We start from the raw sequence: 41,502 nt of genomic DNA, 5'->3' as shown, positions 1-41,502 counted from the left end.
CAAGGTGACGAAATCCAAGTCCGTATTTCCGACAGATGACAGCTTGCTGAAAATGCTCTACCTTGCCATGATGGACATAACGAAGAAATGGACAGGCCGCCGCCAGGATTGGAGCATTATCCATGCCCAGCTGGCCGTCTATTATGAAGACAGGCTTCCGGAATAAAAAATCTGCACGTTCAAGGATTTCTTGACGTGCAGAGAGAAATATGGTTGGTATTAGTGACAAGGGCTTAAACCTCTTGTTTTAATAACAATTTTACATCACGATATGGAGTTTACACAGAATTTGGGACAGCCTCGCGTTCTTTCTATTTGTCTACAAGCTGAAGCCGCCTTCGGTTGGCTTTTCTTGTTTACGATAGGACTTGGGCGCTTATGAAATTACATTTTTACAGCTGTTGATATCAAATCTTTCGCAAATGAAGAAACATCGTTTGGTTCCCAGATTTTCTTAATATCGCTGTAGGTACAGTCAACAGTAAAAGAAACATTCCCTTTAGGTTCTATTTTTTTGATCTCCTCAATGGTAGCATTAGTGACTTCTTCTATAGCTTCTTCCTTGGTCTTCAAATTTTTGCCCTTATCTTTAACGTCTTTTTCAATGGCTGCTGAATTCAGCTCTTTCAAATCAATTTGATTGACTGTTACCTCAACTGTAGCTTTCTTGTCTTTTCCTTCAATCAATTTTGTTTCTACCTGAATCTTTTTAAGCTCATCAAGAAAGGCATTGCCAATTCTTTCTGATTGTTCCTTGTTAAACATACCGTTGCTCGACGATTGAAACGCATTAGCAAATACTGATACCATCGTTTTTTCCAGTTCGTCTTTTGGTAATCTCGCTTTTTTTGTGCTTTCATCATCTATATCAAGAATAGCCTTACAGTATGTCTTTATTCCTGCATCTGCCGGTTCGATAGCTGATTGTGAACAAGCAGCTAATAGAAAAATACTAAATACCACTAGGATTGAGAACAAACTTTTTTGCTTTGTCATAGTTTTCCCCCCCTGTAAAAGACACAACGCTTCCTTGATGTTGCGTTTATTCTACACCTCCTTGCAATTATCATGCCTCTACATTATTAAGCCTCATCAATGCCTTGAAAAAGAAAACCTTTGGCGCCTATTGGTTCTCCACCGGCACCCCCACCTTCCTGGTGCGAAGATTAAGAAATATGCACTTCGATGTGCGCCAGTTTGCCGAAAAGACCATCTATGCAGACGCATCCGACATCAGCGACTATCGAGCGGACAATCCGGATCCGGTGCCCCTCCTCTATCAGACAGGATATCTCACCATTGCGGATGCAGACAGTGAAGAAGGGCCTTATATCCTGGGTTTCCCCAATGAAGAAGTGAAGATAGGCTTCTTCAAAAACCTCCTTCCCGAATATGTACCCACCGCCACCACAGGCAGCGGCAAAGACATACTTGCCCTGCGCAGCCGCATCCTGCAGGGAGATACGGAAGGCATCCATAATGTTCTCACCGCCCTCTTTGCCAGCATCCCCTACACCACAGATTATGCCCCCTTCGAGCATTATTTCCAGACGGTTGTCTATCTCGTATTCACCCTGCTGGGACAGTATGCCCACTGCGAAGTCCACAGCAGCCGAGGCCGGGCTGACTGCGTGCTGGAGACGGATAGTTTCGTCTATATCTTCGAGTTCAAAGTAGATAAGAGCGCAAAAGAAGCCTTGAATCAAATTGAGGCCAAGGACTATGCCGCACCCTACGTAGCAGATGAAAGACATATCTTCAAGATTGGCGTGAACTTCGACTCCGAGAAACGCCTCCTCTCGGAGTGGCTGGTGGAGTAAACGTGATCTTCGAGGAGCAGAAAGCCGACACCGATGAGGAGAGACTCCCCCGGGTCATCAGCAGCCCTCTTGATGTGCAGAAAGAGACACTGCCTGAGAGCGTATTTTAATAAAAAAATAAAGGGGACAGGCTTTTGCGGCCTGTCCCCCTATTTTTATGCTTCTATCCTTCTCCAACTCCGATGGTCCCCCTTCCCAGAGGGGAAGGCTTTTTTGCAGCCTCCCTCCAGAAAAGGTTTGTGCATAATGGTAGGGAATTATTATATTTTCCAGACGATATTCCTTTCGTCCGGGAAAATATCAACTGTACGCTCCGGCATCAATAAGGTGCCGTCTACGAAGTGTGTGAATTCTTTCAGTACTGCCCTCTCCAGGAGGGCTTTGACTTCCTCATAGTTGCTCCAGAATACGAGATAATAGTGGGTATCTATGGAGCCGAGCAGGCGAACCTCCCCCCCGGGGGTGAGGTAGATATATAGTTCGTCTGCCTTCAGCTCGAAATCAGCCCGGAGCCTTCCTTCATCATCCTTCCCCCCAGGAATGACCGCTTTTTCCCCGTGCGGCATTCCCGATGAGGCGCCTGTTGGAGATATGCTCCTGCACTCGCTGTAGGACCATGTATCTTGAGGCCCTATAACAAGAGCATACTGCCTCCGCCCCGCCCCAGAGGTTCTTGGACAGATATTGAAGGAAGAGAGCGTGGAGACTAAAATCACACTTGCCACCGTGCTGGCGAAGGAAATTCAGTCCCTCCGGCAGGAGGCTTTCCCGATGGCGTAGAATTGTTAAATTTGGGAGTATTGCACTCCTTTGCATAGACACATCTCAAAATTGCCCCTCGTGTCCGAGATGTTCCAGTCTATATGCATCATCTTTTTTCATCTGTGAGCCATATAATGAACGTAGGCGGTCTTGGTCTCTTTCTTGCGCCTTACGCTGATGGGAACGCGGCTGCCATCCTTCATGATGAACTCATCATCATCCATGCGCCGCACCTGCTCCATATTGATGATGATGCGGTGGTGGCACTCGATGAACCTGCTGTCCCCGGACAGGAGGTCCAGGACACGGGCATAGGTCAGGCGCGCCTGCACTGTCTCATCCACCAGATGGAAGGAAAGGGTATGGGAAGCACCTACCTCCACATAGACGATTTTCCGCAGGGGAATGGCTATCTCCCTGCCCTCAACGGGTATGGTCACGGTGCGCTCGCTGGTTATCATCCCCCGGAACACATGGTCAAGGGTGTGGTTGAAGTCACCACTGTTCTCTGCCAAAGGCTTCATGAGATAACCAGAGGCAAAGACCCGGTAGCCCTCCAGCAGATGGTCCTGGCTGGTGGTGAGAAAGACGATGGGCACGCGCTCATCCTTCATCCGCACAGCCTCCGCTGCTTCCATGCCGGTCATCTTGTCCATGTAGATGTCCAGCAGCAGCAGGTCAAAGCGCCTCGGGTCAAATACCGAAAGAAGTTCCTCTGCGTTCTTGAAGGTGGCAATAGACAGGTCGTTCATGACCTCCGGGTGACGGGAAGAAAGATACCGCAGCAGGTAGTCCTCTGCCATCTGCAAATCTTCAGCCCTGTCATCGGCAATGGCAATATGCATCTGCGCCCCCTCCTTTTAATGTACTCTTAATTATGTCAAAATTTCTGTTTATTCCTCTTATTCTCACATTATCAAAATAACATAAGTCAAGGCAAATTTCTACCCCGTTGTCAAAAGTGTTGAGTATATGTCCGAAAGTGTCGATGTTGTAGACTTAATCAACTTTTATTTTGTTATAATATCAGTGTATAATATATAAATAAAACATAGAAAGGAGAGCTGTGGCAGATGTTAGAGTTAATCGTTTTTGCCTGCCTCATCTGCATCATACAGCTAATAGGCAGCTACCTCCGCTTCCTGGCTTTCAAGGAAGAAATGCCCGTGACATCCATCAGACGTCTTTGGCGCCGCCTGCTGATGCTCAGCCTGGTGACTCTGCCTGTCTATACAGCCCTTTTCTATCTGGGCGGCATCGCCGTACAAACTTACAAAGCCGTGTTGCTGCTGGGCTGGATACCTTATCAGATTATCTTCGTCCTGGCCCTGCCGGGGCGGGGGCTGCAGCATCTCTTTGTCTGGGGTATGTCGGCCCTCTGGAGTTTCATCTGCCACAACTGGAGCAGCATTGTAGTGGCCCTGTTCTTCATGGGCAGGGACGAGGAACTGGTGCTGGAAGTCCACGCCATCCTCTACCCCCTATGGTTCATCATGTTGCTGCCCCTGGCCAGGAAGTGCTTCTCAAGGCTGCTGCCTGCCTTTTATCTCTTTGAAAACAAGCTCCTCAGAATTTATACAGCCCTGCTGCCCACGGTGATGGTGGCTGGCTTCGTGACCCTCATTGCCGATGCCTCCCTCTGGCATTCCTGGGAAGAGCGAATTGGCAGGCTGCTGCTGCCCGTGGCTTTCTTCCTTTCCTATCACTATATCCTGGGCACCAGCCGCCTGCTGTACAATAATGAGAATATCCGCCGCCGCTCGGAGCTGCAGCAGCGGGAAATTGCCTGGCTGCAGGAGGAACAGCAGCGAGTGGCAGACAGTCGGCAGCAGGCACAGAAGCAGCAGGAAAACCTTCTCTATACCTATGAGAAGCTGCAAGAATACATCGAAGGTGACCGCATCAATGATGCCCTGTCTCTTATTTCTCAACAAGAAAAGATCCTGGCCTCCTCTGCTGTGCGTCCCTACACCGACTCTCCCATCCTCAATGCCGCCATTTCCATTTACCTACGGCGGGCGGAGGTCATGGGCCTCACCGTAGCCGCCAAGGTGAACCTGCCCAAGGAACTACATACCTCCGAGGACGAGCTGGCGGTGCTCATCTCCAACCTGCTGGAAAACGCCCTTAAAGCGGCGGCAGAGACAGGCAGGGGCGGGGAACTTTCCTTCATCCTCCAGCATATTGATGACCAGTGCGTACTGGAGATAACCAATCCCTGCTGCACTGTCCTTCGCCTGGACAAGGACGGCCTGCCCAAAACCACCAGGAAAGGCCACGGCCTGGGCATGATGTCCCTGCGCAATTTCCTGAAAAGATACCACGGCTACGCCGACTTCACCCAGGAAAGGGGCACGGTCTGCGTATCACTGTACTGGGAGGACACGCCATGCTGACTTTTGCCATCCTGCTGACCCTAAGCCAGATTCTGGCCGCCTGGCTCATCTTCACCAGAGAGGCCAGGAAGAAAAGCCAGCAGGAACACATCAATGACCTGCTGCGGCTCCAGCTGGAAGCATTGAAAAGGGAGACTGAGCACACCAAAGAGAGCATACAGGCCACCAAGATACTCAGACACGATTTGCGCCATCACTACCTGCTGATGTATACTTTGCTTAGTCAAGGGGAAAAGGATAAAGCGCTGGAGCATATTGATATGCAGCGCCAGGAACTGGAAAGGATGAAAGGCAATGCTGGAAACACCTAAAGGCAGCCGCCTGCACATCGGCATCTTCGGCCGGGTGAACAGCGGCAAGTCTTCTTTGATAAACGCCCTCACAGGGCAGGACCTGGCCGTGGTTTCGGAGGTGCCGGGGACTACTACGGACCCGGTGAAGAAGGCGGTGGAGCTGAGAGGAATCGGCCCCTGCCTCCTCATCGACACCGCAGGCTTCGAGGATGAGGGGGAGCTGGGCTCCCTGCGGCTGGACAAGACCAAGGATGCCGCCCGGGAAGCGGACATGGCTCTGCTGGTAGTGAGCGCAGAGGAAAAGCCCGGAGAGGACACCCCGGAAATGCGCTGGCTGAAAATCTTCCGCAAGCGTGGCACCCCGGTCATCCTGGTCCTCAGCAAGACCGACCTTGACGCTCCCCTCACCTGGCAGGCCAAAAGCTGGCAGAAGCTCACGGGCCTAAGGCCTGTCTTGGTCAGCGCTCAGGAAAAGAACGGCCTCGCGGAGCTGATTGAGCAAATCAATGAGCTGCGGCCGGAGAACTACGACCTGGATGATATCACGGGAAACCTGGCCAAAGCCGGGGATAAGGTACTCCTCATCATGCCCCAGGATATAGAGGCCCCCAAGGGCAGGCTGATACTGCCCCAGGTGCAGACCATCAGGCACCTGCTGGACAAAGGGTGTCTGGTGAACTGCTGCAAGACCGGGGAAATGGAGGCCATGCTCTCTTCCATGAAGGAACCGCCTGATTTGGTGATTACGGATTCACAGGCCTTCAAACAGGTGGAGGAGCTTTGTCCCAAAGAAAGCAAATTGACTTCTTTTTCCGTGCTTTTTGCAGGTTTCAAGGGAGATTTGCCCTTCTTCGTAGCATCAGCAAAGAAACTGGCTACTCTTGACCATACGGCAAGGATACTCATTGCCGAAGCCTGCACCCATCAGCCCCTGCATGAGGACATAGGCAGAGTGAAGCTGCCCCGGCTGCTCAGGAAGAAGCTGGGGGAGAAAATCACCATAGATATCGTAGGGGGCAAGGATTTCCCCGAAGATCTTTCTGGATATGATTTGATTATTCACTGCGGAGGGTGTATGTTTAATAGGAAGTACATGATGTGCCGCGTATGCCAGGCCCAGGGGCAGGGAGTGCCGATGACGAATTACGGGGTGGCGATTGCGGCGCTGCTGGGGATACTTGGCAAGGTTGCCTTGCCAGAACAGTAAAAGCATTGCATGATCAGGCAATCTTTCCTATCTTCCTATGGCAAAATTGGAACAATTATGTTACAATGTAAACAGAAAAACCTCCTGCGGCTAACAGGAGGCGGGCTACTGGTAAACGGTCAGCCCTCTGTACCTTTCTAGTTAATATACAAGATTAACCGCCCAGGTTTGGAAGACTGCAGGGCGGTTATTTCTTTATAACAATAACGATAAGGAGAATAAGAAGCAACTGAAGCGTCAAATTATCCATATCTGTCACCCCCTCTGCCGATCGACCACGCGCTTCTAACGCCAGCTTTGATGAGAGGACTAACCGCCTACCGTTCTGTAGCTTAGAACTATTGTACCAAAATAACGCCTCGCTGACAAACAAACACCTTGCCGTAATCAAATCTACGATAATTCACCAAAAGGGGATACAAGTATGAGCAGCTATGATCCTAAATCACTCAAAGCAGAAGAATTCATCAACCATGAGGAAATACTTGCAACACTGGAGTATGCGGAGGCCAATAAGGATAATTATGCCCTGATTGACGAGATACTGGAGAAGGCGCGTCCTGTGCCAGAGGGGACGGGGTGCCATTGCCGGGGACTTTCTCATCGAGAGGCTTCGGTGCTTTTAGCTTGCGATGACCCGGCGCGGGTGCAGCGCATGTATGAGATTGCCGAGGAGATCAAGCAGGCTTTCTATGGCAACCGCATCGTGCTCTTTGCCCCCCTGTATCTTTCCAACTACTGCATCAACGGCTGCGCTTACTGCCCTTACCACAGGCAGAACAAGAACATTCCCCGGAAGAAGCTGACCCAGGAGGAAATCCGCGCCGAGGTCATCGCCTTGCAGGATATGGGCCACAAGAGGCTGGCCATCGAGGCAGGGGAAGACCCGGTGAACAATCCCATCGAGTACATACTGGACAGCATCAAGACCATCTATTCCGTCCACCACAAGAACGGGGATATCAGGCGGGTGAACGTGAATATCGCCGCTACCACCGTGGAGAACTACCGCAAGCTGAAAGAAGCCGGCATCGGCACCTATATCCTCTTCCAGGAAACCTACCACAAGGAACACTACGAGGAACTGCACCCTGCGGGGCCCAAGCATGACTACGCCTACCACACAGAAGCCATGGACAGGGCCATGGAAGGCGGCATAGACGATGTGGGACTTGGAGTGCTCTTTGGGCTGGACAGCTACAAGTACGAGCTGGCAGGCCTCCTCATGCACGCAGAGCATCTGGAAGCTGTCCACGGAGTGGGCCCCCACACCATCAGCGTCCCCAGGGTTAAACACGCTGACGATATCGATCCTGGTGCCTTTGACAATTCCCTGTCTGACGAACTTTTCACCCGCCTGGCAGCCATCATCCGCCTGGCGGTGCCCTACACGGGCATGATCATCTCCACCCGGGAGTCAGAAGCGGTGCGGAAGCGCATGCTGCAGGTGGGCATCTCCCAGATCAGCGGCGCCAGCCGCACTTCTGTAGGCGGCTACAGCGAAGAGGAGCGTCCCCACGACACTGAGCAGTTCGATGTATCCGACCAGCGCACCTTGGAAGAAGTCATTTCCTGGCTTATGGATATGGGCCATATCCCCTCCTTCTGCACCGCCTGCTATAGAGAAGGTCGCACGGGAGACAGGTTCATGAGCCTCTGCAAGAGCGGCCAGATACTGAACTGCTGCCATCCCAATGCCCTAATGACATTGACCGAATATCTTGTTGATTATGCAGGCCAGGCGACACAGGAGAAGGGCTTCAAGCTCATTGAAGAGGAGCTCAGGAAAATCTCCAAGGAGAATGTCCGCAAAGTCGCAGCAGAGCATATCGAAGCCATCAAGAACTCGGAGAAGCGTGATTTCCGCTTCTAAATTGATTGAAAACCAGCAGCCTAAATGGTATAATGAGCATAAGAAAAGCCTCCTGCTGGAACAGGAGGCGGGCTACTGGTAAACGGTCAGCCCTCTGTACTTTCTTTTGGTATCTATAAAGATTAACCGCCAGAGTTTTGGGGACTACGGGCGGTTATTTCTTTTTGTTGACAGCGAGGATAATGAGAAGTATCCGCAAAAGCTGAAGCGTCGTATTGTCCATGCCTGTCACCTCCCATCTGCCGATCGACCACGCGCTTTGAACGCCAGCTTTGATGAGAAGGCTAACCGCCTACCGTTTTGTAGCTTGAAAAAAGTATAGCATAATAAAGCCACCCCTGCAATTTAAGTTGCAAGGGTGGTTTTCTATTACCCTGATTTAATTCTGCGACTGATACTCCACGTGCATCAATTCATGCTCCCTGCCCTTCAGAATACCGTTATAAAGATATTCTATGACGGGATTCTGGTCGGAGCGCTTGATGCTGCTGAGCTTGTCAGAGCGGTATAGGCCGGCGCCACGGATGTCCTTGCCCTCGGCGTTGGTGAAGGGCTGGCCGCCCCCGCCTACGCAGCCGCCGGGGCAGGCCATGACTTCGATGAGGTGGTAGTCTGCCTCGCCAGCCAATACTTTGTCTATGAGCTTATCCGCATTGCCCAGGCCGCTGACTACGGCGATTTTCACCTGGGTGCCCTTGTAGTCGATAGCTGCCTCCTTGATGCCCTGCATTCCCCTGATGCCCGTGAAGGCCAGGGCTTTCTGCTCAGAGCGGCTCTTATCTGACATCAGATGGCGCAGCACTGCCTCCGTGACGCCGCCGGTGACGCCGAAGATGGTGCCGGCGCCGCTGATGGTGCCGAAGGGCATGTCGATGCTCTCAGGCTCCAGGCTCTCGAAGTCAATGCCGAACTCCCGAATCATCTGGACGATGCCCTGGGTGGTGATGACATAGTCCACATAGGGCTTGCCGTTTGGCGCCAGGAATTCCTTTCTCGCCGCCTCTGCCTTTTTCGCCGTGCAGGGCATAAGAGCCACCATGACAGTTTCCTGCTCAGCCTCTTTGTAATACTCCTTGATGACAGGAGCAAAAATCTGCATGGGGGACTTGGTGGTGGAGATGTGCGGCAAAAGCTGGGGATAGCGGTTTTCCGCATGCTTCACCCAGGCAGGACAGCAGCTGGTGAAGAGGGGCAGGTTCTCCCCCTTTTCCACCCGTTCCACGAACTCGGCGGCCTCCTCCATGACGGTGAGATCCGCCCCCACCACCGTGTCGTAGACCTCCTGGAACCCCATGTAGTGCAGGGCCGCCACCAGCTTGCCCATGACGTTCTCTCCCTCAGGAAGGCCAAAGGCGTGGCCCAACCCTACCCGTACGGCCGGAGCAATCTGCACCACCACTTTCTTCCTGGGGTCATTGAGGTCGGTGCGGAGCCTGTCGCGGTCGCTCTTGATGGTGATGGCTCCCGTGGGGCAGACGGCGGCACACTGGCCGCAGCCCACGCACTCCGTTTCCCCAATGGGCTTGTCAAAGGCGGTGGAGATGTGCATGTGGGAGCCCCGGAAGGCGAAGTCTATGACACCGATATTCTGCACCTCGGAGCACATGCGCACGCAGTCCCCGCAGAGTATGCACTTGGATGGGTCACGAACAATAGAATAAGAGGAAGTGTCCTTTGGGCTCTGGTTGTAGTCAGTGGGGAAACGCACCTCGCTGACGCCGAAGCGGTGAGCCAGCTCCTGCAGGCGGCAGCGGCCGCTCTTGGTGCAGGTGGTGCAGTCACGGCAATGGTTGGCCAGCAAGAGCTCCAGGATATTTTTCCTGTACTTGCGCAGGCGGGGGGTGTTGGTGAGAATCTTCATGCCCGCCTTGGGAGGCGTGGAGCAGGCCGCCATCAGGCTGCCCCTTTCCTCGTCCTCCACCATGCACATGCGGCAGGCGCCATGGATGGACAGCTCCGAATAATAGCAGAAGGTGGGCAGGTCGATGCCCCGCTTGCGGATGACACCCAGGATATTCTTTTCCCCTTCGATTTCCACGGGGATATGGTCGATGGTCATAAATTTCTGTTCCATATTCAACCCTCCTCAATGGCATGGAAGGGGCACACATTGAAGCAGGTGCCGCACTTGATGCACTTTTCCTGATCGATGGTGAAGGGGGACTTCACCTTGCCGGAAATGGCGTTCACCGGGCAGTTGTGGGCGCACTTGGAGCAGCCGCGGCACTTTTCCGGGTCGATATGGTAGTGCTTCAGCTTCGCGCAGGCCCCCGCCGGGCAATGCTTGTCACCGGGCTGGGTATGGGCCTCGTATTCCTCCCGGAAGTTCTTGATGGTGCTGACCACGGGATTGGGCGCGCTCTTGCCCAGGCCGCAGAGGGCAGTGTGGGAAATGGTATCGGAAAGCTCCAGCAGCAGGTCAATATCCTCGGGCCGTCCCTCGCCATTTGTCATGCGGGTGAGGATTTCCAGCATGCGCTTGGTGCCCTCACGGCAGGGAATGCACTTGCCACAAGACTCGTTCTTGGTGAAGTTCATGAAGAAACGGGCCACTTCCACCATGCAGGTCTTGTCGTCCATGACCACCAGGCCGCCGGAGCCCATCATGGCCCCGATTTTCTTCAGGGAGTCAAAATCCAGGGGCATCTCCATGTCCTTCTCCGTAAGGCAGGCTCCCGAGGGGCCGCCAATCTGCACGGCCTTGAAGTTATGTCCCTCCCGGATGCCGCCGCCGATGTCGTAGATGACCTCCCGGAGCTTGGTGCCCATGGGCACTTCAATGAGGCCCGTATTGGAGATATTCCCCGCCAGGGCAAAGGCCTTGGTGCCTGGGCTGTTCTCCGGGCCGATGGAGCGATACCACTGGGCGCCTTTTTCGATGATCAAAGGCACATTGGCAAAGGTCTCCACATTGTTCAGCACCGTAGGCTTGCCAAAAAGGCCATGCTCCACCGTGCGGGGCGGCTTCACCCTGGGCATGCCCCGCTTGCCCTCGATAGAGGCGGTGAGAGCGCTGCCCTCGCCGCAGACGAAAGCGCCCGCCCCACGGTTGATGCGGATATCGAAATCATGGCCCGAACCTAAGATATTCTTTCCCAAAAGGCCGTATTTCCGGGCATCCCTGATGGCCAGATTCAGCCGTTCCACCGCCAGGGGATACTCAGCCCGCACATAGATATAGCCCTGGCTGGCTCCGCAGGCCACGGAGGCTATCATCATGCCCTCCAGCATGCGGTGGGGGTCCCCCTCCATGATGCCCTCGTCCATGAAGGCCCCCGGGTCACCCTCATCGCCGTTGCAGACGATGTACTTCACATCGCTCTCATAGCCCCTGACCTGGGTCCACTTGCGCCCCGTGGGGAAGCCGCCGCCTCCCCGGCCCCGCAGGTTGGAATCGGAAATCTCCTTGGTAATCTCCTCCGGGGTCATATCAAAGAGGGCCTTTTCCAAAGACTCATATCCCCCCACCGCCAGATATTCCTCTATGCTGTCGGCAGCGACCCTGCCGCAGTGCTCCAGCACCAGGCGGGTCTGCTTCTGGAAGAAGGGAATCTCCTCCGCCCTGTCATAGGCCTTGCCTTCCTCATGATAGAGCAGCCGCTCAAGAACTTCCCCGCCCTTGATGCTGCGCTCCACAATATCGGCACAATCCTCCGGCCTGACCTTGGTGTAAAGCCACCCCTCAGGGTCAATCCTCACCAGAGGACCCTTCTGGCAGAAACCGGGGCAGCCGCTCTTCTTCAAAGCCACGCCGCACCTGGCGCTCTCCTCTATATCTTCCTCCAGCTTTACCAGGCAGGGAATATCAGCTTCCTTCAAGAGCCGCTTGAACTCAGCGTAGATATCCAAAGCCCCACCCGCTACGCAGGCCGTGCCGGCGCAGACGTAAATCCTTCTTTTCTGTGCAGAGAGAAGCTCCTTTGCCTTGCCCCGCACCTCCTGCAAAGCCTCCCGGCTGGATAGCTTAGTTGCAAGCATAGCTGTCCTCCTCCCGCACATTAGCAATGAGTTCCCGTGCCTTCTCCGGGGTCATGGCCGCATGAACCTTCCCGTCCAGATTCAACACCGGGGCCAAGCCACAGGCCCCCAGGCAGGACACAGTCTCCAAAGTGAACATCATGTCCTTGGTAGTAGCCTGCTCCGGCGAAAGGTCAAGAATCTTCCGCAGCTCCTCGATGACAGGAATGGACTTCCGCACATGGCAGGCCGTGCCGTCACAGATCTTGATGATATGCCTGCCCTTGGGCTCCAGGGAGAAATTCTCATAAAAAGTAGCCACCCCGTAGATACGTGCCTCGCTGATGCCCAGCTTTTGGGCAAAGAGAGGAAAGACCTCTCTGGGCAGATAGCGGTATATCCCCTGTGTTTCCTGCAGGATGGAGATGATATTTGTCTTATCATAATCATGCCGCTGGAGTATCTCTTCCAAAGCATCATAATCCAGTTCTTCAGCCATGCAAACTCTCCTTTCATGATAATAATACTCATTACAATTCATTCAAAAAAAGCAAAAAACTTGCCCCGAAGGGCAAGTCCTGCTATATCTAATTAATCGAACCCTCGAACTCTGGGCCCCAAGGATGGGGCCCTGTGACCGTTGAATTTAGGACAAATTCAAGGTCACGTTTTCTTTTGGTTCGTTTTCTTTGCGCCAAAGAAAATGAACAGACGGCCGTAACGGAGGGCTCTAATCTTCATCTTTATACGTGTGATTATCAAGGGGCTCATTGCCATAAGGCAGCAAATCCGTCAGCGGCAGCACCTGCGCATCCCCATTCATATCCGCCATCACCACATAAGGCACATTGAACTCAGCCAGCAGCTGGCAAATAGCCCCATTAGGCACAAAAGGCCTCTCCGTGTTGCATATAAAAGCAATGGCATCAAACTCCCGCTTCCCGTCTGCCACAGCCTTGTACATAGCCACCTCCCCTGCCCCAATGGACAGGTTGCGGATGGCATTCTCAATAGTGCAGCCGGTGTAGATGGTGCCATCGCTGGCCATGACACAGGCGCCTATGCCTACCCCGGAATAGGGCACATAAGCATTCCTGATGGCATCAGAGGCAGAGCGCACCAGAGTATCTATCAGTTCCTCATTGATCATTTCATTCAGCTCCTTCCCATAGTTATCCGCTTCCCCTATTCGACACGGACAGCCTTGATTCCTTCATGAAAACTAGCTGAAAAGGTGTAAACTAGTAAATTATCCACATAACTATCCACAGTTGTGGATAACTGTGGATAACCCCACTATCCAGTAGAGTAATAATTTCACTTTCTTTCCTATTAATAATAGGCAGATTGTGTACAAATCTCAGTAATCCACAGATATCCCTGTGGATTATGTGGATAAGTGGAAAAATCCGCCTATATTTACTCTAAAAACCTTCAAATTCACCATATTTTGTGCACACAATCCACAGATTACCAGGTGATAATGTGGATAACTTTTCTCAGCTTCTTTTCACAAGCAAGCTGTGGATAAAAATAGCAAGTTTTCCACAAACATTCCACAGAAAAATTTTGAGCACAAAAAAGAGCCCCAGGTTATCATCCTACGGGCTCTTTTTCCGGTTTTTTGGCATGAGCTTAATTTCTTACTCCCATTGTCTCTAATTATATCACAATATTTTATTTAATACTAGAATGATATTATAAGACCATATTGACTTATTTTATTCGAAATGATATCATCATCTCAAATAAGTCAATTCAGTCTCAAAAGGAGTGTTTAAGTTGCAAAACTTCACGATAAAAAAGCAATATCTCCTGCCAGCCATAGCAGGCCTTGCCTTGCTGCTGGGGGGTGGGTTCTTCCTGAACGGTGAGGAAAAGGAAGAAGCAAAGCCTCAGACTCCCCTTTCCGTCAGCGTCACCAGGGCAGAGATGAAGGAAATGCAGCAGGGACTTCGTCTCACTGGTACGGTGGAGGGACTGACCTCTGCCATTATCTCCGCCCTGCCCCTGGCCTTTATCGGGGCTCTCCTGGGACTGCTGCTTTTCGGCAGCGGTTTCTCCATGATTTCCGGCATCGGCCTGCTGCTCTTGATGGGACTGGTTACCAAAAATGCCATCCTGCTGGTGGACTATGCCAAGGTCAGGATGGCTGAAGGACACTCTGTCAATGAAGCCCTGGTCATGGCGGGCAAAGCACGTTTCCGCCCCATTCTTATGACCACCATCGCCATGATGATGGGCATGGTCCCCCTGGCCCTGGCCCTGGGGCCGGGGGCGGAAGCCAGAGCCCCCATGGCCCACGCCATACTGGGAGGGCTGGTGACCTCTACCATACTTACGCTGGTTGTAATACCCTGTCTGTATAGTCTATTGCATAGGAGAAATTAACATGGCTTACAATAGAGATGAACTCTTAGCGAAAATGGCTGACGCCCTGGCTGACAACCCAGGCTGCACCATGAAAGAACTGGCGGAAACCGTAGGCATCAGCAAGGCCAGCCTGCACCGCATCTACACCAATAAGGAAAACATCTGCCAACAGCTCGGCGGGAAGGAGCAGGAAATCCTCAGGGATATCAAAGCCGTCATCAACGAAAAAAAATCCCCCTGGCTGGAGGATCTGCAGTCAATCATTGATATCCTGGCTGACAATGCCCCCTTCGTGCGCTGCATGGGCAGGGAAACGCTGCCCGGACAAGTCAGCGAAGCAGAATGGGAGGAATTCGACAAAGATCTATCCGGATTCTTCCGCCGTGGCAAGGAGGAAGGCATCCTCAAAGGGGACTTCTCCTCTACGGAAATGAACGACATCTTCTTCGGCCTCATCACAGGCCTTATCGAATCCATGTCCATGCGTCAGAGCAATCCCAGAGCGGTGAAGCGCATTGCCTACGACGCGCTATTAGGCGGCATCTACAGGCCGCTGGACATAAGCAGATAAACGTAAATTTTAGGTCTTACCTCCACCGTTTACGGGGGAGGTGGCAGCCCGAAGGGCTGACGGAAGGGGGGCTAAGTAGCAAACAAGCGACTTCGAAGTACATTTTGCGGCTGCTCATCCCCCTTCCACCAGCTTCGCTGGTCCCCCTCCCCCGCAAGCGGTGGAGGCAATTTCTCGATTTCAATACATATACTAAAAAAAGCCAGCTCAATCGCTGGCTTTCCTGCAGTTGCTCCTGGCGTTCCTGGCTCTGCTTAAATAAGCATCCCACCGTTTAAAGAATGCTAATCGGAACGTCCCAAGTTTTTAACGAGCGGCGGTACCGACGGGCAAACATCGGCCGCTTTTCTATAATCAATTCTAGCACTTTCCTGCCCACAAGGCAAGAAAGTGTTTTTTATTACCATTTTTTATAGGGATTCTTCGCCAGATTGCAGTTGAAATACCGCGCGTCCGTGGAGACTTCCTCACGCAGCCACTCCGGCTTCTCAAAAGACTCCTCTTCTGAACCAAGCTCAATCTCTGCCACCGTCAGACCCTCGTTATCCCCGTGGAACACATCAATCTCCCACTGCCTGCCGTTGCCAGCGGGCAGGAGATACCTGTGCTTCTCGATGATTGGTCCCTGGCAGAGCTTCAGCATGGCCTCCGCATCGGAGAGAGGCACCTCGTACTCATACTCCATACGGGTGACTCCGTTCACATTGCTCTTGACGGTTAGATAACCATGGCCACTGCGAATCCGAATCCGCACCGCTGCCGTCTCATTAGCCGAAAGATACCCCTGGGCGATATAATCCCCCTGCCCCTCCGGCTGCCATCCCTCTGCCACCAGAAACTTGCGCTCTATTTCCTTTGCCATTTGTCTACCTGCCTTTGAAAATTGACATTTTTCACTAAAAAAGTTATAATTGACTTACCAAAAGAGCACCGCCTAGCGGTTCGCCCTTAGTGGAGAATAAAAAACCCGCCAAGAGTTGGTGGCTAGTGGCGGGGTTAGTCTTTAACGATGGTGAATATTAGTGTGAGTATTGCTATGATTAGTGACAGGATCTCATACAGCGTCATATTCATGCTCTCACGCCCTTTCTTCAGGGCGAAGACAACTCCGCTTAACGGTGCTCTCTAAGTATAACATCTAAAAACGCCTATCACAAGATAGGCGTTTTCTTATTTCTCAGCTCTTCTTTTCCTTATACCTGATGCTCTCAATGCTCTTTTCTGCCATCTCCTTGCCCTGCTTGCTGCCCTCATGGTAGAAGTAGGTAAAGACGTAGAGATTGGGGTCGGTATCTATGGTCACTGCCTCTATCTCGAAGGGCTCTCCCTCCTTCGTGCCGGTGATGGTGTATTTCTCCATGGGAATGTCGTTGACCGTTATTTCCTCCTTGCTGGTGAGCTCAGGGGATTTGATGCGGTATCTCTGGAGAGTGGTTTCCAGCCTGTCCTCCAGCATATCTTCCTTCCGCGCGGACTTCCTTTCACTGGTAGTATGGGCATCCACGAACAGGCTGTCGCACTTCAGCTGATGGACAGCCCAGCCCTGATCGTGCTCCTCCAGCCACTCCATCTTCTCCGGCAGGTCCACCCAGATTTCCCTTTCCTCCGTGGCGGCAAAGATAGTGGAGTTCCAAAAACATGGCAGATTTTCAAAATACGCCTGGCTCATCAAGGCAAAAAACAGGGCAATAATTCCATATAAAAATAAATATACTCTTCTGCTCATGTCAACCTCTCTCTATGGTATAAAATCCCAGGGAATCCAGGCATTTTTCCTTCATATCCCGGCTCTCTTCATCCTCATCATCCCACAGCAGGCAGACGAAGAAAACGTCCCCGTCGCCCCCCACTATGTTAAGGGCCAGCATCTGGGCCGACAGCTGGCCGCCGTCTTTCCTGTCTACCTTTTCCTGTACCGAGTAGAAAGGCACCTCATGGAGCTCTAATTTCTCCTCCTTCTCCACCACAGGATTGGCGTCCTCAAGCCCAAAGGCAGAATTCAGTCCCTCAGGGGTGAAGAAATGTCCCACCGTATCCTCCTCGCCACGTGGGTCATTCTTCTCCCCATGTATCACATAGGCAATCAGCTTAGAACCCTTGGCCTGGTAAAGGTCAGCCTGGCGGAAGGCCGTATCCCTGGCATTAAGAGAACGGTCACTTACCTTGGCGGGAATGTCCATATAAAACTCCTTTTCGCCGCCATCCATGCTGATTTCCAGGGGGTACCAAAGGGTGGAAAAATCATCATGCTCCAACTCATTATTCCCATGCAGGGATAGATTGCCATGATTGAACAAAAAAGCCGCCACCATCATCAGGGCGCCCATAAGCCACATGAGAGACTTCATCTCACCCGCCCCCTCACATCAAATGCCAGCCGCTTTGCTTCCCAATAAATCCTGTAGTACATCATCTTCTGCTCCTTTGCTGTGTCATCTGGTAAAACTGAAAACAAAAATAAAGATAAAGAAAATCATTGCCATCTGGCAGCAAGGGCATTATATCATCTGGTTATTAAAGGCGCATTAAAACCCCCGGCAAAATATCTGCCGGGGGCTGAAAAACATATTAAAGACGCATCAGGGCAGCCTGCTGCCTGAGCCTTGCGATTCTCTCCTGTGTATCAGGATGAGTGGAGAAGAGGCCCTGGAGCATCTTGCCTGCGCCCTTCAGGGGGTTGATGATGAACATGTGGGCCGTAGCCTGGGTGGCCTGAGGCATAGCTGCGGCATGAGTAGCATAGTACTCAATCTTCTCCAGGCCGTTGGCCAGATAATTCGGATTGCCGCAAATCTCTGCGCCGGTCTTGTCCGCATCATACTCCCGGGAACGGGAAATAGCCATCTGGATAAGGCTGGCGGCAATGGGAGCCAGGATAATAGTGGCAATCATGCCGATGAAGCCGCCCCCATTATCCTCATCATCGCTGTTGCTGCTGCCGAAAATAGCCGCCCACTGGAGCATATTGGCCACATAAGTGATGACCGAAGCCATGGTAGCCGCAATGGTGGAAATCAGGATATCCCTATGCTTCACATGAGCCAGCTCATGTCCGATAACGCCGGAAAGCTCCTCGTAATTCAAAGTACGCATGATGCCGGTAGTAACCGCCACCACTGCGTTATCCGGGTTGCGCCCCGTAGCAAAAGCATTGGGCACATCGCTATTGATAATAGCCACCCGTGGCATAGGCAGCTCAGCATTAGCCGCCAGCTTCTCCACCAGCCCATAAAGCTCAGGAGCTTGCTCCCTCTCAATAGGCTCTGCCCCATAAGATTTCAAAACCATAGTATCGCAGAACCAGTAAGTACCAAAATTGAACACCAGGGCCAAGATAAGAGCAATAGTCATGCCCCCCTTGCCACCAACAGCCCCGCCAATAGCCATCATCAAAGCCATCAAAAGAGCCATCAAAGCCGCCGTCTTAATGGTATTCATTACAATCCCTCCTAAATCCAAAGATATCTCAAACTTCAGCCCATGGATGGGCGTCCCGCGGCCGTTGGCTTTCATGGATGAAAGGCAAGGCCGCGTTTTCTTTTGGTTCGTTTTCTTTGCGCCAAAGAAAATGAACAGCCGAAGCTTAAATAAAAGTCAAAAAGTCAACAACTATAGCTTAATTTTACAAAAATCAGCCAGAAAAGTCAACCATTTGCTTCACCCTTCCTTAGCAGCCTCCCCTTTGCTCCTATGGTTAAGCCAGTACCCCAAGCCCAGCACCAGCACCACAAACCCGACTTCCATAAAGAGACTATACGGCTCAAGCCCTGCACCCAGCCCCTTATCAGCCACCATGAGCTTGGCAGCCGTAAAGCCCAGCAGCGCCGCGCCGGCATACACCAGCGCCGGAATCTTCTTCATGAGCAGCAGGAAGAACTGTGCCCCAAAGAGCACGATGGGAATGGAAATCAAGAGCCCCACGATAATCAGGCTCCACTTGCCCTCCGGCACCGTATTGGCCACCCCTGCCAAAGACAGCACATTGTCAATGCTCATGACAAAGTCCGCAATCAGGATAGTGCGGATAGCCGCCCAGAAAGAAGCAGGCGCCTCTGCCTTGTCCTCCCCCTTGTGGTCCACCAAGAGCTTCACCGCAATGTAAAGCAGCAAAGCACCGCCCACGAATTCCAGATACGGCAGAGCCAGCAGCCCCGTGGCAAACAGAGTGCAGACAATGCGGATACCCACGGCCCCCATGCCGCCCACCAGGATAGCCTTGCCACGATTATGCTCCGGCAAGTTCTTGCAAGCCAGAGCAATGAGGATGGCATTGTCACCAGAGAGAATCAAATCCAGCAGGATAATACCAGACAAAGCCGCAAACCACTCCGGGGAAAACATCCCAGCAAATAAACTTTCCATCAAACCACTCCTCCTAAATATTCTCCAAAATACTAGAAAAGACCTTGTTCCAAGGCGAAAACGCCCCGGAACAAGGTCTTGCTTGCTAATGATAGCCTGCCCTACCGGAAGAATCATCTTCGTATTGACGATAAAAGCAGTTCAGCTACTCCCCTTGTGGGATTATAGGGATAATATAGCACAACCAACTGAAAAACACAAGGAAAATCTGATAACTTAGATATCCAGGTTCTTGACCAGCTTCGCATTTTCCTCGATGAACTGGCGGCGTGGCTCAACCTTGTCCCCCATGAGGATGGTGAAGAGCTCGTCTGCTTCTTCTGCGTCCTCCATGTCCACTCTGAGCATGGTGCGGGTGGCTGGGTCCATGGTGGTTTCCCAGAGCTGCTCGGGGTTCATCTCACCAAGACCCTTGTAGCGCTGGACGGTGGCGCCTTCGCGGCCCACTTCTGAGAGCTTCTTGGCCAGCTCCTCATCGCTGTAGGTGTACCAGTGCTTCTTGCCCTTGCGGATCTGGTAGAGGGGCGGCTGTGCTATGTAGACATGGCCGTGCTCGATGAGGGGCTTCATGTAGCGGTAGAGGAAGGTCAGCAGCAGGGTGCGGATATGGGCGCCGTCCACGTCCGCATCTGTCATGATGATGATCTTGCCGTAGCGGCGCTTGGCCAGGTTGAAGTCGTCGCTCATGCCGGTGCCGAAAGCGGTGATCATGGTGCCGATTTCGGCGTTCTTGTAGATTTTGTCCAGACGGGCCTTCTCCACGTTGAGGATCTTGCCGCGCAGGGGCAGGATGGCCTGGAAGCGGCGGTCTCTACCTTGCTTTGCGGAGCCGCCTGCGGAGTCACCCTCTACCAGATAGATTTCCGCCTGGTCAGGGTCCTTCACGGAGCAGTCGGCCAGCTTGCCGGGAAGGCTGGAAATGGAATCCAGGGCATTCTTGCGGCGGGCCAGCTCCCTGGCCTTGCGTACAGCCTCACGGGTGTGGCTGGCGGCAATGGCCTTTTCCATGATTTTCTTGGTGACGGCAGGATTTTCCTCGAAGTATTCGGACAGGCCCTCGGTGACGATGGAATCCACGATGCCGCGGACCTCGCTGTTGCCCAGCTTGGTCTTGGTCTGGCCCTCGAACTGGGGCTCACGGATTTTAAGAGAAATAACGGCGGTAAGTCCCTCGCGTACGTCATCGCCGGAGAGGTTGCCGTCCTTTTCCTTCAGCATATTCTGCTTGCGGGCAAAGTCATTGGCAGCACGGGTCAGGGCCAGCTTGAAGCCTGCCAGATGGGTGCCGCCCTCCTCGGTGTTGATGTTGTTGACGAAGGAGAAGATGTTCTCCTGATAGGTGTCATTGTACTGGAGCGCAATCTCTACCACGGTATCGTCTTTGATGCCGTTGAAGTAGATGGGGGTGGGATTGAGCTTTTCCTTTTTGCGGTTCAGGTGCTCCACGAAGGAAGAAATGCCCCCCTCGAAGTGGAAGGTGTTCTCCCTGCCCTGTCCCTCAGCATTCAGGCGCTCATCGGTGAGCTTGATAGTGATGCCGTGGTTCAGGAAAGCCAGCTCCCGCAGACGGTGCTTGAGTGTATCGTAGTTGTAGGTGGTGACGGTGAAGATTTCCGGGTCAGGCACGAAATGCACACGGGTACCAGTTTCCTCGCCCTCAGCCAGAGTGCCTACCTGATGGAGAGACTGGGCGGTGGCACCGCGCTTGAAGGAAATTTCCTGGATCAGGCCGTCGCGCTTCACCTGCACATCCATGGAAGTGGAAAGGGCGTTGACGACGGACACGCCCACGCCGTGAAGGCCGCCGGAGACCTTGTAGCCGTCCCCGCCGAACTTGCCGCCTGCGTGCAGCACCGTCAGCACCACTTCTACCGCCGGCTTGCCGGACTCATGCATATCCACGGGAATGCCGCGGCCATTGTCCGTGACGGTGATGGAGTTGTCCTGATGGATGGTGACCTCGATATGGGTGCAGAAACCAGCCAGAGCCTCGTCGATGGAGTTGTCCACCACCTCATAGACCAGATGGTGCAGGCCCCGCTCTGAGGTGGAGCCGATATACATACCCGGGCGCTTCCTGACAGCCTCCAGGCCCTCCAGGATCTGAATCTGGTCGGCGCCGTAGTCAGCGTCCACGGCAGTCACCTCTGCCGCATCCTCAGACGTATGGATTTCAATCCCGGCAGTGTCAGGAGCAGGCTCCTGCTGCAATTCCTCAATGGCGTTCAGAGCAATCTGCTCAGACTCCGTAAGGTTCTTTTCCTCAGCCATGTCATTCTCCTATCATGCAAAAATCTATATAAATCTATATAAAAGTATTGAGTGAAGATCTTTTTTTCAAAGTCAGCGCTGAAATAGCGGATAAATAAACCGCCTTGTCCGTGAGCACAGCAGACTTGGCGCTGTCCTCGCCGTCTTCCAGGCAGGAAACGATTTTCCTGCCCGACAGTCCATTTTCCAAAAGGGCGTAATCAAAGATTGCGATGATATCTTTGGTTCGTACAGAGTGGCCTGAGCCTAAGTGCAGGAACATGATGATACCTCAATTTCTGTTGATGAAGGCATTCTGAGCCTTTTTCCCTTCTTTTCCCAGCTTGATCTTGCTATACCGCTTGGGCATCACGTAATCCTTTGGCCTGTTAAGACTGAAGCGCAGGGCGTACATGGCACGCTCCACATTGTCCTCGGTCAATTGCTCCGGTGGCAATACCTTGAACAGCATTACCAGCTGCATGGCCTTGAGGCTCTTGCGGTCTTCCACATCAACTTCTGCCGCCAGCTGCTGCACCATCATGGCCCGCTGCTCGGAAACTTCCTTGGGAGTGACCTCAGGCACGAACTCAGCCACCTCCTTGGTCCTGGCCCAGGGCATATCCCTGAGTACCTGCCTGATGGCCTCACGGCGCTTCTCAGCCCGCCTGCTGCGGCAAGCAGGACAGACGGTCTCTTCGCCCTTCCGCGGCTCTGTCAGAGAGCCGCAGTCAGCGCAGGGCAGCCAGCCATGATTTGCCTGCACTTTGCGCAGCTGCAGGTTCTTGCGGTAGATTCTCCCCAAGAGATTCCCCAGCTCACTGTCCTCAGAGGAAGTCTCAAGGTCCTTTGCCCCCTGCTCCTCCTCACGGGAAAGCAAGGTTTTCTCCCGCTCCTTGCGGAAATCCGGAATCTTTTCTTCCTCCTGCCTGAGCCAGGCCCTGAAGGACAACACATCCCCCGCCTCAGGCTTTTCCCAGCGGGGAGTGGCCCGCACCTCCCTGATGACCTCACAGCCGGCAAAACGGTTCATCTTGTCCACAATCTGAGGCATCAGCAGCCGCATCTCGTTATTCCAGGCAGGGCTTGAGCAGTAGTAAAGCAAGGTTTTCTTCCGAATCCCCATAAGCTCCACATTGCGGGAAATAGTATCCCCCACAATATCCCGCCAATAAGCCAAAACCCACCGCCTGCGGTACTCCATCTCAAACTCCGGTCCTTTGCCCCTAACCCAGCGGGGAATAACCTTATCAGCCTTCTCCAGCCAGGGGGTACGACGCGTGTCATGTTTCTTCTGCACCTTTCGTTCCCCCTTACATTCAGAAAACGAACTGAAAAGCAGTCTTTACCTCCACCGCTTGCGGGGGGCGCGTAAGCGCGGGAGCCCGGTGTGCTCCCTGGGGGTGGCAGCCGAAGGATGACGGAAAGGGGAGATAAGAGAAGTTGCGCTTTTCGCCCCTTCCACCACCTTCGGTGGTCCCCCTTCCCCGTTTCACGGGGCAGGTAAAACCTCCCATTGCATTATCGCCCAATAAAATCAATACCAACCTAAAGCCAATCAAACCAATCGAACCATAGGGCCCATGGATGGGCCCCGCGGACGCGGAAATCATAGGATGTGATTTCAGTCCGCGTAAACATGCCACCGGCATGTTTACCTTTTGTTCGTTTTCTCTGCGTCAGAGAAAATGAACAGACGGCATTAAATAGTTAAGTAAAACCTACTCACAGAGGGCAAACATTCCCTTGGCGAACTGAGAAGAACGCACCTATCTTTTCCCCAGGAAAGTAAGCCCTATCAGTAGCCGTAATAATCGTCTGTATCCTCTCCCGCTGCAAAAACAGCAAAAGTTCCTTCCTGCGTGAAGGATCAAGCTCACTCATCACATCATCCAGCAGCAGCACAGGATAGGCACCTGTCTCACCCCGGATGAATTCCAGTTCCGACAGCTTCAAAGCCAGCGCACCCGTCCTCTGCTGCCCCTGTGACCCATAGGTGCGCAGGTCAACGCCGTTGACAGCCATTTTCAAGTCATCACGGTGCGGTCCTACGCTGGTGACACCGCGAATGATATCCAGCTCATGACGCTTGTTCAGCATTTCATTATACCACGGAACCAGCCCCTCTGTCACCTTTCCAGCCGTGAGAGACGGCCCGCCCTCACCAGATGGTGCGTGAAGGTCGTAGCTCACCTCCAGGCTCTCCAGAGCCCCTGAGATGCGCCTTTGCATGAGACGGGAGAGCATCGCCAGGCGGTTCACAGCTTCTATGCGCTTGGCGGTGATCTTGGCGGCGCTTTCGGCCAGCTGCACATCCCAGAGCTCCAGCATATCCCTGCCCGCCTGCCCCTCACGGATTTTCTTCAAGAGGTTGTTCCGCTGGGTGATAAGGCGTCCGTATTTGTTCATCTCCCGGTAATAGGCAGGACTGGTCTGGCTTATTTCCGTATCAAGAAAGGCACGCCTGAGCTGTGGCGCGCCCTTTACCAGATATAAGTCCTCGGGAGAGAAAAGCACCGTGGTAAGGCTCCCCACCAAAGTCTTGGGAGTGACCACATGGCTGTTCAGCATCATCTGGCGGCGCTTCACCCGGCTGAACCTCAGCTCGATGGTATTGCCCACCCCCAGACGGGAGAACCCCAGCCGCACCGCCCCCTGCTGGCTGTCCCAGCGGATGAGCTCCGCATCCCTGCCGGTGCGGTGTGACTTGGCCAGGGAAGCATAGTAAACAGCCTCCAGGATATTTGTCTTCCCCTGGGCATTCTGACCGATAAAGACCGTAATGCCCTCAGGGAACTTGAAGTCCAGGGACTCATAATTCCTGAACTGCCTCAGCTGCAAGGATTCCACCAGCATATAAAAACCGCCTTTCTGCATAAATATGCAAGGCACTGATAATGCCTGTTAACCCCTGCACACTCTCCATGCACCCATGTCCTTGATTTCGATTACGTCCCCAGCCTTCAGCTTCCGCCTCCGGGCAGACTCCTTCTCCCCGTTCCGATAAACCAGCCCCTCAGCCAGCAGACCCTTGAGTTCGCCCCCAGAGGACAGAACCCCAGCCCACTTCAAGAACTGGTCCAGCTGAATCTCCTCAGTTTCGATAGTAATATCTTGCATAAGATTATCTCCTTGTAGAATTGCCATAACGATTATAACTGCCCTTAGTATGACAAGCGAAATTAGTAGACAATACCTGCCCCGTTTACGGGGAAGGTGGCAGCCGAAGGCTGACGGAAGGGGGGCTAGAGGTCGATAAGTTTGCCCTCGAAATCGCCCCTTCCACCGCCTAACGGCGGTCCCCCTCCCCCGTTTCACGGTGGAGGTAATTTCAACTCGTTACCTTGCCGTCCTCACAGGAGTGACAACATAAACGAAATCCTCCACCCCATCCTCAATAATCCGTGCAGCCGTCAGCGGCTGATTCATGCAGAAGGTGATGGTCTTGCTGTCAATATTCTTCAAGGCATCCACGATGTACTGTGAATTGAAGGCAATGGAGATATTGGGCCCGTCAATCTGAGCTGCCACATCCTCATTGGCCTGGCCGACCTCCTGGTTCACGGAGGAAATCAGCACCTTGTCATTTTCGAAGTCCAGCAAAATGATATTGTACTCGGAAGAACGGGCAATGAGGGAAACCCTGTCCACAGCAGCCCGGAAGTCAGCTGTGTCCAGATGGACCTTCGTCTCGAATTCAGCGGGAATGACCCGGTTGAAGTCAGGGAAAGCACCTTCCAGCAGGCGGGTGGTCATGAACACGTTCTCAAATTCAAAGCTCATGGAGTTGTAAGAGCAGGTGACCTTCACATCAATGGGTACTTCGCTGGTCAGATTGTGGTAGACATCCTGCAGGAACCTGCCGGGAACAATCATATTGATGGAAGTAGTAGGATCATCAAGATGCATGGTGTTCACAGCCAGGCGATGGCTGTTGGTGGCAGCCCAGATGACCTTGTCCTGACGTACCTGAACAGAAACGCCTGTGAAAAGCGGGCGGTTCGGGTCAGTTGCGCAGGCGAAAACCGTCTTCTTGATTGCTTCCCGGAGGACATTGTCCTTGACGGTGAAGCTGAGATTTCCTTCGAAATGCTTGACCGTAGGATATGATCTGGCATCCATGGAGAGCAGGCGGAAGTCTGCCTGAGCAGAGGTGATGTGAGCTACTTTCTTGGTTGTATCATAATCAATGGTGACTTCTTCACCTGGTAGTTTCGTGACTACCTCCTGGAAATACCTGCCAGTGATGGCGATCTCACCAGGTTTTTCTATCTCAACATGGAACTTGGAGATAAGGCCTGTCTCATTGTTGTTGCCATGGACTTCTGCCGTGTCCCCTTCAGCTTTCAGATAAAGAGCTGACAAAAGGGGAGTCTGTGGCTTGGAGGCAATGGCTTTGGAGGCAAAACGGAGGGAGCTTAAGAGTTCGTTCTTGGCACAGGTGATTTTCATGGGCGTTCCTTTCTCTTTTGAAAATGGTTCATGAAATGAGAAAAGGGGCCTGACCTTGCAAGGGGCCCCCGTGGTTTAGTTAATACTTATAGATTTATATTTTAAATAGCCGTCGTAGTAGTAGGGCCTGTGGATAGGTGGATAAGTGGCAGGAGCCCTATAGCTTATGCACATTTCCACTGTTGATAAAGCTGTGGGAGTTTTGTTCCAGGTTATCCACATACTCACAGGGAAAAGAGGAAAAGGCAGTTATCCACAATTTGCTCACAGAAATATACAGGGATAATCAACGGAGTTATCAACAGGTGCTGGCTCCTACTTCTGTATCTCCTCGATAAGCTCAGTGATAGTGTTGGCCAGCTTCACCTCAGTCTCCTTGTCCTTGGAGATCTTGTCACAGGCGTGGAGAACAGTGGTGTGGTCGCGGCCGCCGAAGAAGTTGCCGATCTGGGGGAGGCTGGTTTCCGTCAGCTCACGGCAGAGGTACATGGCAATCTGGCGGGGGAAGGCGATATTGCGGCTGCGCTTCTTGGAGTGCAGGTCTTCCACAGTTACTTTGAAATAGCTGGCTACGATGCTCTCGATGATCTCCATGGTGATTTCCTTGGAGGCACCCTGGGGGAAGACATCCTTGAGGGCGGCGGCCACCACCTCAGTGGTGATGGGAATCTTATTGAGAGAAGCGTAAGCCACCACCCGGGTGAGAGCGCCTTCCAGCTCTCTGATGTTGCTGTCAATGCGGCTGGCGATGTAGACCATGACGTCATTGGGCACATCGAAGTGGTCGATGATGGCTTTGTTCTTGAGGATGGCGATGCGGGTTTCCAGGTCAGGTGCCTGGATATCCGTGATGAGGCCCCATTCAAAGCGGCTGCGCAGCCTGTCTTCCAGTTTCTGCACCTCTTTGGGCGGACGGTCGGAGCTCAGGATGATCTGCTTCTGGGCATCGTGGAGGGTGTTGAAGGTATGGAAGAACTCCTCCTGAGTACTTGTCTTGCCGCTGATGAACTGGATATCGTCAACCAGCAGCACATCAATATTGCGGTACTTCTGGCGGAAAGCCTCAGCCTGGCCCTTCTGGATGCTCTGGATGATCTCGTTGGTGAACTGCTCGGAGGAGACGTAAAGCACCCTCATATTGGGATGGCTTTTCAGCACGCTGTTGCCGATGGCGTGCATCAGATGGGTCTTGCCCAAACCAACACCGCCGTACATGAAGAAGGGGTTGTAGACCTTGCCGGGATTCTCCGCTACTGCCAGGGCTGCCGCATGGGCAAAGCGGTTGGAGCCGCCGGTGACGAAGGTATCAAAGGTGTATTTCGGATTCAAAGAGGAAGAATCTCCCGGGGCAATCAGGTGCATATCTGCATCAGAGGCAGAAGCAATCTTTGCTTCTGCAGCAGGGACAGGCATTTCCACAGGTGAAGGGGCAGCAGTGCCGGGGAGCTTCACCCTTACCGGCTCGGCATAGCCCAGGGTCTGCTGCTCCGGGGTGTCCTTGGGACGGAGAGTCTCCCGCTGCTCTCTTACTTTCGGCAATTCTTCCTGGGCTTCCCGGAGCCATTCTTCCTTGGGAATGGTCTCAATCTTGATGCGGCGGGGGGAACCCAGGACATCTTTCACCACGTCCTCCAGCATGCTGCGGTATTTTTCATTTACCCAGTCCCTGGTGAAGTCCGTGCGTGCCCCGATGACCAGCGTCTCCTCGTCCATGGAGAGCACCGTAAGGGGTGAGAGCCACTGCTTGCAGATGGTCATGGAGAAATACTCCGGTGCCTTGGCAAAGATATGCTCCCAGAGGGCCTTGAGTTCCGTCTTGTCCATTCTGATGGTTTCCTTTCAATAATAAAAGCAAGATTCATGTTATCCACATGGTTATCAACACCTGTGGATAACTTTCTGCACAGGCCGGAAAGCCCAGCAGCCACAAAGACCCGCAAGCTATCGCCTACGGGACTGTCCACAAAATATCAACAGTTATTTTATCAGAAAGACATAGAGTTATCAACAGGCAATCCACTAAAATCTGTGGATAATTCACAAAGAGAAGGCGGTTATCCACAAAGTTTTACACTTTTCCACAATATATAGTGCTCTTATCCTTCAGGGCATATTTTAGGAAGATAAAATAATTCTCTTGGAATATGTTATAAATCATGCTTGACAAATGCAGGAAAGGCTTGACAGTAGGCAGCTCACTAATTTATAATGTGCATTGAACTGTGATTTTGAATAGACTTAGCATACGTTCACTATGTATAGATGCACGTAAGGAACTGGGAATAAATAAATTTTAAGAGGGGACGAAGGATAAATCTTCATATGCTAGGCGGAGGAAGGAGACATAGCGGTGCTATGTCGACTGACGATAACGACGCAGATGGAGATTTAGACGAGTCAGATCTAAAATTTATTTATGGACAGTTCCGATATTCCGTGAAGGAGGTGTTTTGCATTGAAGATGACATTCCAGCCGAACAACCATTGGCGTAAGAAGACTCATGGCTTCCGTGAGCGCATGAAGACCAAGGGCGGCCGTCTCGTTCTGAAGAGAAGACGCCAGCGCGGCAGAAAGAAGCTTTCCGCTTAAGCAACGCAAAGTCGAGGCCACTTCGTGGCCTCTTTTTCTGATTAACGGGGGATTTTCCCCATTTCTATATATAAGGGAGACCTGGATTTTGAAACTGACACTGAAAAGAGAGCGCATGCTGAAGCGCAGGAGTGAGTTCCAGCGGGTCTACCACAAGGGCAAGAGCTACGCCGGACGCTACCTGATTCTCTATGTGTTCAATAACTATCATGGGGAGAAGGACCATCTGGGATTTGCCGCTGGCAAGAAGTTGGGCTGCGCCGCGGTGAGAAACCGTGTGAAGCGGCTTTTGCGTGAGGCTGTGCGGCTGGAGCAGGAGAAGATACCCCAGGGAGTGACTCTCCTGCTGGTAGGGCGGGCTGCCACAGTCAAGGCCAAGAGCCCCCAGGTAAGACAGGAGCTGGTAAAGCTGCTGAAAAAGGCAAAACTCACGGAGTAAAAGTATGAAGACTGTGCTCTTGCTGTTGGTGAAGTTCTACAGGAATTTCATTTCGCCCATGTTTCCTCCTTCCTGCCGGTATGTACCTACCTGCTCGGAGTACGCCCTGACTGCCCTTGAGAAATACGGTGCATTGAAGGGCGGCTGGCTGGCGGTGAAACGCATCTGCCGCTGCCATCCCTGGCATGAGGGCGGCTACGACCCGGTGCCATAAGACCTCCACCGCTTGCGTGTGAGGCATTTACTAACAGTTCCTTAACTATCGAATGAGAATGGACGTGATTTTGTTTGGAATTTTTCTCGAATCTCTTAAGTCCCATTGAGAGCCTGCTGCAGTTTGTGCTGGGAGGGCTCTATAACGTCAACAGCCTCTTTGGCCTGGTAAGCTACGGCTATGCCATCATCCTTTTGACCATTATCGTGAAATTCCTGCTCTACCCCCTGACGGTGAAGCAGGTGAAGTCCATGAAAGCCATGCAGGAGCTTTCTCCGAAGCTGAAGAAGCTGCAGGAGAAGTACAAGGACAATCCCCAGGTCATGCAGCAGAAAGTGGCTGCCTTGTATAAGGACGCCGGGGTGAACCCTTTGGCTGGCTGCCTGCCCCTGCTTGTGCAGATGCCCATTCTCATGGGTATGTACTACTCACTTTACAATCTGGAATATCCTTCTGCAGATGCAGCCCAGTTCCTCTGGCTGCCCTCCTTGTCCGAGGCTGACCCGTATTATATCCTGCCCATCCTGAACGTGCTGACTACTTTCTATCAGACTCGTCAGACCTCTGATACCAGCAACCCCCAGATGCGTATCATGATGCTGGTGATGCCTCTCTTCATCGGTTTCATCAGCCTGAACTTCCCCTCCGGCCTGGTGCTTTACTGGGTAGTAATGAACCTCTGCCAGATCCTTCAGCAGTGGTGGATTTATCGTGAGGGCGGCCCCGCTGAGAAGGCCAAGGCTGCTGTGCGCTCGAAGGAGGAAGCCTGATGGGAGCATTTGATTTTATTAAAAGTCTCTTTGGCAGCAAGGAAAAGACGGAAGCACCCCAGGTGGAAAATATTTCTGTCGCCGCTGCTCCCGCTCCTGAGGAGGTAAAGGAAGAGCCTGCACCTAAAGTAGAGGCGCAGGCAGCTCCTGTGCTTTCCCAGCCTATTTCCACCGGGGGCGGCTACGGCAAGCCCTTTGCTGAGGTGGTGAGGGAGGCAGAGGAACAGGAGATCCAGGAAGATGATGAGTACGCCTCCGGCGTGGATATAAGCAAGGAGCCCAGCGAGGAAGTGACCCTCCAGCGGGGAGAGAAGTTCCTGCAGGAGCTCTTTGAGTCCATGCACATAGACGTGCAGATTCTCCGCCGGGAAGATGAGGACGGTACCGTCTACGAGCTGGCAGGAGAGCGTTTGGGCATCCTCATTGGCAAGCATGGACAGACTTTGGATGCCATCCAGTACCTGGCTAATCTGGCTGCCAACAAGGACCACACTGACGGTCATGCCCGCATTATCCTGGATATTGAGGGCTACCGCTCCCGTCGTGAGGAAACCCTCATGCGCCTGGCCGGACATCTGGCCGAGAAAGCCTGCCGCATCGGTCAGGAAGTGCACCTGGAGCCCATGAACCGCCACGAGCGCAAGATCATTCACACGGCCCTGCAGGACAACCGCAAGGTGTCCACCTACAGTGCCGGCGAGGAGCCCCGCCGCTACGTGGTCATCGTGCCCCGCAGGCGCAAGCGCAAGTTTGAACGCGAATATTGAGCATAAGAAAAGCAAGGAGACGTCAAAGCTCCTTGCTTTTTTGTTGCCTATTTGCCGATGCAGAACCGCTTGAATACCTCGTCAACGATATCGTCTCCCAGAGCTTCGCCGGTGAGTTCTCCCAGGGCTTCCCAGGCGGAGCGCAGGTCGATGGAGATGAAGTCCAGGCCCATATCACTATCGATGGTGCTGATGGCTTCCTGCAGGTGGTGGCGGGCTTTTTTGAGGATCTCTGCTTCCTCCTCGTCCCGCAGGAAGGCAGCCTGGGGGTCGGCGCCATGCTTGAAGACAAAGGCGTGGACGGACCGGGCCAGGTCGGCAAGGCCGTCTTTGTCTCCTTTGGTGCTGATGGAGATAATGGGCAGTTCTGGCAGGCGCTTTTGCAGTTCTTCAGCGCTCAGTTTCTCTGGCAGATCATTCTTGGTCAGCAGGGCAATGGCCTGCTGGTTCTGCAGCAGGGAGAGGATTTTTTTATCCTCATTATCCAGAGGACGGGAGGAGTCGAAGAGGGCCAGCACCAGCTGGGCCTTTTCTATATACTCCTTGGATTTTTCCACTCCCAGCTGCTCTACGGTGTCGCTGGTCTCCCTTATGCCAGCCGTGTCGATGATGCGCAGGGGCACGCCCTCAAGGTCGGCATATTCCTCGATGGCATCCCGGGTGGTGCCGGGAATGTCCGTGACAATGGCCCGCTCCTCCCGCAGCAGGGCGTTCAGGAGGCTGCTCTTGCCCACGTTGGGCTTGCCGATGATGGCGGTCATCAGCCCTTCCCGCAGGATGCGCCCTGTGCTGGCAGTGGAGATAAGACCGCTGAATTTGGCAGACAGGCCTTCGATTTCTCCCCGCATTTTTTCCAGCTCTGCTTCCTCCACTCCCTCCTCCGGGAAGTCGATGAGGGCTTCCAGATGGGCGATGAAGCCCAGGATTTCCCTACGCCAGCTTTGGAGCTCGCTGGAAAAGCTGCCCGTGAGGTGACCTGTGGCCTGGCGCAGGGCCATGTCTGTCTTGGCGTTGATGACATCCATGACCGCCTGTGCTTCACTGAGGTCAAGGCGCCCGTTGAGGAAAGCACGCTTGGTGAATTCCCCCGGCTCGGCAGGTCGCGCCCCGGCCTCGAATACAGCTCTTAGCACAGAGCGCAGGGCCATGGGGCCGCCGTGGCACTGCAGCTCCACCACATCTTCGCAGGTGTAGCTTTTAGGCGCGCGCATGATGAGGGCAATGGCCTCGTCAATCAGGCTGCCGTCCCGGGCGATGATTTTCCCGTAGGCGGCGGTATAGGCGGCCATGGCAGTGGGCTTTTTGCCTGAGGGCGACACAAAGACCTTGTCTGCTATCTCCAGGGCCTTTTTCCCGCTGAGGCGGATAATGCCGATGCCGCCTGCCCCGGGGGCAGTGGCAATGGCGGCAATGGTATCTTCTTTATACATAAGTCATTCCTCCAAAGTCTATGAGATTAGTATAGTAGACTTTGGAGTTTTTTCAAATAGGGCAAAAAAATTTCCCTGTGCTGGCAATTTTTCCTCTCCAGCCTCCATTTATATAGGTGAGGGGCAAGAAAAAAGCCTTGCAGAGAGAAAGAGAGGAGAATGAATCATGGCAGTAAAGAACGGAGAAACCAGCAAGCTTATCCTGAAGGTGGAGAACGGCTACGGCAAGAACGGCCAGACCAATTTTGCCCAGCGCACCTTCCAGCACATCAGCCCGGCCCTTTCCGACGATGATGCCTACGCCATCGGCGAGGCCCTGGCAGGCCTCCAGTCCCATATCCTTGGAACTGTGTCCCGCACGGACAGCGCCAGCCTCATCGCAGGCTGAGCAGCAAAAGCCGGTATACCAGACTCACACCACACTACACAATGATTTCACAGCAAGAATCACAGTCAGAATCTATCAGTGAAGGAAGGAGAAATGCACCATGAAGACGCTGAAAATGGTATTCACCCTGGAAGCAGGCGGCAACATCACCTATAGCCTCAACGACCCCAAGGAGGGGCTGACCAGGAAGGAAGTCACGGATGTCATGCAGACCATGCTTGACAAGAAAGCTGTAGAGTCCGCCGGCGAAATCGCCACCGCCATCAAGGACGCCTACATCTACGATGCCAGCCGTTTGGAGCTGGAGTGAGATAACAGCATAGGCAAGGAAAGGCCCCTCGTGAGCGTCAGACTGAATGGTCTGGCGCTTTTTCTCTTTAATGTACAAAGTTACACGATTATGCTATACTATCCACGTTAATCATTAGTGTGAAGGGAGTTTTATTTTTGGATAGAGGATTTTCCACCCGGCTGGGGTTCATCCTGGTTTCGGCAGGATGTGCCATCGGTCTGGGTAATGTTTGGAGGTTCCCGTTTATCACGGGCATGTACGGCGGGGCCTCTTTTGTGCTGATATATCTGGTGTTCCTGGCGCTTTTGGGACTGCCCATCATGGTGGCGGAGTTTGCTGTGGGGCGGGCCAGCCTGCATTCAGCGGCTCTGTCCTTTGACGCTCTGGAGCCCAAGGGGACCAAGTGGCACTGGTATAAATACGGGGCCATTGCCGGCAATATGCTGCTGATGATGTTTTATACCACCGTGGCGGGGTGGATGTTCTACTACGTTTACAAGATGGGTTCCGGGGACCTGGCTGGTCTTGATGCCGATGGCATTGGGGGCGCCTTTGGGGCGCTGCTCTCTGACCCGCTCACTATGACGGCCTGGATGGCTCTGGTGGTCATTCTGGGGGGCGGTGTCTGCTACCTGGGAGTCAAGGCTGGCGTGGAGCGCATCACCAAGACCATGATGATGTTCCTGCTGGTGCTGATGGTGGTACTGGCGGTGAATTCCATGCTGCTGCCCGGGGGCGGAGAAGGCCTGCGCTATTACCTCTATCCTGATTTCAACCGCCTGCTGGAGCATGGACTCTCTGAGGTGATCTTTGCCGCCATGGGGCAGGCTTTCTTCACCCTGTCTATCGGCATCGGCGCCCTGGCCATCTTCGGCAGCTATATAGGCAAGAAAAAGCGCCTGACTGGGGAGGCGGCCTGGGTTATCGGGCTGGATACGGCTGTGGCTCTCATGGCTGGTCTCATCATCTTTCCTGCCTGCGCTGCCTACGGGGTGAGCCCGGCAGCAGGGCCTAACCTGCTGTTCATTACGCTTCCTCAGGTGTTCAATAATATGCCTTTGGGGCAGCTCTGGGGGACTTTGTTCTTCCTGTTCATGAGCTTTGCGGCTCTGTCTACGGTTATTGCGGTGTTTGAGAATCTCATCTGCTGCTTCCTGGAACTCTTGCGGAAGGACCGCAAGATCATCATCCGCTGGGGCATGCTGGTGGTATTCCTGCTGTCCCTGCCCTGCGCTCTTGGCTTCAATGTGCTGTCGGATTTCCAGCCCCTGGGTCCGGGGACCTGCGTGCTGGATTTGGAGGATTTTTTAGTCAGCAACAATGTGCTGCCTTTGGGGTCGCTGGTTTACCTGCTGTTCTGCGTCAGCAGGTATGGCTGGGGCTGGGATAATTTCATTAAGGAGGCCGATACGGGCCACGGGATGAAGTTCCCGGCGTGGACCAGGGCTTATCTGAATTATGTGCTGCCGGCATTAGTGCTGATTATATTTATCAATGGCTATTACGCGCTGTTCTTTAAGTAAAGTTTCGGCTGTTCATTTTCTTTGGCGCAAAGAAAACGAACCAAAAGAGTAAACATGCCGGTGGCATGTTTACGCGGACTGAAATCACATCGTGTGATTTCCGCGTCCGCGGGGCCCATCCATGGGCCCTGGGGTTCGGGAGTTCGTGAATTTGAATAAGGAACGTAGATAACAGACCTTGCCTCCACCGCTTGCGGGGGAGGTGGCAGCCGAAGGCTGACGGAAGGGGGGAACACCGATGCGTTTGGAAGAAATCATCAACCAACATCGTGAAGCGCTGAATGATACCGATATGCTTATCTACAAGTACATAGTCCAGCATAGGGCTGATGTTCGTCATATCTCCATCCATGAGCTGGCGAAGCATTGTGCTGTTTCTTCTACCACTATTGTCCGCTTTGCTCAGAAGCTGGGCTTTGATGGGTTTGGTGACCTGAAGGCCGTGCTGAAGATGGAGGAAGGGGCCAAGTCATATTATAGTGAAGATGTGCTGGAGGATTTGCGGTCTTTTTATGCCCAGACTACGGAGCGGGTGCTGAAGAGGAATTTTGACAGCGCCAGCCGGCTGGTGCATGAGGCCAATAGGGTTTTCATCTTTGCTTCGGGCTATGTCCAGAGCAATGTGGCCCAGGAGCTGAAGCGGTTGTTCTTCTATGACAATGTGCTGATTTATGAGATCAGCGGCACGGAGGAGTTCGCCTCCATTTCCCAGAGCCTTACGGCAGATGACCTCTTTATCTTTGTGTCCCTGTCCGGGGAGACTCCCACGGTGGTGGATTTTGCCCGGAAGCTGCGGCTGCTGGATGTGCCCTTTATCTCCATCACCAAGCTGCACGACAATACCCTGGCCAGCCTGTCCACAGTGAACCTGTACGTGTCACCAGCCAGGTTCCAGCTCTATGATGCGGATGATGAGAGGACGGCATTTCAGTCCATGCTGCCTTATTTCATGCTGGTGGAAGTTTGGTATGTGAAGTATCGGATGTATCTGCAGAACAAGGTGGATAGAGGATAAAAGTTGTTTTTTATTCGATGGGTGGTATAATTAAATCACCAAAGAAATGAATCTAAGGGGAAAACAAAGAACTGCTGGGGATGGCTACCTCGGCGGTTTTTTGTTTTATAAGAGCAACTGACAAGGAGGCCATACCTCCACCGCTTGCGGGGGAGGGGGACCGGCGAAGCCGGTGGAAGGGGGGATCGAAGCTGTTACGTTACCTCCCGCCCCTTCCACCGCCTAATGGCGGTCCCCCTTCCCCGTTTCACGGGGCAGGTAAGGCCTGCGATTTACGGGATAATTTTATAATCAGCTATCATTGTGAGTAGTGATTGATGCTATGGCTACAGAAGGATAGAATCCCTGTAACAAAGTACGCCAAATGAAACAAAATACACCCCGCGGCAGAAATGCCGAAAGCCCGCGAAACTATTGCCTTCGCGGGCTTTTTTGTTGTATCCTTGAACCATCAAAAGAAATGGATTAGGGTCTTATTTAGGGGGTAATTTTCATGACCATCAGCAAAGACCGCCTCATGCAGGGCATGCAGCGGTTTGGCGGCGCAATGTATACGCCTGTTATCTTGTTTGCTTTCTTCGGCCTTGCGGTGGCTATCTCCATCGTCTGCAAGAACGAAGGGCTCCTGGGCAGCCTGGCTGCCAAGGGCACTATGTGGTATGACTTCTGGTATGTGGTGGAGCAGGGGGCCTGGACGGTGTTCAGCCAGATGCCCATTCTCTTTGCCATCGCCGTGCCTATCGGCTTTGCCAAGAAGGAACAGGCCCGCTGCGCCATGGAGTCCTTCGTCATCTATATGATCTTCAACTACTTCATTTCCGGGTTCCTCACCCTGCACGGCGCTTATTTCGGCGTTGACTACAGTGTGGACGCTGGGGCAGGTACGGGCCTGGCTATGATTGCCGGCATCAAGACTTTGGACATGGGCATGCTGGGGGCCATCTTCATCGCCTGCACCACGGCCTGGCTCCACAATCGCTTCTATGACACCAATATCCCCGACTGGATGGGGATTTTCAAGGGCCCTGCTTTCGTAGTGGCTGTGGGCTTTGCCCTGATGATTCCCGTGGCTTTCCTCTTCTGCATGGTCTGGCCTGCTATCCAGCACGCTATCATGCAGTTCCAGGATTTCCTCAAGACCAGCGGTCTGGTAGGCGTCTGGGCTTACACCTTCTCCGAGAGAATCCTTCTCCCGGCTGGTCTCCATCACTTCATCTATCTGCCTTTCATCTTTGGTCCTGCTGTCTGCGATGGCGGCATTCAGGCTTACTGGCTGCAGCACCTCAATGACTTTGCGGTAAGCGGCCAGAGTCTGGCTGAAATGTTCCCCGAGGGCGGTTTTGCCCTCCACGGCAATTCCAAGATTTTCGGTCTGCCCGGTGCGGCACTGGCTATCTATATGTGCGCCAAGCCTGAGAAAAAGAAAAAGACGGCAGCGCTCCTCATTCCTGCAACTCTCACCGCCATGCTATGCGGTATCACGGAACCTCTTGAGTTCACCTTCCTGTTTGTAGCACCTCTTCTCTATGCCGTGCATGCTGTACTGGCTGCCTGCCTTGCTTCTGCTCTTTATGCAGCGGGCCTGGCTGGCAACTTCGGCGGTGGCCTCATCGACGCTTTCGTGCAGAACTGGATCCCTCTTTTCCAGTATCATTCCGGTACTTACATTCTTCAGATTCTCATCGGCCTTGCTTTCACGGCCATCTACTTCGTGGTTTTCCGCACTCTGATTTTGAAATTCGACTATGCTACTCCCGGCCGCACCGCGGACGATGTGGAGGACAAGCTCTTCTCCAAGGCTGAGTATCAGGCCAAGAAGGAAATGGAAGAAATGGGCTTGGCTGACAATGCTCTGGCCATCAAGGCCAAGGTTTTCCTGGACTGCCTGGGCGGCCCTGAGAACATCAAAGAAGTCACCAACTGCGCTACCCGCCTGCGTGTGACGGTAGCAGATCCTGACAAGGTTGCTCCCGTGGGCAAGTTCACCAAGGCTGGCGCTTTCGGCCTGGTGAAGAACGGCCGCGCCCTGCAGGTAATCGTGGGCTTGTCCGTGCCCCAGGTACGCAGCTACTTCGATGCCCTGCTGAAGGGTGAAACGATTGAGGGGGCAGCTCCCGTTGCTGCCAAGTCCGAAGAAAATATGGACAGCAGCCTGGCCATGAAGCTCCATGCCTGCGTCACCGGACGCCTCATGGATATGACGGAAGTTCCTGACGATATGTTCTCCCAGAAGATGATGGGTGACGGCATTGCCATCGAGCCCACTGGGGATACGGTAGTGGCTCCCGCTGACGCCGAGGTCACCATGATAATGGAGGAAAGCCTCCACGCCATCGGCCTGCGCATGAAGAACGGCGCCGAGATTCTCATTCACATCGGCATCGACACTGTGAAGCTGAACGGCGAAGGCTTCCAGGCTCTGGTCAAGGCTGGGGACAAGGTAACTGCTGGCACCCCCCTCATCAAGTTCGACAAAGAGGTCATCAAAGCCGCAGGCTACGGCACCACGGTTATCATGGCCGTGACCAACAGCGCCGACTACCCCCAGATGCAGAAGCATGAAGATGCAGAGGTAGTGGTGAGTGAAACTCCTGTTTTAGTATTCTAAGTAACGAGTAGACATTGCCTGCCCCGCGTGCGGGGAAGGTGGCAGCCGAAGGCTGACGGAAGGGGGAACCCGGGGTCGTTACCCTTCTCCCCCTTCCACCGTCTTCGACGGTCCCCCTCCCCCGCTCCGCGGTGGAGGTCTTATGGAGAGATAAAATGGATAAGATAAAATGGTGGCAGAAGACCAATGTCTATCAGGTCTACCCCAAGAGCTTCCTGGATACCACAGGCAGCGGCACCGGGGACCTCAACGGCGTCACCGAAAAGCTGGACTATCTGAAGACTTTGGGTACGGGGGCTATCTGGCTCACCCCCGTTTACCCTTCCCCCATGGTGGACAATGGCTATGATATAGCCGACTTCACGGGCATTGACCCCAGCTACGGCACCATGGCGGATATGGAAAGGCTGATTGAGGAAGCCAAGCGCCGCGACATCAAGATTGTCATGGATCTTGTTTACAACCATTCTTCCGACCAGCACCCCTGGTTTATCGACTCTGCCAGCAGCCGGGACAGCGAGCACAGCGATTGGTATATCTGGCGGGATGCCAAGCCAGACGGCAGCGCTCCTACCAACTGGCGCTCCATCTTCGGCGGCAGTGCCTGGAAGTGGTGCGAGGCACGTCAGCAGTATTATCTGCACACCTTTGCCGAGGCCCAGCCTGACCTGAATTGGGAAAATCCGAAAGTTCGTCAGGCCCTATATGATGCAGCCAACTTCTGGCTGGACAAGGGCGTGGGAGGCTTCCGCATTGATGCCATTGTCTACATCAAGAAGCCGAAAGAATTTGTGGATGGTGAGCCGGACAGCGAGGACGGCCTGGTGAATATCCACTCCATGATTGCCAATACCCCGGGAATCCTTGATTTTCTCCATGAGTTCAAGGAGAAGGTCTTCAAGGGACACGATATCTTCACGGTGGCAGAGGCCAACGGCGTAGAGCCGAAGGACCTGCCCCATTGGGTGGGGGAGAAGGGCGCCTTTGATATGCTCTTTGAGTTCTCCCACATGAACCTTGAGTTCCCCAAGGGGGAACTTTGGGGACAGGCCACGGGCTACACCCCGGCGGTGATTCCCGGCCTGAAGAAAGTTTTGACGGCAAGCCAGCAAGCCACGGCGGAAAATGGCTGGTACCCCATTTTCTTTGAAAACCACGACCAGATGAGGTGCACGAGGCACTATTTCCCCGATAGTGCCCCCAAGGACCTCACCGCCAAGGCTATGGCTTCCATACTCCTGACCCTCCGGGGCACCCCCTTCATCTACGAAGGGCAGGAACTGGGCCTTTCCAATGTGGCCTGGGACAGCATTGAGGATTACAATGATATTTCTTCCAAAGGCCAGTATGCTCTGGCTTTGGAGGAGGGGAAAACCCCTGAGGAAGCACTGGAGATTGTGCACCGCTACAGCAGGGATAATGCCCGCACACCTATGCAGTGGACGAAGGGGAAGAACGCAGGTTTTTCCGTGGGCACGCCTTGGCTGCCTGTGCATGAGGAGTTTGCTTCTGAGTGCGTGGAGACAGAGGCCAAGGAGGAAGACTCTGTGCTGAGCTATTACCGCAGGCTGGCAGATTTGCGCCAGCATGGGGAGGCGGCTGGAGTACTCATTCAGGGCGATTATGAGGAACTGCTGAAGGATAATTCCTCCTTGATGGCGTTCAAGCGCAGCTTTGGGTGCCGGGAGGTTTATACGGTGGTTAATTTCACTGGTGAGGAGCAGGAATATGAACTGCCGGAGCTGGAGACGGCTTCGTTGGAAGTGGCTTCTTTGGAGGAAAGTTCCAAAGGTCTCTTGAGGCCATTTGAGGCTCAGATTTACATTCGGGAGACTTGTTAAGTTGCCCAGTTACTTTCTTTGGCGCAAAGAAAAGGAACCAAAAGAGTAAACATGCCGGTGGCATGTTTACGCGGACTGAAATCACATCACGTGATTTCCGCGTCCACGGGGCCCATCCATGGGCCCTGGGGTTCGGGATATAGCGTAGCTTTAGGTTGGTCTTGATTTTATTGTGACTTAATGCAAGGAGAGCTTTTGCCTCCACCGCTTGCGGGGGGCGCGTGAGCGCGGGAGCCCGGTGGGCTCCCTGGACGGGGGACCGGCGAAGCCGGTGGAAGGGGGGCTTAGAGGGCAAAGTTCGCCTCCCTAGCGCCCCTTCCGTCAGCCTTCGGCTGCCACCTTCCCCGTTTCACGGGGCAGGTAAGATCTAAAAGTTACGTGGTTTTACTTATTGTTTTATGGTTAAGAAACAGGTGATACACAATGAAGATAGGCGCAAGTGATTATGACGGTACTTTGTTCCGTCAGAGGACCATATCCTCTGAGGATGTGGAAGGTGTCCGGGCCTGGCGGAGGGCGGGGCATAAGTTTGGGGTGGTTAGCGGGCGTGATTATGGCATGCTGATGCCTCAGCTGGAGCATTATGGCATCGAGTCTGATTATGCTGTCTGCAACAATGGCGGCATCATCTTCAAGGCCGATGGCACTCCCCTCTGGCAGGGCAGCATTCCCCTTTCTGTGCTGGCCCAGATTGTCAAGGAGCCCAGCGTGGACAAGTCCTTTCACTACGCCTTCTCCGCCGTGGACAGGACTTTCCTCTACCATGAGGGTGAGGGGTCATGGATTATGCGGGAGGCGCTGGAATGGGACTTCCCCATTGAGAAGATTACCGAGGAGGATATCCTGAACCTTCCCCGCATCCATCAGTTCTGCCTGGGCTACCCCGAGGCAGGCATGGCAGACGAAACCGCTGCCATCATCAATGCCAAATACGGCGAGTTTGTCCATGCTTATCCCAACGGCTGCAGCGTGGACATCACCCCTGCCGGGGTCAGCAAGAGCCAGGGCATAGATACCCTGCTGGAACTCATGGGCTGGCAGCAGGCAGAGGTCTTCGCCATCGGCGACGAGACCAACGACCTGCCCATGCTGGAAGCCTTCGACGGCTTCACCGTGGACACCGCCCGTGAGGCCATCAAGGAAAAAGCCCGTGCCGTCTACGGTGGCGTGGGGGATATGCTGGTGGATAATATTTAAGCACATAAAAATGCAGGCTGCCTTGAGCCTGCATTTTTTTGTAGAAAGTCACTCTGGTTCCACGCCGAATCTTGCCTTGGCTTCTTCGATGAGTTTGGCGTAAAGTTCCATG

At 53.4% G+C, this 41,502-nt stretch carries 40 protein-coding genes (1 of these 40 cut by a window edge); 19 read left to right on the top strand and 21 right to left on the bottom strand.

Features of this window, described 5'->3' with window-relative positions:
- Positions 1 to 384: 384 nt before the first annotated feature.
- A complete protein-coding gene (locus BLW59_RS09585; RefSeq protein WP_074697611.1) occupies positions 385 to 996 on the bottom strand; it encodes a hypothetical protein in 612 nt (203 codons plus the stop codon).
- Positions 997 to 1,100: 104 nt separating this feature from the next.
- On the opposite strand from BLW59_RS09585, the gene BLW59_RS09580 reads away from it, so the two are divergent.
- Positions 1,101 to 1,820 carry a PD-(D/E)XK nuclease domain-containing protein gene (locus BLW59_RS09580; RefSeq protein WP_139283625.1) on the top strand — a complete coding sequence of 240 codons (720 nt, stop codon included), beginning with the start codon at positions 1,101 to 1,103 and terminating at the stop codon, positions 1,818 to 1,820.
- A gap of 260 nt (positions 1,821 to 2,080) precedes the next feature.
- Here the strand turns inward: BLW59_RS09580 and BLW59_RS09575 are convergent, their stop codons facing one another.
- A complete protein-coding gene (locus tag BLW59_RS09575; protein WP_074697609.1) occupies positions 2,081 to 2,386 on the bottom strand; it encodes a hypothetical protein in 306 nt (101 codons plus the stop codon).
- Between the two features lie 312 nt (positions 2,387 to 2,698).
- Entirely contained in the window at positions 2,699 to 3,427 is a 729-nt protein-coding gene (locus BLW59_RS09570; protein WP_074697608.1) for a LytR/AlgR family response regulator transcription factor, read from the bottom strand.
- A gap of 228 nt (positions 3,428 to 3,655) precedes the next feature.
- Between BLW59_RS09570 and BLW59_RS09565 the strand changes: the two genes are divergently transcribed.
- From BLW59_RS09565 to hydG, 4 genes are all read left to right on the top strand, one after another.
- Positions 3,656 to 4,978, top strand: coding sequence for a GHKL domain-containing protein (locus tag BLW59_RS09565; RefSeq protein ID WP_074697607.1), 1,323 nt, complete (start codon positions 3,656 to 3,658; stop codon positions 4,976 to 4,978).
- Positions 4,972 to 5,289 (top strand): hypothetical protein, encoded by a 318-nt coding sequence (locus BLW59_RS09560; protein ID WP_029542493.1) that lies wholly within the window; start codon positions 4,972 to 4,974, stop codon positions 5,287 to 5,289. The genes BLW59_RS09565 and BLW59_RS09560 overlap by 7 nt, the downstream gene beginning before the upstream one ends.
- Positions 5,273 to 6,478, top strand: coding sequence for a [FeFe] hydrogenase H-cluster maturation GTPase HydF (hydF, locus tag BLW59_RS09555; protein ID WP_074697606.1), 1,206 nt, complete (start codon positions 5,273 to 5,275; stop codon positions 6,476 to 6,478). The genes BLW59_RS09560 and hydF overlap by 17 nt, the downstream gene beginning before the upstream one ends.
- A gap of 424 nt (positions 6,479 to 6,902) precedes the next feature.
- Positions 6,903 to 8,351, top strand: coding sequence for a [FeFe] hydrogenase H-cluster radical SAM maturase HydG (hydG, locus tag BLW59_RS09550; protein WP_074697605.1), 1,449 nt, complete (start codon positions 6,903 to 6,905; stop codon positions 8,349 to 8,351).
- A 379-nt stretch (positions 8,352 to 8,730) separates the two neighbouring features.
- Here hydG and BLW59_RS09545 read toward each other — a convergent pair whose 3' ends face one another.
- The 4 genes from BLW59_RS09545 to BLW59_RS09530 form a co-directional block, all read right to left on the bottom strand.
- A complete protein-coding gene (locus BLW59_RS09545) occupies positions 8,731 to 10,425 on the bottom strand; it encodes a [FeFe] hydrogenase, group A (protein ID WP_074697604.1) in 1,695 nt (564 codons plus the stop codon).
- A 2-nt stretch (positions 10,426 to 10,427) separates the two neighbouring features.
- The gene (gene nuoF / locus BLW59_RS09540; protein ID WP_074697603.1) at positions 10,428 to 12,329 is read right to left on the bottom strand and encodes an NADH-quinone oxidoreductase subunit NuoF; all 1,902 of its coding nucleotides are present in this window, start codon (positions 12,327 to 12,329) and stop codon (positions 10,428 to 10,430) included.
- Positions 12,316 to 12,807, bottom strand: a complete 492-nt coding sequence (locus BLW59_RS09535; RefSeq protein WP_074697602.1) for a complex I 24 kDa subunit family protein — start codon at positions 12,805 to 12,807, stop codon at positions 12,316 to 12,318. Before BLW59_RS09535 ends, nuoF begins: the two co-directional genes overlap by 14 nt.
- A gap of 231 nt (positions 12,808 to 13,038) precedes the next feature.
- The gene (locus tag BLW59_RS09530; RefSeq protein WP_051650199.1) at positions 13,039 to 13,458 is read right to left on the bottom strand and encodes a cytidine deaminase; all 420 of its coding nucleotides are present in this window, start codon (positions 13,456 to 13,458) and stop codon (positions 13,039 to 13,041) included.
- A 632-nt stretch (positions 13,459 to 14,090) separates the two neighbouring features.
- On the opposite strand from BLW59_RS09530, the gene BLW59_RS09525 reads away from it, so the two are divergent.
- Entirely contained in the window at positions 14,091 to 14,699 is a 609-nt protein-coding gene (locus BLW59_RS09525) for an efflux RND transporter permease subunit (protein WP_318258475.1), read from the top strand.
- Between the two features lies 1 nt (position 14,700).
- Positions 14,701 to 15,252: a TetR/AcrR family transcriptional regulator gene (locus tag BLW59_RS09520; protein ID WP_074697601.1), complete on the top strand. Its 552-nt coding sequence runs from the start codon at positions 14,701 to 14,703 to the stop codon at positions 15,250 to 15,252.
- Between the two features lie 400 nt (positions 15,253 to 15,652).
- Here the strand turns inward: BLW59_RS09520 and BLW59_RS09515 are convergent, their stop codons facing one another.
- The 12 genes from BLW59_RS09515 to dnaA all read right to left on the bottom strand — a co-directional run bounded on the left by BLW59_RS09515 (position 15,653) and on the right by dnaA (position 28,140).
- Entirely contained in the window at positions 15,653 to 16,114 is a 462-nt protein-coding gene (locus tag BLW59_RS09515) for a CYTH domain-containing protein (protein WP_074697600.1), read from the bottom strand.
- 315 nt (positions 16,115 to 16,429) lie between these two features.
- Positions 16,430 to 16,978, bottom strand: a complete 549-nt coding sequence (locus BLW59_RS09510) for a hypothetical protein (RefSeq protein ID WP_074697599.1) — start codon at positions 16,976 to 16,978, stop codon at positions 16,430 to 16,432.
- A 1-nt stretch (position 16,979) separates the two neighbouring features.
- Positions 16,980 to 17,600 (bottom strand): hypothetical protein, encoded by a 621-nt coding sequence (locus BLW59_RS09505; RefSeq protein ID WP_074697598.1) that lies wholly within the window; start codon positions 17,598 to 17,600, stop codon positions 16,980 to 16,982.
- Between the two features lie 220 nt (positions 17,601 to 17,820).
- Positions 17,821 to 18,690 carry a zinc metalloprotease HtpX gene (htpX, locus tag BLW59_RS09500; RefSeq protein ID WP_029542521.1) on the bottom strand — a complete coding sequence of 290 codons (870 nt, stop codon included), beginning with the start codon at positions 18,688 to 18,690 and terminating at the stop codon, positions 17,821 to 17,823.
- Between the two features lie 219 nt (positions 18,691 to 18,909).
- A complete protein-coding gene (locus tag BLW59_RS09495; RefSeq protein ID WP_074697597.1) occupies positions 18,910 to 19,614 on the bottom strand; it encodes a TerC family protein in 705 nt (234 codons plus the stop codon).
- A gap of 216 nt (positions 19,615 to 19,830) precedes the next feature.
- Positions 19,831 to 21,885, bottom strand: a complete 2,055-nt coding sequence (gene gyrB, locus BLW59_RS09490; protein WP_074697596.1) for a DNA topoisomerase (ATP-hydrolyzing) subunit B — start codon at positions 21,883 to 21,885, stop codon at positions 19,831 to 19,833.
- Between the two features lie 34 nt (positions 21,886 to 21,919).
- Positions 21,920 to 22,147 carry an extracellular matrix regulator RemB gene (remB, locus tag BLW59_RS09485; protein WP_074697595.1) on the bottom strand — a complete coding sequence of 76 codons (228 nt, stop codon included), beginning with the start codon at positions 22,145 to 22,147 and terminating at the stop codon, positions 21,920 to 21,922.
- Between the two features lie 9 nt (positions 22,148 to 22,156).
- Positions 22,157 to 23,164 carry a DUF721 domain-containing protein gene (locus BLW59_RS09480; RefSeq protein ID WP_029542539.1) on the bottom strand — a complete coding sequence of 336 codons (1,008 nt, stop codon included), beginning with the start codon at positions 23,162 to 23,164 and terminating at the stop codon, positions 22,157 to 22,159.
- Positions 23,165 to 23,589: 425 nt separating this feature from the next.
- On the bottom strand, positions 23,590 to 24,720 hold the full coding sequence (recF, locus tag BLW59_RS09475; protein ID WP_074697614.1) for a DNA replication/repair protein RecF: 1,131 nt from the start codon (positions 24,718 to 24,720) through the stop codon (positions 23,590 to 23,592).
- Positions 24,721 to 24,768: 48 nt separating this feature from the next.
- Positions 24,769 to 24,984, bottom strand: a complete 216-nt coding sequence (locus tag BLW59_RS09470; protein ID WP_074697594.1) for an RNA-binding S4 domain-containing protein — start codon at positions 24,982 to 24,984, stop codon at positions 24,769 to 24,771.
- Positions 24,985 to 25,203: 219 nt separating this feature from the next.
- Complete coding sequence (gene dnaN, locus BLW59_RS09465) at positions 25,204 to 26,316, bottom strand: DNA polymerase III subunit beta (RefSeq protein ID WP_074697593.1); 1,113 nt, start codon at positions 26,314 to 26,316, stop codon at positions 25,204 to 25,206.
- Positions 26,317 to 26,631: 315 nt separating this feature from the next.
- The gene (gene dnaA / locus BLW59_RS09460) at positions 26,632 to 28,140 is read right to left on the bottom strand and encodes a chromosomal replication initiator protein DnaA (RefSeq protein WP_029542546.1); all 1,509 of its coding nucleotides are present in this window, start codon (positions 28,138 to 28,140) and stop codon (positions 26,632 to 26,634) included.
- A gap of 631 nt (positions 28,141 to 28,771) precedes the next feature.
- On the opposite strand from dnaA, the gene rpmH reads away from it, so the two are divergent.
- From rpmH to jag, 5 genes are all read left to right on the top strand, one after another.
- Complete coding sequence (rpmH, locus tag BLW59_RS09455; protein WP_014425951.1) at positions 28,772 to 28,906, top strand: 50S ribosomal protein L34; 135 nt, start codon at positions 28,772 to 28,774, stop codon at positions 28,904 to 28,906.
- An 88-nt stretch (positions 28,907 to 28,994) separates the two neighbouring features.
- Complete coding sequence (gene rnpA / locus BLW59_RS09450; protein WP_318258471.1) at positions 28,995 to 29,345, top strand: ribonuclease P protein component; 351 nt, start codon at positions 28,995 to 28,997, stop codon at positions 29,343 to 29,345.
- 4 nt (positions 29,346 to 29,349) lie between these two features.
- Positions 29,350 to 29,559 (top strand): membrane protein insertion efficiency factor YidD, encoded by a 210-nt coding sequence (gene yidD, locus BLW59_RS09445; protein ID WP_029542550.1) that lies wholly within the window; start codon positions 29,350 to 29,352, stop codon positions 29,557 to 29,559.
- Positions 29,560 to 29,633: 74 nt separating this feature from the next.
- Positions 29,634 to 30,329, top strand: a complete 696-nt coding sequence (locus BLW59_RS09440) for a YidC/Oxa1 family membrane protein insertase (RefSeq protein WP_029542552.1) — start codon at positions 29,634 to 29,636, stop codon at positions 30,327 to 30,329.
- Positions 30,329 to 31,096 carry an RNA-binding cell elongation regulator Jag/EloR gene (gene jag, locus BLW59_RS09435; protein ID WP_074697592.1) on the top strand — a complete coding sequence of 256 codons (768 nt, stop codon included), beginning with the start codon at positions 30,329 to 30,331 and terminating at the stop codon, positions 31,094 to 31,096. The genes BLW59_RS09440 and jag overlap by 1 nt, the downstream gene beginning before the upstream one ends.
- Positions 31,097 to 31,143: 47 nt before the next feature.
- Here jag and mnmE read toward each other — a convergent pair whose 3' ends face one another.
- Positions 31,144 to 32,526 (bottom strand): tRNA uridine-5-carboxymethylaminomethyl(34) synthesis GTPase MnmE, encoded by a 1,383-nt coding sequence (gene mnmE / locus BLW59_RS09430; protein WP_074697591.1) that lies wholly within the window; start codon positions 32,524 to 32,526, stop codon positions 31,144 to 31,146.
- A gap of 166 nt (positions 32,527 to 32,692) precedes the next feature.
- Here mnmE and BLW59_RS09425 point away from each other — a divergent pair, with 166 nt between their 5' ends.
- From BLW59_RS09425 to BLW59_RS09395, 7 genes are all read left to right on the top strand, one after another.
- Positions 32,693 to 32,914 (top strand): DUF1659 domain-containing protein, encoded by a 222-nt coding sequence (locus tag BLW59_RS09425; protein ID WP_074697590.1) that lies wholly within the window; start codon positions 32,693 to 32,695, stop codon positions 32,912 to 32,914.
- A 100-nt stretch (positions 32,915 to 33,014) separates the two neighbouring features.
- Positions 33,015 to 33,224 (top strand): DUF2922 domain-containing protein, encoded by a 210-nt coding sequence (locus BLW59_RS09420; protein ID WP_029542561.1) that lies wholly within the window; start codon positions 33,015 to 33,017, stop codon positions 33,222 to 33,224.
- Between the two features lie 137 nt (positions 33,225 to 33,361).
- A complete protein-coding gene (locus tag BLW59_RS09415) occupies positions 33,362 to 34,729 on the top strand; it encodes a sodium-dependent transporter (RefSeq protein WP_074697589.1) in 1,368 nt (455 codons plus the stop codon).
- Positions 34,730 to 34,967: 238 nt separating this feature from the next.
- Positions 34,968 to 35,744 (top strand): MurR/RpiR family transcriptional regulator, encoded by a 777-nt coding sequence (locus BLW59_RS09410; protein ID WP_074697588.1) that lies wholly within the window; start codon positions 34,968 to 34,970, stop codon positions 35,742 to 35,744.
- Between the two features lie 493 nt (positions 35,745 to 36,237).
- Entirely contained in the window at positions 36,238 to 38,352 is a 2,115-nt protein-coding gene (locus BLW59_RS09405; protein WP_074697587.1) for an alpha-glucoside-specific PTS transporter subunit IIBC, read from the top strand.
- Positions 38,353 to 38,507: 155 nt separating this feature from the next.
- Positions 38,508 to 40,193 (top strand): glycoside hydrolase family 13 protein, encoded by a 1,686-nt coding sequence (locus BLW59_RS09400; RefSeq protein WP_074697586.1) that lies wholly within the window; start codon positions 38,508 to 38,510, stop codon positions 40,191 to 40,193.
- A 423-nt stretch (positions 40,194 to 40,616) separates the two neighbouring features.
- Entirely contained in the window at positions 40,617 to 41,390 is a 774-nt protein-coding gene (locus BLW59_RS09395) for an HAD-IIB family hydrolase (RefSeq protein WP_029542572.1), read from the top strand.
- A gap of 48 nt (positions 41,391 to 41,438) precedes the next feature.
- Here the strand turns inward: BLW59_RS09395 and BLW59_RS09390 are convergent, their stop codons facing one another.
- Positions 41,439 to 41,502, bottom strand: partial view of a sensor histidine kinase gene (locus BLW59_RS09390; RefSeq protein WP_074697585.1) — the 3' end only. It continues 2,756 nt past the right edge of the window; only the last 64 of its 2,820 coding nucleotides appear in the window; the start codon falls outside the window, past its right edge; its stop codon occupies positions 41,439 to 41,441.

Source organism: Selenomonas sp. KH1T6 (genome assembly GCF_900108415.1).
GTDB lineage: Bacteria > Bacillota > Negativicutes > Selenomonadales > Selenomonadaceae > Selenomonas_B > Selenomonas_B ruminantium_A.
The sequence above is the reverse complement of the archived record's forward strand: the minus strand, read 5'-3'. Positions and strand labels throughout refer to the sequence as shown.

Excerpts from the sequence above, each read along its gene's own strand:
- BLW59_RS09585 (WP_074697611.1), bottom strand. The coding sequence starts at position 996 with ATGACAAAGCAAAAAAGTTTGTTCTCAATCCTAGTGGTATTTAGTATT.
- BLW59_RS09575 (WP_074697609.1), bottom strand. The coding sequence starts at position 2,386 with ATGCCGCACGGGGAAAAAGCGGTCATTCCTGGGGGGAAGGATGATGAA.
- BLW59_RS09570 (WP_074697608.1), bottom strand. The coding sequence starts at position 3,427 with ATGCATATTGCCATTGCCGATGACAGGGCTGAAGATTTGCAGATGGCA.
- BLW59_RS09565 (WP_074697607.1), top strand. The coding sequence starts at position 3,656 with ATGTTAGAGTTAATCGTTTTTGCCTGCCTCATCTGCATCATACAGCTA.
- BLW59_RS09560 (WP_029542493.1), top strand. The coding sequence starts at position 4,972 with ATGCTGACTTTTGCCATCCTGCTGACCCTAAGCCAGATTCTGGCCGCC.
- hydF (WP_074697606.1), top strand. The coding sequence starts at position 5,273 with ATGCTGGAAACACCTAAAGGCAGCCGCCTGCACATCGGCATCTTCGGC.
- hydG (WP_074697605.1), top strand. The coding sequence starts at position 6,903 with ATGAGCAGCTATGATCCTAAATCACTCAAAGCAGAAGAATTCATCAAC.
- BLW59_RS09545 (WP_074697604.1), bottom strand. The coding sequence starts at position 10,425 with ATGGAACAGAAATTTATGACCATCGACCATATCCCCGTGGAAATCGAA.
- nuoF (WP_074697603.1), bottom strand. The coding sequence starts at position 12,329 with ATGCTTGCAACTAAGCTATCCAGCCGGGAGGCTTTGCAGGAGGTGCGG.
- BLW59_RS09535 (WP_074697602.1), bottom strand. The coding sequence starts at position 12,807 with ATGGCTGAAGAACTGGATTATGATGCTTTGGAAGAGATACTCCAGCGG.
- BLW59_RS09530 (WP_051650199.1), bottom strand. The coding sequence starts at position 13,458 with ATGATCAATGAGGAACTGATAGATACTCTGGTGCGCTCTGCCTCTGAT.
- BLW59_RS09520 (WP_074697601.1), top strand. The coding sequence starts at position 14,701 with ATGGCTTACAATAGAGATGAACTCTTAGCGAAAATGGCTGACGCCCTG.
- BLW59_RS09515 (WP_074697600.1), bottom strand. The coding sequence starts at position 16,114 with ATGGCAAAGGAAATAGAGCGCAAGTTTCTGGTGGCAGAGGGATGGCAG.
- BLW59_RS09510 (WP_074697599.1), bottom strand. The coding sequence starts at position 16,978 with ATGAGCAGAAGAGTATATTTATTTTTATATGGAATTATTGCCCTGTTT.
- BLW59_RS09505 (WP_074697598.1), bottom strand. The coding sequence starts at position 17,600 with ATGAAGTCTCTCATGTGGCTTATGGGCGCCCTGATGATGGTGGCGGCT.
- htpX (WP_029542521.1), bottom strand. The coding sequence starts at position 18,690 with ATGAATACCATTAAGACGGCGGCTTTGATGGCTCTTTTGATGGCTTTG.
- BLW59_RS09495 (WP_074697597.1), bottom strand. The coding sequence starts at position 19,614 with ATGGAAAGTTTATTTGCTGGGATGTTTTCCCCGGAGTGGTTTGCGGCT.
- gyrB (WP_074697596.1), bottom strand. The coding sequence starts at position 21,885 with ATGGCTGAGGAAAAGAACCTTACGGAGTCTGAGCAGATTGCTCTGAAC.
- remB (WP_074697595.1), bottom strand. The coding sequence starts at position 22,147 with ATGTTCCTGCACTTAGGCTCAGGCCACTCTGTACGAACCAAAGATATC.
- recF (WP_074697614.1), bottom strand. The coding sequence starts at position 24,720 with ATGCTGGTGGAATCCTTGCAGCTGAGGCAGTTCAGGAATTATGAGTCC.
- BLW59_RS09470 (WP_074697594.1), bottom strand. The coding sequence starts at position 24,984 with ATGCAAGATATTACTATCGAAACTGAGGAGATTCAGCTGGACCAGTTC.
- dnaN (WP_074697593.1), bottom strand. The coding sequence starts at position 26,316 with ATGAAAATCACCTGTGCCAAGAACGAACTCTTAAGCTCCCTCCGTTTT.
- dnaA (WP_029542546.1), bottom strand. The coding sequence starts at position 28,140 with ATGGACAAGACGGAACTCAAGGCCCTCTGGGAGCATATCTTTGCCAAG.
- yidD (WP_029542550.1), top strand. The coding sequence starts at position 29,350 with ATGAAGACTGTGCTCTTGCTGTTGGTGAAGTTCTACAGGAATTTCATT.
- jag (WP_074697592.1), top strand. The coding sequence starts at position 30,329 with ATGGGAGCATTTGATTTTATTAAAAGTCTCTTTGGCAGCAAGGAAAAG.
- mnmE (WP_074697591.1), bottom strand. The coding sequence starts at position 32,526 with ATGTATAAAGAAGATACCATTGCCGCCATTGCCACTGCCCCCGGGGCA.
- BLW59_RS09425 (WP_074697590.1), top strand. The coding sequence starts at position 32,693 with ATGGCAGTAAAGAACGGAGAAACCAGCAAGCTTATCCTGAAGGTGGAG.
- BLW59_RS09420 (WP_029542561.1), top strand. The coding sequence starts at position 33,015 with ATGAAGACGCTGAAAATGGTATTCACCCTGGAAGCAGGCGGCAACATC.
- BLW59_RS09410 (WP_074697588.1), top strand. The coding sequence starts at position 34,968 with ATGCGTTTGGAAGAAATCATCAACCAACATCGTGAAGCGCTGAATGAT.
- BLW59_RS09405 (WP_074697587.1), top strand. The coding sequence starts at position 36,238 with ATGACCATCAGCAAAGACCGCCTCATGCAGGGCATGCAGCGGTTTGGC.
- BLW59_RS09400 (WP_074697586.1), top strand. The coding sequence starts at position 38,508 with ATGGATAAGATAAAATGGTGGCAGAAGACCAATGTCTATCAGGTCTAC.
- BLW59_RS09395 (WP_029542572.1), top strand. The coding sequence starts at position 40,617 with ATGAAGATAGGCGCAAGTGATTATGACGGTACTTTGTTCCGTCAGAGG.